55 protein-coding genes and 1 tRNA gene (1 of these 56 cut by a window edge) are annotated in these 56,827 nt (G+C 67.9%); 44 read left to right on the top strand and 12 right to left on the bottom strand.

All coding sequences use genetic code 11. The features are described 5' to 3' along the window. The 6 genes in view from LF41_RS04220 to LF41_RS04195 are tightly spaced (at most 33 nt apart) and all read right to left on the bottom strand, a layout consistent with a single transcriptional unit that may run on beyond the window. Positions 1-1,240, bottom strand: partial view of an OprD family outer membrane porin gene (locus LF41_RS04220; protein ID WP_161786913.1) — the 5' portion only. The gene continues 83 nt to the left of window position 1, outside the view; the window shows 1,240 of its 1,323 coding nt (coding positions 1-1,240); the start codon lies at positions 1,238-1,240; the stop codon falls past the left edge of the window. A 17-nt stretch (positions 1,241-1,257) separates the two neighbouring features. Next, complete coding sequence (locus tag LF41_RS04215) at positions 1,258-2,958, bottom strand: aspartate:alanine exchanger family transporter (RefSeq protein WP_036166350.1); 1,701 nt, start codon at positions 2,956-2,958, stop codon at positions 1,258-1,260. Between the two features lie 24 nt (positions 2,959-2,982). Further along, a complete protein-coding gene (locus LF41_RS04210; RefSeq protein ID WP_052116127.1) occupies positions 2,983-5,739 on the bottom strand; it encodes an Orn/Lys/Arg family decarboxylase in 2,757 nt (918 codons plus the stop codon). Then, positions 5,736-6,119, bottom strand: a complete 384-nt coding sequence (locus LF41_RS04205) for a response regulator transcription factor (protein WP_052116126.1) — start codon at positions 6,117-6,119, stop codon at positions 5,736-5,738. The genes LF41_RS04210 and LF41_RS04205 overlap by 4 nt, the downstream gene beginning before the upstream one ends. A gap of 33 nt (positions 6,120-6,152) precedes the next feature. Next, the gene (locus tag LF41_RS04200; RefSeq protein ID WP_036166347.1) at positions 6,153-6,806 is read right to left on the bottom strand and encodes a response regulator transcription factor; all 654 of its coding nucleotides are present in this window, start codon (positions 6,804-6,806) and stop codon (positions 6,153-6,155) included. Then, positions 6,803-7,981 (bottom strand): sensor histidine kinase, encoded by a 1,179-nt coding sequence (locus LF41_RS04195; RefSeq protein WP_052116125.1) that lies wholly within the window; start codon positions 7,979-7,981, stop codon positions 6,803-6,805. The genes LF41_RS04200 and LF41_RS04195 overlap by 4 nt, the downstream gene beginning before the upstream one ends. A gap of 234 nt (positions 7,982-8,215) precedes the next feature. On the opposite strand from LF41_RS04195, the gene LF41_RS04190 reads away from it, so the two are divergent. The 16 genes from LF41_RS04190 (at position 8,216) to LF41_RS04120 (ending at position 22,847) form a co-directional block, all read left to right on the top strand. Next, a complete protein-coding gene (locus tag LF41_RS04190) occupies positions 8,216-8,620 on the top strand; it encodes a DUF3302 domain-containing protein (RefSeq protein ID WP_052116124.1) in 405 nt (134 codons plus the stop codon). Beyond that, positions 8,620-9,801 carry an HlyD family secretion protein gene (locus tag LF41_RS04185; protein WP_036166344.1) on the top strand — a complete coding sequence of 394 codons (1,182 nt, stop codon included), beginning with the start codon at positions 8,620-8,622 and terminating at the stop codon, positions 9,799-9,801. The genes LF41_RS04190 and LF41_RS04185 overlap by 1 nt, the downstream gene beginning before the upstream one ends. A 7-nt stretch (positions 9,802-9,808) precedes the next feature. After that, positions 9,809-11,239: an efflux transporter outer membrane subunit gene (locus LF41_RS04180; RefSeq protein WP_036166341.1), complete on the top strand. Its 1,431-nt coding sequence runs from the start codon at positions 9,809-9,811 to the stop codon at positions 11,237-11,239. Further along, positions 11,236-12,306 (top strand): calcium/proton exchanger, encoded by a 1,071-nt coding sequence (gene cax / locus LF41_RS04175; protein WP_036166339.1) that lies wholly within the window; start codon positions 11,236-11,238, stop codon positions 12,304-12,306. Before LF41_RS04180 ends, cax begins: the two co-directional genes overlap by 4 nt. A 3-nt stretch (positions 12,307-12,309) precedes the next feature. Beyond that, the gene (locus tag LF41_RS16010) at positions 12,310-12,996 is read left to right on the top strand and encodes a potassium channel family protein (RefSeq protein WP_052116123.1); all 687 of its coding nucleotides are present in this window, start codon (positions 12,310-12,312) and stop codon (positions 12,994-12,996) included. 95 nt (positions 12,997-13,091) lie between these two features. After that, on the top strand, positions 13,092-13,919 hold the full coding sequence (locus tag LF41_RS04165) for a hypothetical protein (protein ID WP_036166337.1): 828 nt from the start codon (positions 13,092-13,094) through the stop codon (positions 13,917-13,919). Positions 13,920-14,018: 99 nt separating this feature from the next. Further along, entirely contained in the window at positions 14,019-15,500 is a 1,482-nt protein-coding gene (gene ccoN / locus LF41_RS04160; RefSeq protein WP_052116122.1) for a cytochrome-c oxidase, cbb3-type subunit I, read from the top strand. A gap of 7 nt (positions 15,501-15,507) precedes the next feature. Continuing rightward, the gene (gene ccoO / locus LF41_RS04155; protein ID WP_036166334.1) at positions 15,508-16,143 is read left to right on the top strand and encodes a cytochrome-c oxidase, cbb3-type subunit II; all 636 of its coding nucleotides are present in this window, start codon (positions 15,508-15,510) and stop codon (positions 16,141-16,143) included. A 1-nt stretch (position 16,144) separates the two neighbouring features. Further along, positions 16,145-16,291: a cbb3-type cytochrome oxidase subunit 3 gene (locus tag LF41_RS16410; protein ID WP_084073367.1), complete on the top strand. Its 147-nt coding sequence runs from the start codon at positions 16,145-16,147 to the stop codon at positions 16,289-16,291. Beyond that, entirely contained in the window at positions 16,288-17,238 is a 951-nt protein-coding gene (ccoP, locus tag LF41_RS04150) for a cytochrome-c oxidase, cbb3-type subunit III (protein WP_237577642.1), read from the top strand. Before LF41_RS16410 ends, ccoP begins: the two co-directional genes overlap by 4 nt. Beyond that, on the top strand, positions 17,235-17,519 hold the full coding sequence (locus tag LF41_RS04145) for a hypothetical protein (RefSeq protein WP_036166331.1): 285 nt from the start codon (positions 17,235-17,237) through the stop codon (positions 17,517-17,519). The genes ccoP and LF41_RS04145 overlap by 4 nt, the downstream gene beginning before the upstream one ends. Further along, positions 17,519-19,069 carry a 4Fe-4S dicluster domain-containing protein gene (locus tag LF41_RS04140; protein ID WP_338037843.1) on the top strand — a complete coding sequence of 517 codons (1,551 nt, stop codon included), beginning with the start codon at positions 17,519-17,521 and terminating at the stop codon, positions 19,067-19,069. The genes LF41_RS04145 and LF41_RS04140 overlap by 1 nt, the downstream gene beginning before the upstream one ends. After that, positions 19,066-19,563 (top strand): FixH family protein, encoded by a 498-nt coding sequence (locus tag LF41_RS04135; RefSeq protein ID WP_084073365.1) that lies wholly within the window; start codon positions 19,066-19,068, stop codon positions 19,561-19,563. Before LF41_RS04140 ends, LF41_RS04135 begins: the two co-directional genes overlap by 4 nt. Beyond that, positions 19,560-21,971 (top strand): heavy metal translocating P-type ATPase, encoded by a 2,412-nt coding sequence (locus LF41_RS04130; RefSeq protein WP_036166328.1) that lies wholly within the window; start codon positions 19,560-19,562, stop codon positions 21,969-21,971. Before LF41_RS04135 ends, LF41_RS04130 begins: the two co-directional genes overlap by 4 nt. After that, a complete protein-coding gene (gene ccoS / locus LF41_RS04125) occupies positions 21,968-22,138 on the top strand; it encodes a cbb3-type cytochrome oxidase assembly protein CcoS (protein WP_036166325.1) in 171 nt (56 codons plus the stop codon). Before LF41_RS04130 ends, ccoS begins: the two co-directional genes overlap by 4 nt. Beyond that, the gene (locus tag LF41_RS04120; RefSeq protein ID WP_036166322.1) at positions 22,128-22,847 is read left to right on the top strand and encodes a sulfite exporter TauE/SafE family protein; all 720 of its coding nucleotides are present in this window, start codon (positions 22,128-22,130) and stop codon (positions 22,845-22,847) included. Before ccoS ends, LF41_RS04120 begins: the two co-directional genes overlap by 11 nt. Here the strand turns inward: LF41_RS04120 and fnr are convergent, their stop codons facing one another. Next, complete coding sequence (gene fnr, locus LF41_RS04115) at positions 22,848-23,606, bottom strand: fumarate/nitrate reduction transcriptional regulator Fnr (RefSeq protein WP_161786912.1); 759 nt, start codon at positions 23,604-23,606, stop codon at positions 22,848-22,850. 94 nt (positions 23,607-23,700) lie between these two features. On the opposite strand from fnr, the gene LF41_RS04110 reads away from it, so the two are divergent. From LF41_RS04110 to LF41_RS04100, 3 genes are read left to right on the top strand one after another with little or no spacing between them, the layout of a single operon-like run. After that, complete coding sequence (locus LF41_RS04110; RefSeq protein ID WP_036166316.1) at positions 23,701-24,429, top strand: MBL fold metallo-hydrolase; 729 nt, start codon at positions 23,701-23,703, stop codon at positions 24,427-24,429. Between the two features lie 3 nt (positions 24,430-24,432). After that, the gene (locus LF41_RS04105) at positions 24,433-25,098 is read left to right on the top strand and encodes an SDR family oxidoreductase (RefSeq protein ID WP_036166313.1); all 666 of its coding nucleotides are present in this window, start codon (positions 24,433-24,435) and stop codon (positions 25,096-25,098) included. A gap of 8 nt (positions 25,099-25,106) precedes the next feature. Then, entirely contained in the window at positions 25,107-25,481 is a 375-nt protein-coding gene (locus LF41_RS04100; RefSeq protein WP_152599881.1) for a hypothetical protein, read from the top strand. A gap of 14 nt (positions 25,482-25,495) precedes the next feature. Here the strand turns inward: LF41_RS04100 and LF41_RS04095 are convergent, their stop codons facing one another. Then, positions 25,496-26,440, bottom strand: a complete 945-nt coding sequence (locus LF41_RS04095; protein ID WP_084073348.1) for a YihY/virulence factor BrkB family protein — start codon at positions 26,438-26,440, stop codon at positions 25,496-25,498. Between the two features lie 148 nt (positions 26,441-26,588). Here LF41_RS04095 and katG point away from each other — a divergent pair, with 148 nt between their 5' ends. From katG to LF41_RS04025, 14 genes are all read left to right on the top strand, one after another. Beyond that, positions 26,589-28,757 carry a catalase/peroxidase HPI gene (gene katG / locus LF41_RS04090; protein ID WP_036166306.1) on the top strand — a complete coding sequence of 723 codons (2,169 nt, stop codon included), beginning with the start codon at positions 26,589-26,591 and terminating at the stop codon, positions 28,755-28,757. Between the two features lie 101 nt (positions 28,758-28,858). After that, positions 28,859-29,470: a TetR/AcrR family transcriptional regulator gene (locus LF41_RS04085; protein ID WP_052116120.1), complete on the top strand. Its 612-nt coding sequence runs from the start codon at positions 28,859-28,861 to the stop codon at positions 29,468-29,470. Further along, positions 29,467-29,895: a GFA family protein gene (locus tag LF41_RS04080; RefSeq protein ID WP_036166302.1), complete on the top strand. Its 429-nt coding sequence runs from the start codon at positions 29,467-29,469 to the stop codon at positions 29,893-29,895. Before LF41_RS04085 ends, LF41_RS04080 begins: the two co-directional genes overlap by 4 nt. 124 nt (positions 29,896-30,019) lie before the next feature. Next, a complete protein-coding gene (locus LF41_RS04075; RefSeq protein WP_036166299.1) occupies positions 30,020-30,880 on the top strand; it encodes an STAS domain-containing protein in 861 nt (286 codons plus the stop codon). A 2-nt stretch (positions 30,881-30,882) separates the two neighbouring features. After that, positions 30,883-31,245, top strand: coding sequence for an STAS domain-containing protein (locus tag LF41_RS04070; RefSeq protein ID WP_036166294.1), 363 nt, complete (start codon positions 30,883-30,885; stop codon positions 31,243-31,245). Beyond that, complete coding sequence (locus tag LF41_RS04065; protein ID WP_036166291.1) at positions 31,242-31,661, top strand: anti-sigma regulatory factor; 420 nt, start codon at positions 31,242-31,244, stop codon at positions 31,659-31,661. The genes LF41_RS04070 and LF41_RS04065 overlap by 4 nt, the downstream gene beginning before the upstream one ends. Continuing rightward, positions 31,661-32,674 (top strand): ATP-binding protein, encoded by a 1,014-nt coding sequence (locus LF41_RS04060; protein ID WP_052116136.1) that lies wholly within the window; start codon positions 31,661-31,663, stop codon positions 32,672-32,674. Before LF41_RS04065 ends, LF41_RS04060 begins: the two co-directional genes overlap by 1 nt. Beyond that, complete coding sequence (locus tag LF41_RS04055; protein WP_152599880.1) at positions 32,671-33,549, top strand: sensor histidine kinase; 879 nt, start codon at positions 32,671-32,673, stop codon at positions 33,547-33,549. Before LF41_RS04060 ends, LF41_RS04055 begins: the two co-directional genes overlap by 4 nt. Continuing rightward, entirely contained in the window at positions 33,542-35,488 is a 1,947-nt protein-coding gene (locus LF41_RS04050) for a response regulator (RefSeq protein ID WP_237577633.1), read from the top strand. The genes LF41_RS04055 and LF41_RS04050 overlap by 8 nt, the downstream gene beginning before the upstream one ends. A 146-nt stretch (positions 35,489-35,634) precedes the next feature. Beyond that, a complete protein-coding gene (locus LF41_RS04045; RefSeq protein WP_036166287.1) occupies positions 35,635-36,213 on the top strand; it encodes an anthranilate synthase component II in 579 nt (192 codons plus the stop codon). A 2-nt stretch (positions 36,214-36,215) separates the two neighbouring features. Beyond that, positions 36,216-37,256 carry an anthranilate phosphoribosyltransferase gene (trpD, locus tag LF41_RS04040; protein ID WP_036166282.1) on the top strand — a complete coding sequence of 347 codons (1,041 nt, stop codon included), beginning with the start codon at positions 36,216-36,218 and terminating at the stop codon, positions 37,254-37,256. Next, a complete protein-coding gene (locus tag LF41_RS04035) occupies positions 37,256-37,597 on the top strand; it encodes an antibiotic biosynthesis monooxygenase family protein (RefSeq protein ID WP_036166279.1) in 342 nt (113 codons plus the stop codon). Before trpD ends, LF41_RS04035 begins: the two co-directional genes overlap by 1 nt. A gap of 1 nt (position 37,598) precedes the next feature. Continuing rightward, entirely contained in the window at positions 37,599-38,387 is a 789-nt protein-coding gene (gene trpC, locus LF41_RS04030) for an indole-3-glycerol phosphate synthase TrpC (protein WP_036166277.1), read from the top strand. Then, positions 38,384-39,076 (top strand): haloacid dehalogenase-like hydrolase, encoded by a 693-nt coding sequence (locus tag LF41_RS04025; RefSeq protein WP_036166274.1) that lies wholly within the window; start codon positions 38,384-38,386, stop codon positions 39,074-39,076. Before trpC ends, LF41_RS04025 begins: the two co-directional genes overlap by 4 nt. On the opposite strand, the gene LF41_RS16005 is transcribed toward LF41_RS04025, so the two are convergent. Further along, positions 39,073-39,528, bottom strand: coding sequence for a GNAT family N-acetyltransferase (locus tag LF41_RS16005; protein WP_052116119.1), 456 nt, complete (start codon positions 39,526-39,528; stop codon positions 39,073-39,075). The two genes, LF41_RS04025 and LF41_RS16005, sit on opposite strands and share 4 nt — an antisense overlap. A gap of 2 nt (positions 39,529-39,530) precedes the next feature. Then, the gene (crp, locus tag LF41_RS04015) at positions 39,531-40,220 is read right to left on the bottom strand and encodes a cAMP-activated global transcriptional regulator CRP (protein ID WP_036166271.1); all 690 of its coding nucleotides are present in this window, start codon (positions 40,218-40,220) and stop codon (positions 39,531-39,533) included. 187 nt (positions 40,221-40,407) lie between these two features. Here crp and speD point away from each other — a divergent pair, with 187 nt between their 5' ends. Next, complete coding sequence (speD, locus tag LF41_RS04010; protein WP_036166268.1) at positions 40,408-41,199, top strand: adenosylmethionine decarboxylase; 792 nt, start codon at positions 40,408-40,410, stop codon at positions 41,197-41,199. Between the two features lie 32 nt (positions 41,200-41,231). Here the strand turns inward: speD and coq7 are convergent, their stop codons facing one another. Next, entirely contained in the window at positions 41,232-41,870 is a 639-nt protein-coding gene (gene coq7, locus LF41_RS04005; protein WP_425599467.1) for a 2-polyprenyl-3-methyl-6-methoxy-1,4-benzoquinone monooxygenase, read from the bottom strand. Between the two features lie 240 nt (positions 41,871-42,110). Here coq7 and LF41_RS04000 point away from each other — a divergent pair, with 240 nt between their 5' ends. From LF41_RS04000 to maiA, 9 genes are all read left to right on the top strand, one after another. Beyond that, positions 42,111-49,778 carry a hypothetical protein gene (locus LF41_RS04000; RefSeq protein WP_036166262.1) on the top strand — a complete coding sequence of 2,556 codons (7,668 nt, stop codon included), beginning with the start codon at positions 42,111-42,113 and terminating at the stop codon, positions 49,776-49,778. A gap of 140 nt (positions 49,779-49,918) precedes the next feature. Continuing rightward, positions 49,919-51,103, top strand: a complete 1,185-nt coding sequence (locus LF41_RS03995) for a TIGR03032 family protein (protein ID WP_237577625.1) — start codon at positions 49,919-49,921, stop codon at positions 51,101-51,103. Next, positions 51,100-51,531 (top strand): EF-hand domain-containing protein, encoded by a 432-nt coding sequence (locus tag LF41_RS03990; RefSeq protein WP_036166260.1) that lies wholly within the window; start codon positions 51,100-51,102, stop codon positions 51,529-51,531. The genes LF41_RS03995 and LF41_RS03990 overlap by 4 nt, the downstream gene beginning before the upstream one ends. Before the next feature lie 13 nt (positions 51,532-51,544). Further along, positions 51,545-52,096: a hypothetical protein gene (locus LF41_RS03985; RefSeq protein ID WP_036166258.1), complete on the top strand. Its 552-nt coding sequence runs from the start codon at positions 51,545-51,547 to the stop codon at positions 52,094-52,096. A gap of 133 nt (positions 52,097-52,229) precedes the next feature. Next, a complete protein-coding gene (rplM, locus tag LF41_RS03980; RefSeq protein ID WP_036166255.1) occupies positions 52,230-52,658 on the top strand; it encodes a 50S ribosomal protein L13 in 429 nt (142 codons plus the stop codon). Positions 52,659-52,667: 9 nt separating this feature from the next. Beyond that, a complete protein-coding gene (rpsI, locus tag LF41_RS03975) occupies positions 52,668-53,060 on the top strand; it encodes a 30S ribosomal protein S9 (protein WP_036166252.1) in 393 nt (130 codons plus the stop codon). A gap of 53 nt (positions 53,061-53,113) precedes the next feature. Beyond that, positions 53,114-53,188: transfer RNA gene (locus LF41_RS03970), tRNA-Gln, on the top strand. Positions 53,189-53,270: 82 nt separating this feature from the next. Beyond that, the gene (locus LF41_RS03965; protein ID WP_036166249.1) at positions 53,271-54,263 is read left to right on the top strand and encodes a fumarylacetoacetate hydrolase family protein; all 993 of its coding nucleotides are present in this window, start codon (positions 53,271-53,273) and stop codon (positions 54,261-54,263) included. 86 nt (positions 54,264-54,349) lie between these two features. Beyond that, positions 54,350-55,021 (top strand): maleylacetoacetate isomerase, encoded by a 672-nt coding sequence (gene maiA, locus LF41_RS03960; RefSeq protein WP_036166246.1) that lies wholly within the window; start codon positions 54,350-54,352, stop codon positions 55,019-55,021. A gap of 55 nt (positions 55,022-55,076) precedes the next feature. Here the strand turns inward: maiA and LF41_RS03955 are convergent, their stop codons facing one another. Continuing rightward, entirely contained in the window at positions 55,077-56,183 is a 1,107-nt protein-coding gene (locus LF41_RS03955) for a PilT/PilU family type 4a pilus ATPase (RefSeq protein WP_036166243.1), read from the bottom strand. Between the two features lie 158 nt (positions 56,184-56,341). On the opposite strand from LF41_RS03955, the gene LF41_RS16405 reads away from it, so the two are divergent. Next, a partial coding sequence (locus LF41_RS16405) for a DUF4398 domain-containing protein (RefSeq protein WP_052116118.1) occupies positions 56,342-56,827 on the top strand: 486 nt, incomplete at its 3' end.

Raw genomic sequence — 56,827 nt, 5'->3', positions numbered from 1 at the left:
AGCGCAGGCGGACCATCAAACCCTTGAGGTTTCCTTCCGGCGGCGACCATTGCAGGTTGAAGTCGGTCTCGCCGCGGCCGAACGCGCTCGCCGAATCGGGATCGGAGCCGGCGACGTACAACACGTACGCGCTCATGCCTGTGTCCTTCGGCCAGGTGTATTGCGCGCGCAACAACCAGGCGTCTTCGCCCGCGCGGTTGAAATCCTCGACCTGCACGCTCGTGTAGCCGGGATAGCCGCTCCACGGCGCGGTCATGTCGCGGTCGCCGCTGGCCTTGGTGTAGGCGCCGGTCAACAACGCGCCGCCCGCGGCGAGCTCGGCCTTCAGGCCGAATTGCTTGGCGTGGAAGTCGCTGCCCGTCAGCCTGTCGTCGCCCACGCTCTGCTGGTCGGAGTACTGGCCCGCGAAGCGCAGTTTGGCGTTCGCACCGATCGGCACCGCGTACCTGGCCTCGGTATAGAAGATGTTGATGACGTTGCTGCTCCAGTAGTTCACCGCGCCCACCGAGAGCTCGCCGCGCGTGTAGTTGGCGCCGGCCGCGTACACGCCGCGCTTGATCGATGCGCCGGCGTCGTCGGACATCGAGACGAATTCGTCGGCGTTGCGCTCCTTGATCTTGTCGAGATACCCAGCGCCCCAGCGCCACTGGCCGCGGCTGGTCTTCGGGTCGCCGTGCAACCCCTGCACGACCGCGCCGAGGAAGGTGTTGGGCGACATGCGGCTGTCGTTCTTGTTGATGTACGGCGTGTCGAACGCGCGCGCGCCGATGGTCATGTGCACGTCGGGCGTGAACAGCACTTCGCCGTACGCCTCGCCGAGCACCGCGTAGCCTTCCTGCCCCGGCTTGAGCAACAAGGTGCCGTCCTTCTCATCCGGTGCGTACAACGGCGCCGAGCCGTAGAGCGTGGCGCCGAAGGAGAAGCGCTCGCGGAAGTAGCCGGTCTTGAAACCGGCCGAACCACCGAGCGCCCAGGCTTCGCTCTCGCTGTCGTCGTATTTCTCGCGCCCGAGATAGTACGAGCGGATCTGCACGTTCCAGTCGGTGTCGGCCCACGCCTGGCGCCGCGTTTCGCGCACCCACTCGTCGTAGGTCTGCGGGCCGAAGCTCTCGTCCAGGTGCGTGGCGGTGTCTTCGTTGGAATCGCCGGGATGTTCCTCGTCGACCTCCGTCGCCGGCACCGTGGCCTGCTGTGCGGCGACGGGACCGGCGATCAGTGCGCCGAGAACGCCGGCGATCATCGATGTGCGTGCGGCCCTCATTGCGACAGGACCATCGCGAAGTAGCCGAACACGGTGTAGAGCACGCCCGACACCGCGTAACCGACCGGGAATCCGACCCACGGCACGCTGCTGTCGATCTCCTTGGCGGCTTCGCGCGCGGGACCCGAGTGCGACCGCGAACCCGCCACGCCGCCCATCAGCACCGCCGGGTTGATCTTGAAGACGTGGTAACCGATCGCCCAGGTGATGAACGGCGGAATCGTGCTCGCGATGAAACCGGCGATGAAGATCTTGACCGCGATCGCGCCGGTCAGCTGTTCGAGCAGCGTCGCGCCGGCGTTGATGCCGACGATGGCGATGAATGTGACCAGGCCTAGGTCCTCCAGGATGTTGCGCGCGGCATTCGGCGTACTGCCGAAATAGCGCAGGCGCGAGACGATCGAGGAGACGAAGATTCCCGACAAGAGTAAGCCGCCGGCGTTGCCCAGGCCCACCGAGAAATCCCCAACGGGCACGTTGATCTTGCCGATCAGCAGTCCGAGCACCATGCCGCCCGACAGCGTGAGCAGATCGGTCGACGTACTGGGGCGCGCGACCTTTCCGAACATGCCCGCGACCTTGTCCACCGCGCTCTTCAGCCCGGTGAGATAGAGCACGTCGAAGCGCTTGAGCGTGGTGTCGGTGCCCAGCGGAACCGGTTCGCCGCTGCGCTCCAGGCGGCTCACGCCGATCTGGCCGGCAAAGGCTTCCTGCGCGAAGGACACCAGCGGCTTGCCTTCCAGCGCCTTGTTGGTCACGAGTACTTCGGCCTGGTCGAGCGGGATGTTCAGCGCGCCGGCGTCGGCGACTTCAGGACCCAGCAGGCCGAGGTTGGCGGTGAGCTCTTCGAGGCGACCACCGAGCGCGACCACGTCGCCCCGCTGCAGCACGATCTCCGGATCGGCGCCGAGCGATTCGCCGTTGCGCACGACGTTGGCCACGCGGTATTGCGGATAGGTCTTGCGGAGCGAGGCGATGCTCTGGCCCGCGGTGGACGCATTCTCGACGCGATAGGCACGGATGCCGCCCGCGCGATAGCCGGTCAGGCCGATGTCGTCGACGTTCTGCACGCCGTGCGCCTTTTCGTATTCCTTGGCGGCCTTGCGCGCATCGACGCCCCACCAGCGCGGCAGGTACTTGCACACCAGGATGATGCCGACCGTACCCCAGATGTAGGTCACGCCGTAACCGAGCGCGATCATGCCGGAGACCGATTCGGCGGTGGAGCCTGCGGGCAGTTTGTACGCGCCCTGTTCCACGGCCATTTCCGCGGTGCCGATCGCGGCGGACATCGTCTGCGAACCGGCGAGGATGCCGCCCGCCGCGCCCGGCGGCAGCGAGAGCATCTTCGCGGTGATCACCACCAGCGCCAGGCCCAGGCACGCGCACACCACGGCGAGGATGGTGAAGGTGATGCCGTCCTTCTTCAGGCTGTTGAAGAACGCAGGACCGACGCGCAAGCCGACGCCGTACATGAACAGGTAATAGAAGAGCGACTTGGCGAAGTTGTCGAGTTGCAGCTTGACGCCGTAGGTCGACGCCCACGTCGCGAGCGCCGCACCGACGACCACTGCCGCGGCGACCATGCCCAGGCCGTAGCCCTTCACCGAGAACTTGCCGACCCACACGGCCATGCCCACGGTGAAGAACAACAGGATGTACGGGTTTTCTGAGAGGAACTGGAAGAAACCTTGCATGGCGGTTCTCCTCGAATCGCGCTCTTAGTGCATGGAGGACGCGCGGCCCGAGAGGACCGACGGCTTGATCAACTTGATGCCGACGGCCGCGTGGTAGCCGTGGATTTCCTTGACGTCGAGCTTGCGCATGAACGCGATCGTGTCGGCCGTGATCACCTGGCCCGGCACCATGATCGGGAAGCCGGGCGGATACGGGATCACGAAGTTGGCCGACACCATTTCCGGGCCGTCCTTGAGGCGGCGCTCCACGTCCTCGCTGTTCAATCGCACGAACTCGCAGTTGTCCTCGTCGTAGGCCATGAAGAACGCCGGCCGCATGTGGCCTTCGTTGCTCGCGGCCTTCGGGTTCTCGCGGAAGCCATCATGGAAGCGGCTGAAGTTCGGCAAATCCGGCACGTCGGTCATCAGCGACTTGACGCGCGCGTCGAAGACCTCGCGCCCGGTCTTGCCTTCATGCGCCAGGCGCTTCTCGATGTCGCGCGCCATGTCGGCCAGCGCCTTGATCAGCAGCGCCGCATCGGAGTGCGTGTTGTTGATGTTGGTCTGGACGAGGATGGAATTGCGCGAGGTCTTGTTGATCTGGATGTCGAACTTCTCGGCCAGCAAGCCCTTGAACTGCGTGCCGTCGAAGCCCGCGCTGCCGCAGATCAGCGTGATGCGCGTGGGGTCGAGCGCGAATTCGTCGTTGTGCCACGCATCCACCATGTCCGCCCACGTGCCGTGCGGCGGGCCGTAGTCGGTGATGCCCGACTCGCGGAATTCCGCCGGGATCATGTCGGCGGGCGTGGCGACGTGGAAATACTTCGAGATCAGCGGGTGGGCGTTGATCGTCTGGCGCAGGCGCAGCGCGAGCTCGGTCATGCGCATCGTGAGCGCGTAGCCTTCGAGTTCCATCTGGCGGCGCGCAAGGTCGAGCGAGGCGATCAGCTGCAGGTTCGGCGAGGTGGAGGTGTGCGCGAAGAACGCCTCCTCGAACGGGCCTTCCACCTGGTGGAAGTCCTCGTCCCACACCAGCATCATCGACCCCTGGCGGAACGCCGACATCGATTTGTGCGTCGAGTTGGTCTGGTACGCACGGATTCGCACGCGCTCGGGATCGGGCAGAGCGCCGCTGTCGAGCAACGTGGCATCGTCGGGGTTGGGGTTCTTTTCCTTCCACGCCTTGTATTCGTCGCGATAGGCCTCGCTGCGATAGCGACGCGTCAGCGCCGCCGCCGCGCCCATCGCGGTGCGCGCCCGGTGCAGCGGATTGAAGCGCGCGAAACCGAACCACGCCTCATCCCACAGGAACACCAGGTCCGGCTTGATCGCCAGGCACTCTTCCATCACCCGCCGCGGGTTGTACATGTGCCCGTCGAACGTGCAGTTGGTGAGGTCGATCACCTTCACGCGGTCGAGCTTGCCTTCGGCCTTGCAGTCCAGCAACGCCTGCTTGATCGTGCGCAGCGGAACCGCGCCGTACATCGAGTACTGCGTCAGCGGGAAGGCTTCCACGTAGTAGGGCTGTGCGCCGGTCAGCACGAAGCCGTAGTGGTGCGACTTGTGGCAATTGCGGTCCACGATGACGATGTCGCCGGGCTTGCAGATCGCCTGCACGACGATCTTGTTGGACGTCGAGGTGCCGTTCGTGCCGAGGTAGGCCTTCTTTGCGCCGAACGCGCGCGCGGTGGCCTCCTGCATCTTCTTGATGTTGCCCGTCGGTTCGAGCAGTGAGTCCAGCCCGCCGGTCGTCGCGGAGGACTCGGCGAACAGGATGTTGGTGCCGTAGAACACGCCCATGTCGCGGATCCAGTTCGATCCGAACACCGACTTGCCGCGCGCGACGGGCAGCGCATGGAACGTGCCGATCGGGCGCATCGCGTACTTCTTGAGGTTGTCGAAGTACGGCGTTTCGTAGCGGTCCTTGATGCCGTCCAGGATGGCCAGGTGCAGTTCCATCGGCTCTTCGATGCCGTGGAAGATGCGGCGGATCGGCGCGGCTTCCTCGCTGGCGGCCAGCAGTTCGGGCGAGCGGTCGGAGAGCAGGTAGAGGTCGATCTCCGGACGGTAGCCGTCGATGGCGCGCGCAAGGCGCGTGGAAATCGCGCCGGGTTCGATGCTCTTCGCGTCGATGTCCATGTTGCGCGCGAGGAACTGCTTGAGGTCGGGCAGGTCGTGCTTCGATGTGTACTGGAACCCGTCGACGAGCACGACGGACTGGATGTTCGGGTTCACCATCACCGCGAGCGCGCCATCCTCGAAGCTGCCGACGTGCAGCACCGCGTACTCGAACGGATCCTCGCCACGCCGCATGTGGCGCACTTCGTCGGCCGAGCGCAGCCATTGCGCCGGATCCGAGGGCGTCACGACGAGTACTTCGAAATAGGGCTTGCCCTGCGCGCCGGAATCCAGGTCCGGCGGCAGTGTGTCGAGCAGGCGCGCATCGCTGGCTTCGGCGGCGTCCCACGCGCTTTCGTCGCGGCGGTAGTCGCCGGACATCAGCGCGGCCGACAGCTTTCGCGCCAGGCGCGCGACGCTCGATGCGTCGCCGGCCTCCAGCAGATCGCGCAAGGTGTCGAGCAAGCGTGTGCCCGGATAGGCCCAGCAATGCTCCAGGCGCGAGATCTGCGCCAATTGCGTGCGGCAGTTCGTGCGCAGGTCTTCCGTCGCCCCGCCATTCGCGCTGGCCTCGGCCCACGCGCGTGCGTATGCCGACAATTGGCGCCATTGATCCTCGCGCGAGACGGCCGCGGCGAAGACGGTGCCCAGTTGGGCGGAGCCGGGTTGGACGATGTCGTTCATGAGAGCCTCGGGTGCGTTGGAGACGTCAGCGGGCGCAATGCATCCAGCAACACCTTGTCGTCCACGGGTTTGGCGAGGAATGCGCGCGCGCCATGTGCGAGGCTGCGCGTGCGGTTGGCGGGCGTGTCGTTGCCGGTGAGCACGACCACGGGGATCTGCGACTGCCTGTCGGTCAACGCGTCCTGTACGTCGAAGCCCGACATCCCCGGCAGGTGCAGATCGAGGATCACGCAATCGATGCCGTCCAGGTGTGCCATGAAGTCGGCTCCGGTCGCGAACAGGCGCACGTCGAACCCCGCGGCGCGCAGCAGGCGCTGCAACGCGCGCCGGACCGGAGCTTCGTCGTCGAGCACTGCGACTGTTGGCGTGCGCCCGGTCATTGGGGCGACGCTATCCCCCGCAGGAAGGGGGCTTCAATTGGCCGTTGGACCAATGGGGCGCGGCGCGTCCGACGGTTCGATCGACGCGCGCGAGGCCAGGCGCACGAGATCGGCGAGACGGCGCACGCCCAGCTTCTGCATCACGTGCGCGCGGTGCACCTTGACGGTCTTTTCGACCACGCCCAGGTCGGCGGCGATCTGCTTGTTGAGCTTGCCGGAGATCAGGTGCGGCAGCAGTTCGTGCTCGCGCGGCGTGAGCGTCGACAGGCGTTCGTGCAATGCGCGGTCGGCGTCGATGCGCTCGCGCTGGCGGCGATCGACGGCGATGCCGTCGCGCACGGCGGCGATCAGCGCATCGCCGTCCACGGGCTTGACGAGGAAATCGAGCGCGCCGGCCTTCATCGCGCGTACCGAGGTGGGCACGTCCGCGCAACCGGTCAGGAAGACGATGGGCACGTCGACGTGGCGGTCTTGCAGGGAGCGTTGCAGATCCAGGCCCGTGCGGCCCGGCATCGCCAGATCGAGCACCACGCAACCGGGGACATCGGCATCGTAGTGCGCGAGGAATTCGTCGGTGGACGTGCTGGCGCGGGTTTCGATGCCCACGCTCGCGAGCAGCCGTGCGACGGACTTGAGCACGCGCGGATCGTTGTCGACGAGGTGAACGACGGCGGCGGTGTCGTTCATGGCGGCAGTCCCGGCAGTTCGAAGGCGACGCGCGCGCCGCCGTAGTCGAGCGTCCGCGCCCACACGCGCCCGCCGTGCGATTCCACGATGGTCCGGCAGATCGCCAGCCCCATCCCCATGCCGTCGGCCTTGGTGGTCTCGAACGGCTCGAACATCGTCATCGCGATCGCCGGCTCGATGCCGCGCCCGTTGTCGATCACTTCCAGGCGCACGTTGGCACCCACCTGCTGCGTGAGGATCCGCAGCATCCGCGGCTTCTGCAGCTGCTCCATGGCATCGCAACCATTCATCACGAGGTTGAGCACGACCTGCTGCAGCTGGATGCGATCCCCCGCGACGTGCGGCAGGTCGCCGGCCAGTTCCAGCTGCACGTCGACGCCGCGATGCAGCAGATCGCCGCGCACCAGGTGCAACGCGTCGAGCACCACGCCGTTGATCCCGAGCGGCACGTGTTCGACGTGCTCCTTGCGCAGCCACTTGCGCAGCCGATGGATGACTTCGCCGGCATGGCGGTCGTCGACCACGATGTCGTCGATGATGTCCTTGATTTCCGTCAGGTCCGGCGGTTCGGAGCGCAACAGCCGCTGCGCGGCCTGCGCGTTGCTCAGGATCGCCGACAACGGCTGGTTGATCTCGTGCGCCAGCGCGCCCGACAACTCGCCGAGCATCGCCACGCGGGACAGATGCGCCAGCTCATCGCGCTGGAGGACGGCCTCGCGCTCCATCCGGCGGCGCTGCGTCGCATCGGCGACGGTCAGCAACAACGCGATGGACTCACCGAGGCGGACCTGGCGACATTCCACGTCGACCGGCAGTTCCGAGCCGTCCGCACGCGTCGCGAACAACTCGCGTGCGCCTTCGTCGAACGACGGCACGAGCGTGTCCGCGAAGACATGCGGCATCGCATCGCGCGGGTAGCCGAACAACTTTTCCGCCGCGTCGTTGGCGAGCAATACGCGTCCATCATCGCCTGCCAGCAGCAGCGCGGTGGGGACCGCATCGAGCAGTGCGCGCATGTCGGCGAGCGGAAGCTCGCGCGGATGGGGACTGAGCAGCCCGCGCGCGGCCTCGCGCACGTGATCGAAGAACGCACCGCGCTGGCGCCCGTGCCCGAACGCAACGCCGTGGATCACGACGTTGTCGACGCCTTCGCCTGGTTGGTTCGCGTGGCCCATTGCATTGTCCGACTTCGGGGGAGAGGGGGCACTTCATGCGCACTGCACATTTCCCAACGGGGACATCGAAGCTCAGCGGACAGGGCCACCTGTCCGGGGGAGTGCGGTGCGCATGAGGAGAATCCGCCGAGTTGCCCCAAGGGACAATATCCGCCCATCGGACGCGTCCCTAGGATCGAACCGTTCGTCGGCCATCAGCCGATGCCCTTGGGAGTAGCCGTGCTACCAAGACGCATGCGTGCGCTCTGCGCCTTCCTGGCGGTCGCGTGGGCCGCGCCCGCGCACGCCTCGCTGCTGGAGGGCGACGCCCTCGACACCATGGCCAACGTCATCGCGTGGATCGCGATCATCATCGTGCCGGTGGTGCTGGTCGCTGCGTTCTGGTGGGTCCACATCATGCCGGAGAAGATCGCGGAGAAGCGCCACCATCCGCAGCTCCAGGCCATCAAGATCGTGTGCCTGCTCTCGCTGGTCTTCGGCGGGATGCTCTGGCCGATCGCATGGGTGTGGGCGTACTCGAAGCCCGTGCTCTACAAACTCGCCTACGGCCGCGACACCGAAGACCCGCACGGCCACGGCGGCGACGCGGTATCCCTGAAGGCGCCGGACCTCGAGCCGGCGGGCGAGCGGGGCGCCTGATGGAAATCATCCTCCTCCTGATCTACGCGGGCATCTGCTGGCTGATCTTCTTCAAGTTCAAGCTGCTGCCATGGAATTTCGTCAGCCAGATCATCGTGTTCACGCTGCCGATCTTCGGCCTGACCGCGTTGATCCTGTACCTCAATGTCGTCGCGCCGTCGTCCTCCGACGTGCGCGTGATCAACTACGTCGTGCAGGTCACGCCGCGCGTCACCGGGCGCGTGATCGAAGTGCCGATCGAGCCCAATCGCCCGATCAAGAAGGGGCAGGTGCTGTTCCGCATCGACCCGCTGCCCTTCCAGCAGAAGCTCGGCGAACTGCAGGCCAAGCTGCCCGAGTTCTCGGCCAAGCTGGATAGTGCGAGCGCCTACCAGCGCGAACTCGACGAGCAACTGCGCGCTGCGCGCTCCACGCGCGAAGCGTTGAACGCCAAACTCGCACTCGCGCTGCGCCGCGAAGGCCAGACGCGCGATCTGTCGACGACAGGCGCGGGCACCAAGTTCGATTACGAACAGGCGCAGACCGACGTGCGCAGCCTGCGCGCGGACCTGGCGCAGACCACGGCCAACGTCGCGCAGGTACAGCAGAAGCTGTCGGCGCGCAACAAGCAGGGCGAGTTGTCGGAAGTGGCGCAGGCGCGCGCCGCGGTCGAGCAATTGAAAGCGCAGATCGCCTACGCCAAGTGGGAGCTCGATCAAACGGTGTTCTATGCGCCGGCCGATGGCACGGTGGTGAACCTGCAGTTGCGGGAAGGGTCCTTCGCCGCGCAGCTGCCGCTGGTGCCGGTGATGTCGTTCGTCGAGAACGAGCAGATGGTGCTGGCGATGTTCTCGCAGAACGAACTGCGCAACATCCGTCCCGGGGACGAGGCGGAGATCGCGCTGAAGGCCTTCCCCAACCGCATCATCAAGACGACGGTCGATTCCATCGTGTGGTCGTCGGGCACGGGGCAGCTGCCGTTGTCCGGCACCGTTCCGCAGACCGGCACCAATCCGATTCCGCCGGGCCGCTTCGCGGTGCGCCTGCGGCCGTCCGGACGCGACGAGAAGGCCTTCCTGCCGATGGGCGCGCAGGGCGTCGGTGCGGTCTATACGCAGCACGGCGCGATCGTGCACATCATCCGCAAGGTGATCCTGCGTGTCGGCACCAAGATCGACATGCTCGTGCTGAAGTTGCACTGAGGCCGCCATGCGCAGCCGCCTGACGTTCGCATCGGCATTCGCGGCGGCGCTGCTCGCCGGGTGCGCAACCGCGCCCGAGCCGACCAGCGACGAGGTGCAAGCGCAAGCACTCGGCCACGTCGAAGTGCCCCAGGGCTGGCGCACCGGCGCCAACGCCGCGCCCGTGGAAGCGGGGTGGCTCGCGACGTTCGGTGATCCGCAGCTCGAAGCGCTCGTGGCCGAAGCGCTCGAACACAATCCCGACCTCGCCATCGCCGCCGCGCGCATGGAGCAGGCGGAGGCGCAGGTGGATCTCGCCACGGCGCAACTCAAACCCGCGATCGGCATCCTCGGGCGCGCAGGATCCAAGCCCGTCTCCGATCTCGTAGCGATGCTCAGCGGCGTGATGTTGCGGGTCGCATGGGAAATCGATCTGTGGGGGCGCATGCGGTATGCGCGCAACGCGGCGATGGCCTCGCGCGATGCGAGCAGCGCCGATTGGCGCTTCGCACGGCAGTCGCTCGCAGCGTCGGTCGCGCGCACCTGGTTCCTTGCGACGGAAACCGCGCAACAGGCGAAGCTCGCCAATCGCATGGCCGAGGATGCCGAACGCCTCACCGGGTTGGCCGACGACCGCCTGCGCATCGGCGCGGGCAACGAAACCGACGTGCTCGCCGCGCGTGCGAGCGCGGCGAACTACCGCGACGCCGCACGCCAGGTGGAACTCGCGCACCGGCAGGCGTTGCGCGCGCTGGAAACCCTCGTCGGGCGTTATCCGGCGGCGGCCATCGCCGCGCGCGAGGATCTCGTTCCCTTCCCCGGCCCGGTGCCCGCGGGCATGCCGGCCGATGCGCTGGATCGCAGGCCCGACCTCCTCGCGGCGGAACGGCGCGTGGCCGCGGCGTTCGACCTCGTCGGCGAAGCGAAAGCCTCGTTCTGGCCGACGCTCACCTTGTCGGGCGGCTACGGGCGCGTCTCGCGCGATGCCATCAACGTGCAGCGCAACATCACGCAGAACACCGCCAGCGCCAGCGCGACCACCGTGATCCCGCTGTACACCGGCGGGATGCTGACGGGGCAGGTGCGCTTGCGCACGGCCGAACAACGCGAGGCCGTCGCGAATTACGCGCGCCTGGCGTTGCAGGCGCTGGACGAAGTCGAGAGCGCGCTCGACGCCGAAGCCACGCTCGCCACGCGCGAGGAATTGCTGCGCGTGTCGGCGGAAGACAGCCGCCGCGCCGCCGGCCTCACCGAAACGTCGTACCGCATCGGCAAGAGCGATTTGCGCGACGTCATGGGCCGCCAGTTGTCGGCGAATGCATCGGAAGTGGCGTTGCTCGCCGTGCGGCGCGAACGCCTCGTGCGGCGCGTCGATCTCCACCTCGCGCTCGGCGGCGATTTTGTCGCGGCCGCGCCGCCCACGACCGGCGAAACGCCCGGTCCGGGAGAAGCCAGATGAAATGGCTGCTGGTCTTCGCGCCGATCGCGCTCCTCCTGGAGCAATTCGCGCCGGACCGCACGCTGCTCATCTTCGGCACCGCGGCGGTCGCGATCGTGCCGCTGGCGGGAATCATGGCGCAGGCCACCGGCGTGCTCGCCGAGCGCGTGGGTCCGTCGATCGGCGGATTGCTCAACGCGACCTTCGGCAACGCCGCCGAATTCATCATCTGCCTCGCGGCGCTGCGCGAAGGCCTGCATGCAATGGTGATGGCTTCGCTCGCCGGCGCGATCATCGGCAACATCCTGCTGGTGATGGGCATCGCGATGGTGGTCGGTGGCCGTCGCTGGGGCACGCAGCGTTACGACACGACGATGTCGCGCTCGCTGGCGGCGATGCTCACGCTCGCGGTGATCTCGATGATCATGCCGGCGGCCTATCGCGCGGTGGTCCCGACCGAATCGGCGGCCATCGATTCGATCAGCGTGTGGATCGCCGTCGTGCTGCTGGCCATCTACGCGTGCAGCGTGATCCAGACGTTGCGGGCCGCGAAGTCGCCCGCATCGGGCGACGGCGACGCGCACGACGCGCACGGCGGCCACGACGTCCCCGCATGGAGCCCGAAGCGCGCCGCGCTGATCCTCGGCACCGCGACGTTCGGCGTCGTGGTCATGAGCGAGATCCTCGTCGCGGTGATCGAGCCGGCGACCGAATCGCTCGGCCTGTCGCCGGCGTTCTCCGGTGTGTTCGTGCTCGCGGTGCTCGGGGGCGCAGCCGAAGCGGTGAGCGCCATCATGGCCGCGCGCGGGAACCGCATGGACCTGGCGATGTCGATCGCGCAGGGCGCCAGCGTGCAACTGGCCTTGCTGATCGCGCCGCTGCTGGTGTTGCTCAGTTATTTCGTCGGCCCGCATCCCATGCCGCTGGTATTCGCACCGAGCCTGGTGGTGAGCGTCCTCCTGGCGACGATGATCAGCGCGCAAGTCTCCACCGACGGTCGCACCGACTGGTTCCGCGGCGCGCAACTGCTGGCGGTGTACCTGATCCTCGCGGCGGTGTTCTTCTACGCGCCCGGCGCGTCGGAATGAGCGATGCGCCGCGCGCTCGCCGACACGGTGCAATGGTGGGGCCGCAACCGCCACGCGATCTTGTTCGCGTTGCTGATCGCGACGATCGCGATGGGGCCGCTGCTCTCGGTGACCGGGTCGGGCGGCTGGCTGTTGAATGCCTCGCTGGGGCTCACGCTGCTCGCGGCGGCCGTGGCGCCCACGCGGGATCGGGTGCGCCGGCGCGGCCTGCTCGTCCTCGCCGTCGCGGCCATCGTGCTCGGGCTGGCGCCGATCCGCACGGGGTTCGGCGAAACCGGGCCGCTCACGCTGGCGCTGTGGTCGGCCATCGCGTTCGTCGCCGCCACGCGCTCGTTCCGCTACGCGATGTCGAGTGCGCGCGTCGACAGGGAACACCTGCTCGCGGGCTTGAACACGTACCTGCTGGTCGGCGTGTTCTTCGGCGCGATCTGGGTCGCGATGGAAAAGGCGATGCCGCGGTCCCTGTTGCTGGGCGGTGCGCCCATCGACGCGATGGTGCTGCCCGACGGGATCTATTTCAGCTTCGTCACGCTGGCCTCGCTGGGATACGGCGACTTCACGCCGGCCACGCCCATCGCGCGCGGCCTGGCGGTGTTCGAGGTGGTGTTCGGGCAGTTGTACCTGGCGATCATGGTGGCGCGGCTGGTCAGCCTGCGCATCGCCGTGCTGGCCCGCGACGATCCCCCATAGGTCATGTGCCCGGCCTGTCCGGGTGACGGCGGCGCGACCGTTGTCAACGGAGGAAGGGCAGGCAGGCGTCCAACCACGGTGTACGAGGAGAGGTCATGAAGATCGCCACGTTGTCGTTGCTGTCGCTCGCGTCCCTGGGCCTGTTCGCACCGACGCAGGCGCACGCCGTCGAACCCCTCGACACTTTCAGTTTCCGCATCGGCGGTTACGTCACCTCGTGGGACACCGAGGTGCGTGCCGACGGCACCACGCGCCGCGGCACCGATATCGACTTCAAGCGCGACTTCGGTCTCGACGACAGCGCCACCATCGGCTACGTCGGCCTGACCTGGCGCCCGTGGGAGCACCACGAATTCGGCCTGACCTACTACCAGGACGATGCCGACAGCACGCGCACGATCTCGCGCGACATCACCTTCCAGGACACGACCTACACGGCGAACAGCACCGTCAGCGTCGATGTCGGCATCGACGCCTACGAGGGCTATTACGTCTGGTGGGCGGCGAACAAGGAAAACTGGTCGCTCGGCCCGCGCGTGGGCCTGATCTGGTATCGCCTCGACATGGCGATGGCGCTGCAGGCCGACGTCAACGGCAATCCGGTCGGCGGCGCGTTCCGCGAAGAGGCCTCGGCCGACCTGCCGACGCTGACCATCGGCGGCGCATGGCGCTGGACACCGGGCGGGCACGGCAAGTGGCGCATCGGCGCGGACGTCGGCTACTTCAAGGCGAACGTCAACGACATCGACGGCGACGTGGTCTTCGGCCGCATCGGCGCCGAGTTCTTCCCGTGGGAACGCTCGGGATTCACGCTCGACTACACCGTGAGCAAGATCGGCGTGGACGCCGATACGTCGGACTTCATCGGCAACCTGGACTTCGTCGATAGCGGCCTGAAGGTGGGTTACATCTACCGCTGGTGACCGCACGGAACGCGCCACGGACGGCGCGGATTTGATCCGGATCAAATCGGCCCGTGGCCGAGTCCGGGAGACTGCTCGCATCCACAGCGGGGTCGCCCCATGAACGAAGTGCTGCAACGTCCCGCATCCGCGCCGCCCAGGGCGGCGCAGGTCGTGCGCCCGGCGGTGGCCTACAACGACCGCGTCGTCCTGCAATTCTCGATCGCGACGATCCTCTGGGGCATCGTCGGCATGGCGGTGGGGTTGTTCATCGCCGCGCAGTTGTACTGGCCAACGCTCGGTGAAGGCATCCCGTGGTTGTCGTACGGGCGCCTGCGTCCGTTGCATACGAACGCCGTGATCTTCGCCTTCGGCGGCTGCGCGTTGATGGCGACTTCGCTGCATGTCGTGCAACGCACCTGCGGCGCGCGGCTGATTTCCGACAAGTTGTCCAGCTTCGTGTTCTGGGGCTGGCAGGCGATCATCGTGGCGGCGGCGGTGACGCTGCCGCTCGGCATCACGCAGAGCAAGGAGTACGCCGAGCTCGAATGGCCCATCGACATCGCGATCGCGGTGGTGTGGGTGGCCTACGGCGTGTTGTTCTTCGGCACGATCACCAAGCGCCAGGAACGCCACATCTACGTGGCGAACTGGTTCTACGGCAGCATGATCATCGCGATCGCCCTGCTGCACATCGTCAACAACATCGCGCTACCGGTGAGCCTGACCAAGTCGTACATCGTCTACACCGGCGCGGTGGATGCGATGGTGCAGTGGTGGTACGGGCACAACGCGGTCGGGTTTTTCCTGACCGCCGGGTTCCTGGGGATGATGTACTACTACGTGCCCAAGCAGGCCGGGCGCCCGGTGTATTCCTACCGGTTGTCGATCGTGCACTTCTGGGCGCTGATCGCCGTGTACATGTGGGCCGGCCCGCACCATCTGCAATACACGGCGCTGCCGGACTGGGCGCAGTCGCTGGGCATGGTGTTCTCGCTGATCCTGCTCGCGCCCTCGTGGGGCGGCGCGCTCAACGGCATCCTGACACTCTCGGGCGTTTGGCACAAACTGCGCACCGACCCGATCCTGAAGTTCCTCATCGTCGCGATCAGCTTCTACATGATCGCCACCTTCGAGGGGCCGATGATGTCGATCAAGACGGTCAACTCGCTGTCGCACTACACCGACTGGACCGTCGGCCACGTGCACGCCGGCGCGCTCGGCTGGGTGGCGATGATTTCGGTCGGCGCGATCTACGCGATGTTGCCGCGCCTGATGGGCGCGCCGCGGATGTACTCGGTGAAGTGGATCGACACGCACTTCTGGCTGCACACGCTCGGCGTGGTGTTCTACATCGCCTCGATGTGGATCGCCGGCGTGATGCAGGGCCTGATGTGGCGCGCGACCAATCCCGACGGGACGCTGACCTACAGCTTCGTCGAAGCGCTCAACGCGACGTATCCCTATTACCTGGTGCGTTTCACCGGCGGCGCGCTCGTGCTCTCGGGCATGTTCCTGATGGCGTTGAACGCCTGGAAGACCTGGGCCCTCGCGAAGTCGCCCGCCGGCGGCAACGCATTGACCGTCAACGCACCCGCCTGAGGCCGACATGGCAACGCACGTTCCCAAGCCGAACAACCCGCACGAGAAGATCGAGAAGAACATCGGCCTGATGGCGGTGCTGGTGGCCGTCGTCGTGTCCTTCGGCGGCCTGGCCGAGATCGTGCCGCTGATGTACCAGGCCGACGCGATCAAGCCGCTGCCCGGCGTCGTGCCGTATCCGGCGCTGCAACTGGCCGGCCGCGACGTCTACGTGCGCGAAGGTTGCTACAACTGCCATTCGCAGATGGTGCGCACCCTGCGTTTCGAAACCGAACGCTACGGCCACTATTCGCTCGCCGGCGAATCGGTCTACGACCACCCCTTCCAGTGGGGCAGCAAGCGCACGGGTCCGGACCTGGCGCGCGTCGGCGGCCGCTATTCGGACGATTGGCACCGCGTGCACTTGATCGACCCGCGCGCGGTCGTACCCGAGTCGAACATGCCCTCCTTCCCCTGGCTCGAGCACACGCCGGTAAACGGGAAGGACATCGCCGCGCACATGCGCACGCTCAAGGCGATCGGCGATCCGTACACCGACGCGCAGATCGCGCGCGCGCAAAGCGATGTCGCCGACAAGACCGAACTGGATGCCGTCGTCGCCTACCTGCAGGCGCTCGGCAAGCACGCGCCGAGGGGGAACTGAGATGGTCGCCGGCATCGTGACCGGGTTGTTGCTGGCCGTGTTCATCGGCGGATGGGCGTGGGCGTGGAGCCCGCGCCGGCGCGATGCGTTCGACGCCGCCGCACGATTGCCGCTGAAAGACGACGGCGGCGAAGGAGACGCGCCATGATGACCTCGGGCTGGTCGTGGTTCGTGATCGCGCTGGTCGCGCTCAACATCGTCGGCTGCGGCTGGCTGCTGTGGTGGACGGCCAAGCGCCGCCCGGGCGACCCGAAGCCGGAAGACACCAGTCACTACTGGGACGACGGCGACATCACCGAATACAACAAGCCGCTGCCGAAGTGGTGGATCAACCTGTTCTGGATCACGATCGCCTTCAGCGTCGGTTATCTGTTGTGGTTCCCGGGGCTCGGGTCGTTCGCCGGTTACGGCAAGTGGACGTCGTCGGAGGAACACGCGTTCCAGCAGTCGGCGGACAACGCGCGCCTGGAGGAAACCTTCGCGCCGTATCGCGGCAAGCCGATCGACGTCATCGCGCGCGATCCCGCCGCGCGCCAGTTGGGCCGCGCGATCTTCAACAACACCTGCGCGACGTGCCACGGCTCGTCGGCGCAGGGCGCGATCGGCTATCCCAACCTCACCGACGACATCTGGCATTGGGGCGGTACGCCCGACCGCGTGCTGCAGACGGTGCTCGACGGCCGCGAAGGCGTGATGCCCGAATGGGGCAAGGTGCTCACGGGCATGGGCGGCCCGCACGCAGTGAGCGACGTGGCGGCCTATGTGCGCGCGTTGCCGGATCCGGCCAATCGCATGCAGAACAACTACGGCGCCACGCGCGGCAAGGAATTGTTCGAGAACGTCTGCGCCGGTTGCCACGGCAAGGACGGCAAGGGCAAGACCGACATCGGCGCGCCCGATCTCACCGACGATTACTGGTTGTACGGCGACGACAGCGCGACGCTGCAGGCGACGATCGCGAACGGCCGCAAGGGCAGCATGCCGCCGCACCGCGCGTTGCTCGGCGAAACGCGCGCACGGCTGGTGGCCGCATACGTGTGGTCGCTGTCGCACCAGGAACCGGCGCGCACCGCCGCCGCGGGAGCGCAACGATGAGCGCCACCTTCGATCATCCGCCGCGCCCCGTGGCGCAACGCATCGGCGCCATCGCGTGGCCGAGTTTCTTCGCCGCGTGCATCGCGACGATGGTGTTCTTCGCCTTCGTCGACCCGATGGCGCTGCGCGACATCACCTTCCCGCACGTCGCGGTCGGCCGCGAGCTGGGGTACACGATCGGCTTCTTCCTGTTCTGGGCGGCCACCGCGTCGTCGAGCCTGTTCACCTGGTGGTTGCTGCGGCCGGGCAGCCGGTTCAATCGCCCCCTGCCGGACGCCTGATGATGTCGAAGGCCATCGACGCGGCGCTCGTCGAAGAGGCGGGGACGTTCTACGTCAGCGAGCGCAAGGTGTATCCGCGCGATGCGCCGGGACGCTTCGGGCGCCTGCGCGTCCTCGCGGTGGTGTGGTTGCTCGGCATGTTCTACGTCTTCCCGTGGCTGCGCTGGGGCGGGCGCCAGGCGGTGTTGTTCGACCTGCCGGCGCGCAAGTTCCATGTGTTCGGGCTGTCGTTCTGGCCGCAGGATTTCTTTTTCCTCGCGTTGCTGTTGATCGTCGCGGGCGTCGGGCTGTTCTTCTTCACCGCGATCGCCGGGCGCCTGTGGTGCGGGTACGCGTGCCCGCAGACGGTATGGACCGAAGCGTTCCTGTGGATCGAGCGTCGCTTCGAAGGCGATCGCGGCGCGCGCATGAAACTCGACGCGGCGCCGTGGTCGTTCGACAAGCTGTGGCGCAAGGGCGGCAAGCACGTCGCGTGGGCCGTGTTCGCACTGTGGACGGGGTTCACCTTCGTCGGCTTCTTCACCCCCATCCGCGACCTCGCCGCGCGTGCGGTGCCCTTCGCGTGGGGCGGATGGGAAACCTTCTGGGTGTTGTTCTACGCGTTGGCGACCTGGGGAAACGCCGGCTTCCTGCGCGAACAGGTGTGCAAGTACATGTGTCCGTACGCGCGCTTCCAGAGCGCGATGTTCGACCGCGACACGCTGCTCATCGCCTACGACCCGATGCGCGGCGAACCGCGCGGCCCGCGTCGCCGTGGGTTGGCGAGCGTGCTCGAACGCGCGCGCGGCCTGCTGTCGTTGCCCGACGCGACGGAGTACGTGCGCCGTGCCGCGTTGTTCCCGTCGGCGGCCACCGCGAGCCTGCATGCGCGCGGCACGATCACCTTCGATGCGGGCCCGGCCGAACCGCTGCCGAAATTCGAACCCGTGGAGCTGGGCGATTGCATCGACTGCACGATGTGCGTGCAGGTGTGCCCGACCGGCATCGACATCCGCAACGGCCTGCAATACGAGTGCATCGCGTGTGGTGCATGCGTGGATGCGTGCGACCAGGTGATGGGCAAGCTCGGGTATCCGCGCGGGCTCATCCGCTACACGACGCAACATGCGGTGGACGGCAAGCGCACGCGCCTGTTGCGGCCGCGGGTGTTCCTCTACGGCGGGATCCTCGCGGCGATGTGCATCGCGTTCGTGGCGGGCATCGCGATGCGCGCACCGTTCACGGTCGAAGCGCTGCGCGATCGCAACGCGCTGTATCGCACGACGGACGCCGGCATCGAGAACGGATACACGCTGAAGATCGCCAACAAGCGCGATGAAGCGCACCGGTTCGCGATCACGTTGTCCTCCGGCACGCCGGGCCTGGCCCTGCGCCGCGCGCCCGTCCTCACGATTCCCGCCGGCGAGGTGGCCACGGTGCCGGTCACCGTGGCCGGCCCCTCGACGCTCTCGGGCCGGCGCGACGTGCGCTTCGAGGTGTCCGCGCTCGACGGCGATCCGCGTACCACCCAAATAGTAGACAGCACGTTTTTCGGGCCCGTGTCGCGATGAATCGTCGTCCGCCTTCGGCTTGGCGCCAGCCCCTGGTCTGGCTGGTCTTTTCGCTTCCGGCGATGTCGATCGTGGCCGGCTTCGCACTGCTGGCGCTGGCGCAAGGGCCTGTCGACTCCGTCGCCGACCCCGTGCAGCGCACGGCACAGGTGCAGGACGCCGATCTCTCCCCGGACCTCGAAGCGCGACGGATGGGGTTGTCGGCGCGCATCCACCGCGTCGGGTTCGTGCTCGATGTCATTCCGATGGGTGCCGGCTTCGACCGCGCGGCTCGGCTCGATCTGGTGTTGCGCCATCCGGTGGCCGCCGCGCAGGACCGGCGCGTCGCGCTGTCGCCATCGGTGGCGGGGTGGAGCGGGCGCATCGACGGATTCGACGACGAACACGATTGGGTGCTCGAACTGGCGCCGCCGGATCGCCGCTGGCGATTGCGCGGACGCTGGCAGGCGCACGCGGCGCAAGCGGAGGTCGGGCCCGCGTTGGGTGGACGATGAACGCGATCGCCGCCACGGCGCAGGCCGGCGCCGACGCCGACGCCGCATGCTTCCATTGCAACGAACCGACGTCCGCCCTGTCGCCCCGAGTCGCGATCGACGGTGTCGAGCGTGCCTTCTGTTGCGAAGGGTGCGCCGCCGCCGCGCAATGGATTCGCGACGCGCGTCTGGGCGATTACTACCGCTTGCGCAGTGAAGCCGCGGGCCGCGTCGATGCGGACGCCGGGGACCTGACGTGCTGGGATCGCGAAGACATCCTCGCCGGCCACGCGCGCGCGGTGCCGGGCGGCCGCGAACTGATCCTGCTCACCGACGGCATGCGCTGCGCGGCGTGCGCATGGTTGATCGACCGCGCGCTGCGCCGCGAACCCGGCGTGCTCGACGTGTCCGCCAACGCCGTCACCGGACGCATCCGCATCGCCTGGGATCCGGCGCGCACCGCCTTGTCGGCGCCGCTGCGTCGACTGGCGTCGCTCGGCTATCGGCCGTGGCTCGCGACGGGCACGGAACGCGAACGCGCGCGCATCGCCGAACGCAATCGCGCGCTGCTGCGCCTGGGCGTCGCCGGCCTCGGCGCCGTGCAGGCAATGATGTTCACCGAAGCCTTGTACCTCGATACCACCGGCGCGATGTCGCACCCGATGCGCGATTTCCTGCGCTGGATCGCGTTCCTCGTCGCCACGCCCGTCGTGTTCTGGTCCGGCTGGACGTTCCTTTCCGGATGCCTGCGCGAGTTGCGCGAACGACGGCTCGGTGCGGACACGCTGGTCGCCACCTCGGTGCTGCTTGCGTACTTCGCGAGTCTGTACGCGACGCTGACCGGCGCGCCGCACGTCTGGTACGACGCGGCGGTGATGTTCGTCTTCCTGTTGCTGGCCGCGCGCATGCTGGAACAACGCGCGCGTGCGGCCGCGACGGCGCGCGTCGATGCGCTGGCGCGCGCGCGTCCCGCATTCGCCGTGCGCGAACGCGACGGACACCGCGAGACGATTCCGCTCGATGCGTTGCAGCCGGGCGACATCGCCTGCGTTGCCGCGGGCGCGGGCGTTCCCGCGGATGGCGACCTGCTCGACGCGCAGGCGTGGTTCGAGGAATCGCTGCTGACCGGCGAATCGACGCCCGTGCACAAACGGGCCGGCGATCCGGTGTTCGCGGGCACCGCGTGCCGCGACGTGCCGGCGCGCGTGCGCGTCGCGTCCGTCGGCACGGCGACGCGCTTGTCGCAACTTGCGGCCCTCGTCGAACGCGCGCAGGCCCATCGGCCCGCGATCGCGCGGATGGCCGATCGCGTCGCGATGGGATTCGTCGCGGTGCTGCTTGTCGTCGCGACGCTCGTCTACTTCGCATGGCGTGCGCACGCGCCGGATCGCGCGCTGGATGTCGTGCTCGCGCTGCTCGTCGTCAGTTGCCCTTGCGCGTTGTCGCTCGCGATCCCGACGGCGCTCGCGGCGGCCAACGGGGCGTTGGCGCGCATGGGCGTGTTGCCTGCGGGCGCCGATGCGCTGGATCGACTCGCCCGCGCGACGGACGTGGTGTTCGACAAGACCGGCACGCTGGGCGATGCGGTGCCGACGCTCGCGCAAGCCGCGGTGTTCGGCGACATGACGCGCGACCGCGCACTGCAGATCGCGGCGGCGCTCGAACGCGACAGTCATCATCCGCTGGCGTCGACCTTCGCACCGTATCGCGACGTGGCGTGCCGGATCGAAACCACGCGCACGCTGCCGGGGCAGGGCGTGCAGGGCATCGTCGATGGCATCGGCTGGCGCCTGGGCCATGCACCGTTCGCGACGGGCGGCATCGACGACGGCGCGTTGTGGCTAGGCGATGGCGCGAAGGCGTCCGCACGGTTCGACGTGCGCGAGCGTCCGCGGGCGGATGCCGCGTCGACGCTCGACGCATTGCGCGCGCAGGGCCTTGCGCTGCACCTGTGCAGCGGCGATGGCCACGCGGCGGTCGCGCGTTTCGCGGAGACGTTGCGCTTCGACGACACGCGCGCGCGCCAGGCGCCGGAAGACAAGCTCGCATTCGTACGCGCGCTGCAGTCGCAAGGACGCCGCGTGGCGATGGTCGGCGACGGATTGAACGATGCGCCGGTGCTCGCCGGCGCCGACGTCTCCATCGCCGTGGCCGATGGCGCGGCGCTCGCGCAACGCGCGGCGGATCTCGTGCTCGCGACGCGATCGCTGCAGCGCATTCCCGAGGCGTTCGCGCTCGCACGCGATACGCGTCGCATCATTCGGCAGAATCTCGCCTGGGCGGTCGGCTGGAACCTCGTCGCGTTGCCGGTCGCGGCGTTCGGCCTGGTCACGCCGTGGATCGCGGCGCTCGGCATGGCGCTGTCGTCGCTGACGGTGACGCTCAACGCGCTGCGCCTGGGCCGCGACCGAAAGGCGCTCCGCGCATGAACATCCTGTTGCTGCTCGTGCCGTTGGCGTTGATGTTGCTGATCGTGGCGATCGTCGCGTTCGCGTGGGCGGTGCGCGGCGGGCAGTTCGAGGATCTCGACACGCCCGCGCTGTCGATCCTCGCGGACGAAGACGCGCCGCCGCAGGAGCCGCGCGATGACGCTTGACTGGCTCGTGCTCGGCGGTGCGCTGCTTACCGGCCTGCTCGGCGGCGCGCATTGCGCCGCGATGTGCGGCGGCATCGCGACCGGGCTGTCGATCGGACAACGCGGTGGATGGTGGATCGCGGCGCAACCGAACCTCGGGCGCATCGCGGGCTACGTCATCGCCGGCGCGCTGGCCGGCGGCGTCGGCCAGGCCGTGCTCGATGTCGCGCGCGTGCCGGGACTGGTGGTCGCCTCGCGCGCGGCCGTGGGCATCGTGCTGGTACTTGCGGCGTTGCGGTTGCTCGATCGCAGCGGGCGCTTGTCGTTCCTCGCGCTGCCGGGCGCGGGCCTGTGGCAACGCCTGCGTCCGTTGCAACGCCGGTTGTTGCCAGCGGACACCGCGGGCAAGCGCATCGGGCTCGGCGTGCTGTGGGGCTGGATGCCGTGCGGGCTGAGCACGCAATTGCTCGTCGCCGCGTGGCTGCAGGCGAGTGCCTGGCACGGCGCGCTGACGATGCTCGCTTTCGGCCTGGCGACCTTGCCGGTGATGCTGCCCCTCACGTGGGCTGGCGCGCGGTTCGGGCAACGATTGCAACGCGGCGCGTGGCGCACCGGATCGGCGATGGTCGTGTTGTTCGCGGGACTGGCGACGCTCGCCGGACCGTGGCTCGTGCAAGTGCCCGCGTTGCACGGGGCATTGCAAGCCCTGGGATGCCGCAGCCTGGCGTGATCAGCCGTGGAGGCGGTTGCGCGGCTCGATCGGTTCGGGGTGATGGGCGAGGCGTTCCAGCGCCGCACGGTCGCGGATCTCCACGCGCCGCCCTTCCACCGCAATGACGCCGTCGTCCTGCAAACGCGTGAAGCCGCGGCTCACCGTTTCCAGCGCGAGCCCGAGGAAGCGCGCGATGTCCTCGCGGCTCATCGGCAGGCGGAACTCCAGCGCGGATTGGCCGATGTGGCGGAAGCGCTCCGACAGCCCATGCAGGAACAAGGCGATGCGCTCGGACGCCTGCCGGCGCGCGAGCATGTCGAGGTGATCCTGGTCGCGTCCCACGCTGCGACCGATGACGCGCAGCAACTGATGCTGCAGGCCGGGCACCTGCGAAGCGATGTCGGCCAGCTGGTCGAACGGCACCTCGCACACGTTCGCCGTCGTCAGCGCGACCGCATCGCATCGATGCAGGTCCGCCCCGAGCGCATCCAGGCCGATCAATTCGCCCGGCAAATGAAAGCCGACGACGCGCTCCTCGCCGTCTTCGCTGATCGACACGGTCTTGAACGCGCCATCGCGCGCCACGTACACCGCCTCGAGCGGATCGCCCATGCGGAACAACGACTCTCCGCGCGCGATGGGCCGCCTGCGCCGCACGATCGAGTCCAGCTGCTTCAACCCCTCCACGCCGATGCCCGCGGGCAGGCACAACTGCTGCAGGGAGCAGTGCGCGCATCCCTTGCGGAGCATCTGGAGGTCGAGGACGGGGGCGGCCACGGATGAGATTGTAGCCCCCCGCGCCAGGGCGGGCCGGAAGATCGCGCAAGGGACGTTTGCAACAGCTGTCCGACCCCACCAGCGAGGCCGCGCGATGTCCGTCATCAACCCCGAGACCGGGACCAACGTCCACGAGATCGCCGAGCGCATCTATCGCATCAGCACGCCCATCGACCTGCCGGACGGGACCGCGTTTTCGTTCAACCAGTACCTCATCGACGACGACGAACCCTTGCTCTTCCATACGGGCCTGCGGCAGCTGTTTCCGTTCGTGCTCGAAGGCGTCGAGAGCATCCTGCCCGTGACGCGGTTGCGGCACGTCGCCTTCTCGCACGTCGAGGCCGACGAGTGCGGCGCGCTCAACGATTGGCTGGCGGTCGCGCCGCAGGCCGCGCCGTTGTGCGGGACGATCGCGGCCATCGTGTCCGTCAACGACCTCGCCGACCGGGCACCGCGCGCGCTCGCCGACGGCGAAGCGTTGTCGCTCGGCCAGCACACCGTGCGCTGGATCGACGCGCCGCACCTGCCGCACGGATGGGAATGCGGATTCCTGATGGAGGAACGCACGGGCACGATGTTGTCCGGCGACCTGTTCACGCAACCCGGCCGCGGCCTGCCCGCGCTCACGGACACCGACATCCTCGGGCCGAGCGAAGCCTTCCGCGGCGCGATGGATTATTTCTCGCACAGCAAGAACGCGGGCGAATTGCTGGAAAAGCTCGCGCGCCACAACCCGACGACGCTCGCGTGCATGCACGGTAGTGCGTGGCGCGGCGATGGGGCATCCTTGCTGCGGGCCCTCGCGGGCGAACTGGCGCGGTGAACGATGGGCAAGACAATCCTGGTCACGGGCGCGAATCGCGGTATCGGATTGGCGCTGGCTCGGCAGTTCGCATCGCGCGGCGACCGCGTGATCGGCGTCTGCCGAAACGCGAGCGATGCGCTGGCGTCGACCGGCGCGCGCGTCGAGGCGGGCGTCGACGTCACCGACCAGGCGGCCGTGCAACAGCTCGCGCAACGCCTGCGCGATGAACGCATCGACGTGCTCGTCGCCAACGCCGGCATCCTCGAACGCGATGGGCTCGATCCGCTGGACATCGACGCGATCCGCCGCCAGTTCGAAGTCAACGCGCTCGGCCCGCTGATCGTGGTGCGCGCGTTGCGCGATTCCCTCGCCACCGGCGCGAAGGTCGCGCTGATGACCAGCCGCATGGGCTCGATGGAAGACAACACGTCGGGCGGCTACTACGGCTATCGCGCGTCGAAGGCGGCGCTCAACGCGATCGGCAAGTCGCTGTCGCTCGACCTCGCGCCGCGCGGCGTGTCGGTCGTGCTGCTGCATCCGGGATACGTGGCCACCGACATGGTCGGCGGCGCAGGCGATGTCACGCCCGACCAGGCGGCTTCGCAACTGATCGCGCGCATCGACGCGCTGACGCCCGAGCGTTCCGGCACGTTCCAGCATGCGAACGGGTCGAGCCTGCCGTGGTGAGCCCGTCGATGCGCCTCGCCGTCGCCGCGCTGCTGGCGGCTGCCGCTGCCTGTTGCAGCGCCGGCGAAGCGAAGACCGCCGACTATCGTTCGCCGGACGGGAAGATCGCGCTGCGCCTGGATCTGCGCGATGCGCGCCGCGTCGCTTACGCGCTCACCGTCGAAGGCGCCAACCACGCAGGCACCGCGGACCTGGTCGCAGGCGACCCGGAAATCATCGAGGACGGTGAGTTGAACTACGTGCCGGCGCGCCAGTTCATCGACGCGCGCGATTGCTGGGTGAACATCAAGGTCGCGGAAGGCGACAAGTGGGTCGTGCTCGCCGAACATGCGTGTCCTTTCGCGCTGCCGGACGACGGGCTCCTGCTACGCCGTTCCGACTGATCGGCCGTCGACCGTCACGCGCCGGTTTTCATCTTCGCCTTCGCACCCGCTTTCGCCCCACCGTGTTCGTCGAGCACCGCGGTGACCAGCGCGCCGAGGAACACGATCACCGCCGCGTAATAGATCCACACCAGCGCGAGCACGAGCGTGCCCATCGAGCCGTATGCCACGCCCGGCGAGGATCGCGCGAGGTACCACGCGATCGCCGCGCGGCCGAGCACGAACAACAACGCCGTGATCGCGCCGCCCTGCAACGAACGCCGCCATCCGACGTTGCGGTCGGGCAGGTACTGGTACATCAATGCGAAGCCGATGGCGTACACCAGGCCCGCCGCAATGCTCGCCACCACCGGCAGCATCCATTCGAACCGCCCGAACGCGACCTGCAGCACCGTGGTGATCGTCATCGAGATCAACAACAGGAAGCCCAGCGCGAACACCAGCCCCAGCGAGAACACGCGCTTGCGCAGCCACGCCTTGATGCCTTCCAGGTGCGCGGCCTCCGTGCGGAAGATCTTGTTGAGCGCGTCCTGCAACTGCGCGAACACCGCCGTGGCGCCGACGAACAACAACGCCAGGCTCCACCATCCCGCGATCGAACCGGTATCAGGCCGCGCTTCCGCGTTCGCGATGATGGTGCGCGCGACGCCTTCGGCCTCCGCGCCCACCAGCAATGCGATCTGCCCCATCACCGCGTCCTGCGCGCCGGGCAACAACGCCGACACCAACCACACCAGCAACAGCAGCAACGGCGCGAGCGAGAGCAACGCATACAGGGCCAGCGCCGCCGATTGGGTCATCACATCGGCGTCGAGGAAGCGGCGCAACATGGCGCCCGCGACGCTCCCCTGCGCGCGGCGGACGATGGCCGCGACGGAGGGTTTGCGTTTCGAACGGCCGCTGCGCTCGCGCGGCGCCGTGGCTTTGGTCGGATCGAGGGCTTTCGCGAGTTTTGCCATGGCCCCAGCAAGCCAGTGCGCGCGTGAAGGCACGATGGCGATTCAGCGCGGCTATCGGCTCGATTCGAACATTCGATTTTCCCGATGGGAAGCACAGGCATAACGTCCCAGTGATCCCCCGCCACCGGCCATGACAAGGAGCCGCCCCATGAACGAGATGTCGAAGTGCCCCGTGATGGCCCACCGCAAGACGCGGAACAACTCGCATTGGTGGCCGGACCAGCTCAACCTCGATGTGCTGCACCAGGCCAAGTTGTCCGACCCGAACCTCGAGGACTTCGACTACAAAGCCGAGTTCAAGACGCTCGACCTCGATGCGGTCGTGAAGGACCTCAACGACCTGATGACCGATTCGCAGGACTGGTGGCCCGCCGACTACGGCCACTACGGTCCGTTCTTCATCCGCATGGCGTGGCACGCCGCGGGCACGTACCGCATCTTCGACGGGCGCGGCGGTGCGCGCTCGGGCGAACAACGCTTCGCGCCGCTCAACAGCTGGCCGGACAACGGCAACCTCGACAAGGCGCGTCGCCTGCTGTGGCCGATCAAGCAGAAGTACGGCCGCAAGTTGTCGTGGGCCGACCTGATGATCCTCGCGGGCAACGTCGCGATCCAATCCATGGGCGGCCCGATCTTCGGATTCGGCGGCGGCCGCGAGGACGTGTGGGAACCGCAGCCCATCGACTGGGGCCCGGAGTCCACCTGGCTCGGCGACGAGCGTTACAGCGGCGACCGTGAGCTCGCCAATCCCTTCGGCGCGGTGCAGATGGGCCTGATCTACGTCAATCCGCAGGGGCCGAACGGCAATCCCGATCCGGTGGCGTCGGGCCGCGACATCCGCGAAACCTTCGCGCGCATGGCGATGAACGATTACGAGACCGTCGCGCTCGTCGCCGGCGGCCACACCTTCGGCAAGTGCCACGGCGCGGGCCCCGATTCGCACGTGGGCAATGACCCCGAAGGCGCGAACATCGAGGAACTCGGCTTCGGCTGGAAGAGCACGTTCGAAAGCGGCATCGCCGAACACGCGATCACCAGCGGCCTGGAAGGCGCGTGGACCGCAACCCCGACCAAGTGGGACATGAGCTACTTCGAAACCCTGTTCGGCAACGAATGGGAACTGACGAAGAGCCCGGCGGGCGCGCACCAATGGAAGCCGAAGGGCGATGCGAACCGCAACGTCCCCGACGCGCACGTCAAGGGCAAGGTGCACCAGCCGATGATGACGACCGCGGACCTCGCGATGCGTTTCGACCCGGCGTACGAAAAGATTTCGCGTCACTTCCTGGCCAACCCGGCGGAGTTCGCCGATGCGTTCGCGCGCGCGTGGTTCAAGCTCACGCATCGCGACATGGGGCCGAAGATCCGCTACCTCGGCAAGCTCGTGCCGAAGGAAGACCTGATCTGGCAGGATCCGCTGCCCAAGGCCGAGTCTTCGTCGATCGGCGAGGCGGACATCGCCTCGCTCAAGAAGCAGATCCTCGATTCCGGCCTGACGATCCCGCAATTGGTGAAGGCTGCCTGGGCGTCGGCGTCGACGTTCCGCGGCACGGACCTGCGCGGCGGCGCGAATGGCGCGCGCGTGCGCCTGGAACCGCAGAAGAACTTCGAAGCCAACGAACCGGCCGAACTCGACAAGGTGCTGTCGAAGCTCGACTCGATCCGCAGTGCGTCGGGGAAGAAGATTTCACTCGCCGACCTGATCGTGCTCGGCGGGAGCGCCGCGGTGGAAGCCGCCGCGCAAAAGGCGGGGCATGCGGTCACCGTGCCGTTCACGCCGGGCCGGAGCGATGCGACGGCCGAGCAGACCGACGCCGATTCGTTCCTCGTGCTGGAACCTGCACTCGACGGCTTCCGCAACTACGTGCGCAAGGGCGCGGAGAAACTCGCGGCGATCGCGTTGATCGACCGCGCGGCCTTGCTGACGTTGACCGCGCCGGAGATGACCGCGCTCGTCGGCGGCATGCGCGCACTCGGCGCCAACACCGGCAACACGAAACACGGCCAGTTCACCGATCGCGTCGGCACGCTGACGACCGACTTCTTCCACAACCTGCTCGACATGCGCACCGCGTGGAAACCGTCGGACAAGGAGCCCGGCGTGTTCGAAGGGACCGACCGCAGGAGCGGCGCGCTGAAGTGGACCGCCACGATGTCCGATTTGATCTTCGGTTCGAACTCGCAGTTGCGCGCGCTGGCCGAGGTGTACGCCGCCAGCGACGGCGAGAAGCACTTCGTGCAGGACTTCATCGCCGCGTGGACGAAGGTGATGGAGCTGGATCGGTTCGACCTGAAGTACCGGCAGGAAGCGCTGTAACGAAGTTCTCCCTCCCCTGCGAAAGCAGGGGAGGGATGCAAGACCCATACCCACACACGCCCTCGCTTGCCCTCCCTACCAATTGGTAGGCAAATGGGCGCATGCCCGAAACGCGCGCCAGGTTGCTCGCGGAAGCCGAGGTCCTCCTGCGGACCCGCGGCTACGCGGCCTTCAGTTACGCCGACCTCGCCGATCGCATCGCGATCCGCAAGGCCAGCATCCACCACCACTTCCCGACGAAGGAAGCGCTGCTCGCCGCGCTGGTGGATGAGTACCTCGCGCGCTTCGTCGCGAAGCTCGCGGAAATCGCGCATGCGCACGACGACGTGCGCGATCGCCTCCGCGCGTACGCGCACCTGTTCCTCGACGGCATCGAACACGGCCTGCTGCCGTTGTGCGGTGCATTGGCCGCCGAACGCGCCGCGCTGCCCGATTCGATGCGCCCGGTCGTCGCGCGCTTCTTCCGGTTGCACCTGGACTGGCTGATCGAACAACTCGATGCCGGCATCGCCGCCGGCACGATCGACGCGCGCGTCGATGCGAACGACACCGCGCACCTGCTGCTCGGCGCGCTCGAAGGCGGCAGCTTCGTCGCCTGGGCGCTCGATGAACCGGCGACGATGCTGCGCGCGTTCGATGCCGCGATGCAGTCGCTCACCCCGCAACGCACGGCGCCGGCGTCACGGCGCCCTTCCCCCAGGAGATCGTCATGACCACCACGTACCGCGGCACCTGCTTCTGCGGCGCCGTCGAAGTCGAAGCGACCGGCGCGCCGGTCGGCATGGGCTATTGCCATTGCAGCTCGTGCCGCAGTTGGGCCGCCGCGCCGGTGAACGCGTTCACGCTGTGGCAGCCCGACGCCGTGCGCGTGACGCGCGGCGCGGAATCGGTCGGCGAATACAGCAAGAATCCGACGAGCGAACGCCGCTACTGCACGCAATGCGGCGGACACTTGATGACCAACCATCCGCCGTTCGGGCTGATCGATGTCTATGCAGCCACGTTGCCGACGTTGAAGTTCGAACCCGGCGTGCACGTCAACTACGCGGAGACCGTGCTGCCGATGAAGGACGGCCTGCCGAAGATGCGGGATTTCCCGAAGGAGTTGGGCGGCAGCGGGGAAACGATTCCGGAGTGAACCGGCAACGCGCGCGCGATACAGCCGAGCGCGTGACGGAAGCGTCAAATTCCTTGTAAATCAAGGGCTTCCAATGCGAAAGCGCGGGCCGCATGATGCCCGCCTTTCACAGGGGAAACCAAGCATGGCCGTCCTGCACGCGCGTACCGTGGATGCGGTGCGCAAGAACGAATCGTCTCTGCTCACCCGTTGGACCCGCAATCTCGAAGACATCGGCGCGATGCGCGACGCGCGCATCTCGCCCGAAGAGATCAACAACCAGTCGCGCGATTTCCTGCGCCTGCTGGTCGCCGCTTCGTCGACCGCCGATTCGGCGAACCTCGAAGAGCGCGAGTGGGCCGACACGCGCGGCTTCCTCGAGAACCTCTCGCGCACTCGCGCACTGCAGGGCTTCGATTCGCAGAGCACCGCCGGCTTCATCTTCTCGCTCAAGCGCGCGCTGTTCGAGGAACTGCAGCGCGAGTACGCCGACGACCCGAAGGAACTCGCGAACCAGCTGTGGCTCGTGTCGGAGATGCTCGACGCGCTTGGCATGCACACCATCCGCACGTTCCAGAAGTCGCGCGAGGAAGTCATCGTGCGCCAGCAGGAAGACCTGCTCGAACTCTCCACGCCGGTGGTGAAGCTGTGGGAAGGCGTGCTGGCGCTGCCGATGATCGGCACGCTGGATTCGGCGCGTACGCAAGTCGTGATGGAATCGTTGCTGGAGCGCATCGTCGAAACGGGCGCGGAGATCGCCATCATCGACATCACCGGCGTGCCGACCGTCGACACGCTGGTCGCGCAGCACCTGCTCAAGACCGTCACCGCGATCCGCCTGATGGGCGCCGACGCGATCATCAGCGGCGTGCGTCCGCAGATCGCGCAGACCATCGTCCACCTGGGCCTGGATCTGCAGGGCATCGTCACCAAGGCCAACCTCGCCGATGCGCTCGCGCTGGCGATGCGCCGCCTGGACTTCCGCGTGTCGAAGGCCGAGGCCTGAGCATGGAACGCATCCCCATCCTGCGCATGGGCGAGTTCCTGCTCGTCACCATCCAGGTCGACATGCACGACCAGCTCGCGCTGACGCTGCAGGACGACCTGGCCGAGCGGATCCGCAAGACCAGCGCCAAGGGCGTGATGATCGACATCTCCGCACTGGAGATCGTCGACTCGTTCATCGGCCGCATGATCAGCACCATCGCCGGCGTGGCGCGCATCATGGATGCCGAGACGGTGCTCGTCGGCATGCAGCCGGCGGTGGCGATCACGTTGGTGGAACTCGGGCTCTCGCTGCCCGGCGTGACCACCGCGCTCGACGCCGAGCGCGGCATGGCGCGGCTGCGCAAGAAAATGAGCGCCGCATGACCTCCTTCGCAGGCGGCACCCTCGACAGCGGTACCCAGGCGGTGCAGGTCGAACAGGACGTCGTCGTCGCGCGCCAGACCGTGCGCAAGCTCGCCACGCAATGCGGCATGCGCCTGGTCGACCAGACCAAGTTGATCACCGCGGCCAGCGAACTGGCGCGCAACACCGTGATCTACGGCGGCGGCGGGCACATGGATTGGTCGGTGGTCGAGAAGGGCGTGCGCAAGGGACTGCGCCTGCTGTTCCGCGACGAGGGCCCGGGCATCCCCGACCTGAAGCTGGCGATGTCGGATGGCTGGACCTCGGGCAACGGGCTCGGCCTCGGGCTGTCCGGCGCGAAGCGCCTGGTCGACGAATTCGACATCGACACGGCGGCGGGCCGCGGCACGCGCATCACGTTGGTGAAGTGGGCCTGATGCAGGCCCTGCACGCCGGCGGCATGGTGCACGCCGTGCCCATCGACGATGCCTCGCGCGTCGGGCAGGCGCGCCGGCTCGCGACGCAGATCGCGCACGACATCGGCTTCGACCATGACGACACCGGCCGTGTCGCACTGGTCGCCACCGAGTTGTCGACGAACATCCTCAAGCATGCGCAACGCGGCGAGTTGCAGATCCAGGCGATCACGAACGACGGCGGCCGCGGCATCGAGCTGATCGCGGTCGACCAGGGGCCCGGCTTCGATTTCACCGCGTGCCTGCACGACGGCATGTCCACGACGGGCACGCAGGGCATCGGCCTGGGCGCGGTGACGCGGCAGGCCCAGGTGGTCGACATGTTCGCCGACGCTCGCGGCGCCGTGGTGATGGCGCGCCTGCATCCGCGCCAGCGTGCGCAACGCGACCTGCGTTATGGCGCGAGCCAGCGCGCCTACGGCGGCGAGCCGGTGTGCGGCGATGGATGGGCCGTGTCGTACAACGGCGCGTCCCGCATCGCGATGGTCGTCGATGGCCTCGGCCATGGCATCGCCGCGCATGACGCTGCCGTGGCGGCGATCCGCGGGTTCGTCGAAGACCATGCGGGAGATCCGGTGTCTTCGATGGATCAACTGCATTCGGCGATGTCGGGCACGCGCGGCGGCGCGGTGGCGGTCGCGAAGTTCGACGATGGCCCGCGCAACCTGCGCTTCGCCGGCATCGGCAACATTTCCGCCGCGCTGCATTCGCTGGAAGGCTCGCGCGGGCTCGCCTCCCACCCGGGCATCGTCGGCGCGCAGTATCGCGGTGCACGCGCGTTCGACTTCCCCGACGCGGGCGGCAAGCTGCTCATCCTCCACAGCGATGGGTTGCAGACGCGCTGGAGCCTGTCCGATTACCCGGGCCTGGCCCTGCGGCATCCGGCGGTGGTCGCCGCCGTGCTGCTGCGCGATTTCGACCGCGGCCGCGACGACGCCACCGTCCTCGCGCTGGCCCTCGGAGACCGCCGATGACGCACGTGGAAACGCCGATGGACGACAGGATCGAAACCGAGCGCCTGCGCGTGGAGAACGCGAGCCTGCGCGCGGAACTCGACGAGACCAACCAGGGCGTGCTCGCGCTCTACGCCGAACTCGACACGCAGGCCGAACAACTGCGCGAAGCCTCCGAGCTCAAGAGCCGTTTCCTGTCGTACATGAGCCACGAGTTCCGCACGCCGCTGGGGTCCATCCTCAGCATGACGCGCCTGCTCCACGACGAGCTCGATGGCCCGCTCAGTGGTGAGCAACACCAGCAGGTGCAGTTCATCAGCACGGCTGCGCGCGAGCTCGCCGACATGGTCGACGATCTACTCGATCTGGCGAAGATCGAGGCCGGGCGCGTGACGATTTCGCCCGGCTGGTTCGAGATGGTCGACCTGTTCTCCGCGTTGCGCGGCATGTTCCGGCCGATCGTCGAAGAAGCGGGCGTGGATCTCGTATTCGAGGAACCCGTCGGCATGCCCGCGATGTACACCGACGACAAGAAGGTCGCGCAGATCCTGCGCAACTACATTTCCAACGCGCTGAAATTCACCCCGAAGGGCCACGTGCGCGTTGGCGCGGTATGCGTCGACGACAAATGGGCGCGCTTCAGCGTCACCGATACCGGCATCGGCATCCCGCAGGACATGCAGGCGCAGTTGTTCCAGGACTTCGCGCAGGTCGACGGGCCGCAGCAGCGCCGCGTGCGCGGCACCGGCTTGGGGCTGTCCTTGTGCAAGCGCTTCGCCGAGTTGCTTGGCGGTACGGTGGGCATGCGCAGCGAAGTCGGCGCCGGTTCGGAATTCTGGGTGTGCTTGCCGCTGCGGCTCGAAGCCGATGCGCCGACGGAGAACGCCGATGGTTGAGGCCCCGATGCCGACGATCCTCATCGTCGACGACAACGCCGCGACGCGCTACGCGATGCGCCGCGTGGTGGAGCGCCAGCAATGGCGCGTGCTGGAAGCGGCGACGGGCGAGGACGGCCTGGCCGCGCTTCGCACCGCGCGCGTCGACGTACTCGTGCTCGACGTCAACCTGCCCGACATGACCGGCTTCGATCTCGCCCGCCGCCTGCGCGAAGAAGACAGCCATCGGCTGCTACCGATCGTGCACGTCACCGCCGCGTCCATCCACACGAAGGACATGATCGCGGGCCTGGAGAGCGGCGCGGACTCGTACCTGATCCATCCCGTCGACCCGGGCGTGCTGGTCGCGACCTTGCGCGCGCTGCTGCGCGTACGCAACGCCGAAGACGCCCTGCGCACGAGCGAGCAGCGGCAGCGGGACATCCTGCAGAACGTCGCAGCACCCATCGCCGTGGTGGACGCCGCCCTGCGCGTGCACGAGCGCAACGCCGCCTTCGATGCCCTGCATGGGGGCGACGAACATCTTGCGTCGCGCCTGGCGCCCGGGCAGGACGTGGCGCTCGCGCAATTGCGCGAACACGTGCAGCGCGGCGAACGCTGGCACGGCGCACTCGCGACGGTGGCGGGCGATTCGGTGCGCGAACTGGAATGGCGCGTCGTCCCTTACGGCAACGGCCAGGGCCTCGTGTTCGTCGAGGACGTCACCCGGCACCGCGTGCGCGAGCGGCAGCAGAACGAACGCCTGCAATCGGCGCGTTCGCAGCTGGCCGAAGCGATCTCGGCGCGCGCGGCCACCGAGGAAGCGCTGGTGCAATCGCAGAAGATGGATGCGCTCGGCCAGCTCACCGGCGGCATCGCGCACGACTTCAACAACCTGTTGACCAGCATCATCACCTCGCTCGGGCTGCTCACGGATGAAGCGGCGGAAGGCCGCACGCAAGCCGTGCGCCAATACGCCGACACTGCGCTGGACGCTGCGCGCCGCGCCGCCTCGCTCACGCACCGGCTGCTCGCGTTCGCGCGCCGGCAACCGCTGGATGCGCGCACGGTGGACATCAATGCGCGCATCACGTCGCTGGAAGAACTGCTGCGGCGGACCATCGGCGAGCGCATCGCGCTGGACATCACGCTCGATGCCGATGCGGCGATCGCCCGCGTCGACGCGGGACAACTCGAGAACACGATCCTCAACCTCGTCGTGAACGCACGCGATGCGCTGCCCGGCGGCGGCACCATCCGCATCGGCACGCGCGTGCCCGACGACGCGCCGGAGTTCGTCGAAGTCTTCGTGCAGGATGACGGCACCGGCATTCCAGAAGACGTGTTGCAGAAAGTCTTCGAGCCGTTCTTCACCACCAAGCCGCTGGGGCAGGGCACGGGCCTGGGCCTGTCGATGACCTACGGGTTCGCGCGCCAGAGCGGCGGGGATGTGCGCATCGCGAGCACGCCGGGCGTGGGCACGACGATTTCGTTGCTGCTGCCCGTCGGCGATGCGGCGCACGTCGAGCATGCGAGCGGCACGGCATCGGCGAGCGCGCCCGTCTCCGGCGACGGTCAACGCATCCTCATCGTCGAGGATGCCGACTCGGTGCGCGAGCTCACCGCGACCTTGCTGTCGCTGTCCGGTTATCGCTGCCTGCAGGCGCCGGATGTCGAACGCGCGCTCACCTTGTTGCGCTCGGACGAGCGCATCGACCTGCTGCTCACCGACGTCGGCCTCCCCGGCATGGACGGCCGCGAACTCGCGCGCGCCGCCCGCATCGCCCGCCCCGCGCTGCCGGTGTTGTTCATCACCGGCTACACGCCGCATTCGCTCGAGCTGCGCCAATTCCTCAGCCAGGGCATGGACATGATGACCAAGCCGTACGATGCACAGGCGCTGCTCGCCCGCATCGCCGGCATGCTGGCGGCCATGGAGGCGCCTGCCGGGGTGGCGTGAGAACGCGCGCGTCGGTGTACGGGGCGTTGCCGAGGGCGCCTGCGTGACGCCCCGATCGGCGACAGGGCATCATGGGCGTCCACCGCGGCCCCCACGCGCCCGGCTTTTCACGGAAAAGCCTTTGGCCACAGGAAGTTAGCCCTGTCATGCTGTTGATGATCGACAACTACGACAGCTTCACCTTCAACCTCGTGCAGTACCTGCAGACGTTGGGGGCGGAAGTCCAGGTCGTACGCAACGATGCGATGTCCGTCGAGCAGATCGAGAAACTCGCGCCGGAACGCATCATGATTTCGCCGGGGCCGGGGACGCCGCACGATGCGGGCGTATCGCTCGACGTGATCCGCGAGCTCGGCCCGCGCATCCCGGTATTCGGCGTGTGCCTCGGGCACCAGACGCTCGGGCAGGTGTACGGCGGCGACGTCGTGCGCGCCAAGACGATCATGCACGGCAAGACCTCGCGGATCCGGCATGAAGGCCAGGGCGTGTTCGCCGGGTTGCCCGACGGGTACGAAGCCACGCGCTATCACTCGCTGGTCGTCGCGAAGGACACGTTGCCCGAGTGCCTGGAAATCACGGCGTGGACCGAAGACGCCGACGGTGGCTTCGACGAGATCATGGGCCTGCGCCATCGCGCGCATCCGGTGGAAGGCGTGCAGTTCCACCCCGAGTCCATCCTCACCGAGCACGGCCACGCGCTGCTGCGCAATTTCCTGGAGCGTTGACGATGGCCATCACGCCGCAGGAAGCATTGCAGCGGACGATCGAGCATCGCGAGATCTTCCACGACGAAATGGTGGACCTGATGCGCGCGATCATGCGCGGCGAGGTGTCGCCGACGATGACGGCGGCCATCCTCACCGGCCTGCGCGTCAAGAAGGAAACCGTCGGCGAGATCGCCGGCGCGGCGAGCGTGCTGCGCGAGTTCGCGCGCCCGGTGCCGGTGCGCGATCGCACGCACATGGTCGACATCGTCGGCACGGGCGGCGACGGCGCGCACACGTTCAACATTTCCACCGCGTCGATGTTCGTCGTCGCCGCGGCCGGCGCGCGCGTGGCCAAGCACGGCAACCGGAGCGTGTCGTCGAAGTCGGGCAGCGCCGACGTGCTCGAGGCGCTCGGCGTGCAGATCGAACTGGCGCCCGACGCGGTCGCCGAGTGCATCGAACGCACCGGCATCGGTTTCATGTTCGCGCCCGTGCACCATCCGGCGATGAAGGTCGTCGCGCCGGTGCGCAAGGAAATGGGCGTGCGCACGATGTTCAACATCCTCGGCCCGCTCACCAATCCGGCCGATGCGCCGAACATCCTGATGGGCGTGTTCCATCCCGACCTCGTCGGCATCCAGGTGCGCGTGCTGCAGGAGCTCGGTGCGCAGCGCGCGCTGGTGGTGTGGGGCCGCGACGGCATGGACGAGCTCTCGCTCGGCGCGGGCACGCTGGTCGGCGAATTGCGCGACGGCGTCGTGCGCGAGTACGACGTGCATCCGGAGGATTTCGGCATCGCGATGGCGGCCTCGCGCAACCTGCGCGTCAACGACGCGGCCGAATCGAAGGTGATGCTGCTCGCCGCGCTGGAGGACATGCCGGGATTGCCGCGCGAGATCGTCGCGCTCAACGCGGGCGCGGCGTTGTATGTCGCCGGCAAGGCCGAATCGCTGGAAGCGGGCATCGCGCTCGCGCGGCGCACCATCGCTTCGGGCGCGGCGCGCGCGAAGCTCGACGAATTCATTTCGGCCACGCGGACGCTGGCCGGCGTGGCTGCCTGATGCACGCCGGATTCGCCAGGCTCCCCGAACCGCCGTATTACGCGGTGATCTTCTCGTCGCTGCGCAACGGCGACGATGAAGCGGGCTACGCGGCGGCCGCCGATCGCATGCTGGAACTCGCCGCCACGCAACCGGGCTACCTCGGTGCGGAAAGCACGCGCGGCAGCGACGGGTTCGGAATCACGGTCTCGTACTGGGCCAGCGAGGCGGCGATCGCCGCGTGGAAGCACCATGCCGAACACGCCGCCACCCGCAATCATGGCCGCAAGTTCTGGTACGAGCATTTCGAACTGCGCGTGGCGAAGGTCGAGCGCGCGTACGGCAAGCCGACGAAGGGATGAGATGAAGGACGTGTTGCACACAATCCTCGCGCGCAAGGCCGAGGAAGTCGCCGAACGCAAACTGGCGCGGCCACTCGAAGCGGTGCGTCAGGCCGCGCTCGCGATGCCCGAACCGCGCGGCTTCGCGCAGGCGTTGCGGGCCAAGCGCATGCAGGACTTGCCGGCCGTGATCGCCGAAGTGAAGAAGGCCAGCCCGTCGAAAGGCCTGATCCGCGCGGACTTCGACCCGGCGGCCATCGCGCGCAGCTACGAAGCTGGCGGCGCCGCCTGCCTGTCCGTGCTGACCGACGTCGATTATTTCCAGGGCAGCGATGCGTTCCTGCAGCAGGCGCGCGAGGCGTGTTCGCTCCCGGTGTTGCGCAAGGACTTCACGATCGACGAATACCAGGTCTACGAGTCGCGTGCGCTCGGCGCGGACTGCATCCTGCTGATCGTCGCCGCGCTGGACGACCTGCGCCTGGCCGATCTCACGGTGCGCGCAATGGAGCTGGGCATGGACGTGCTCGTCGAAGTGCACGACCTCGACGAACTCGAACGCGCGTTGCAGGTGCCCGCGCCCTTGCTGGGCGTGAACAATCGCAACCTGCGCACGTTCGACGTTTCGCTCGACACCACGCTGGCGCTGCGCGACGCCGTGCCGGCCGATCGCATCCTCGTCACCGAAAGCGGCATCGCCACGCGCGCCGACGTGCAGCGCATGCGCGAGGCGTCGGTGAATGCCTTCCTCGTCGGCGAAACCTTCATGCGCGCGGCCGATCCAGGCGCCGCCTTGCGCGAGTTGTTCGCATGACCGACGCCCCCCTGGTCGTCTTCGATTTCGACCACACGCTGTACGACGGCGATTCCGGCGGCCATCTCGTGCTGTGGCTGCTCAAGCGCAGTTGGCCGCGGCGCATCGCCGCGCTGCTGGCCACCCCTTTGTTGTTGCCGTTGGTGGCGTTCCTGCCGACGCGGCGGTTCGGGATTTCCGGCTACTTGTGGATCGGCACGTTGGGTCTGCACGAGCGCCGCGCGCTCGACGCGCTGATCGATCAGTACGTCGCGCACGATGCGGAGCGCATCCGCTCGCGCCTGTTGCCGAAGGCGCTGGCGGTGCTGCAGCGGCACCGGGACGCGGGCGATCGCGTGCTCGTCGCCACCGGCGCGCCGCCGGAGCTGGCGCGCGCGATCCTCGACTTCGTGGCGCACAAGGATCTGCCGGTGATCGGCAGCGTGTCGCGTCCGTTCCTCGGCGGGCTCGTGACACGCGACCACTGCCACCACGAGAACAAGATGCGCATGGTGCGCGCGGCGGGTTACGGACCGATCGAAGTCGCGTATTCCGACAGCGCGGCGGACTTGCCGTTGTTGCTGGCGGCGCGCGCGCCGGTCGTGGTGAACCCGAAGGCGGGGCGCGTGGAGATGTTCCGCAAGGTGTTGCCGCCGGGGACGCCGATCCTCAACTGGGGATGCGTCGAGCGTGCCGGCGACCCGGTCTAATCGCCGAGCAGCTTGACGAAGTGGCGCGAGCCGTCGGTGTAGCCGCATGCGTGGTAGAAGGCATGCGCGCCGGTGCGCGTGGGATTGCTGGTGACTTCCAGGCGCACCGCGCCGTTGCGGCGGGCGAGCGTTTCCATTTCGCGCAGCAACCGGCGGCCGATGCCGTGGCCGTGGCAATCCTGCGCGACGACCAGCGCGGTGAGGCGCGCGACGTCCGCGCCCCGCGTGAGCGAGTAATTCAGTTGCATCGCGGCCAGGCCCGCCGGTTCGCCATCGCGTTCGGCGAGCACCAGGAATTGCCGGGCTTCTTCACGGAAGTGCGCGACCCGCGCCTTCGCCTCGGCCTTCGTGCACGGATACCCGAGGGCTTCGAGCAGGTCGGCCACCGCGTCGGCGTCGCCCGGCTCGACGCCGCGCACCCGCAAGGTCATGGCGGATGCGTCGGCGGTCATGCTCAGCGCGTTCCGTAGAGCACGACGGTCTTGCCGCGGGCGTGCAGCTTGCCCTCGGTTTCCAGCTTCTTCAGCACGCGGCCGGCCATTTCGCGCGAGCAGCCGACCAGGCGGGCGAGCTCCTGGCGCGAGACGCGCAACTGCGTGCCTTGCGGATGGCTCATCGATTCGGGCTCGCGGGCCAGGTCGTGGAGCGTGCGCACGATGCGGTCGGTGACGTCGAGGAAGGCCAGGCGGCCGGCCTTGCGGCTGGTGTCGAGCAGGCGGCGGGAGAGCTGCGCGCCGATCATGTAGAGGATCTTGGGCGCATCGTTGACCAGCGGGCCGAGCAGCAGCTGGTACAGGCGCTCGTAACTGATTTCCGCCAGCTCGCACGGGGTGCGCGTGCGCAGGGCGACTTCGCGCTTCTCGGTTTCGATGAACAGGCCCATCTCGCCGACGAACTCGCCGGTGCCGAGGTAACCGAGGACCAGCTCACGGCCGTCGTCTTCCTCGGTGATGATGCTCACCGAGCCGTTGACCACGTAATAGAGCGTGCCGGCCGGATCGCCCGGGCGGAACACGTCGGTGCGCGTGGGATAGCGGCGGCGGTGGCATTGCGCGAGGAAGCGCTCGAGCGTCTGGGCGTCGGGCGCGAGGGGGCTGGTGGCGCGTCGGAGCGGGGTGGAGTGCAACGGGTAGGTTGGGCTCATGGGCGCGGTCAGGGGATCCGGGTGGTTGGAGCTTGGTGTGGAACAGGGGGATCGCCGCAGCTTAGGCCCAATTCCGGAGCAGCGGTAGATACGTGCACGCCACGCGATGCCGCTTCCGGGCCGCATGCCGCATAATCGCGCCCCTCGACGGCACCCCCTCGCCGTGCACCACCCAAGGACTCGACCGATGGTCAAGCCGCTGCCGCGCCTCAAGCTCCAGGGCTTCAACAACCTCACCAAGGCGCTGTCGTTCAACATCTACGACGTCTGCTACGCGGTGTCGGAAGAGCAGCGCCAGCGCTACATCGAATACATCGACGAGGAATACAACGCCGACCGCCTCACGCAGATCCTCACGGACGTGGCGGAGATCATCGGCGCCAACATCCTCAACGTGGCCCGCCAGGACTACGACCCGCAGGGCGCGTCGGTCACCATCCTGATCAGCGAACAGCCGGTCGTGGAGAAGTCGCTCGCCAAGGGCGTGATCTCCGAGGCGGTGGTCGCGCACATGGACAAGTCGCACATCACGGTGCACACGTATCCGGAAACCCATCCGGACAACGGCATCGCGACCTTCCGCGCCGACATCGACGTGGCCACCTGCGGCGTGATTTCCCCGCTGAAGGCCCTGAACTACCTCATCGAGAGCCTGGAGTCGGACATCGTGGTAATGGACTACCGCGTGCGCGGCTTCACCCGCGACATCAAGGGCCGCAAGCATTACATCGACCACAAGATCAACTCGATCCAGGACTACCTGGCCAAGAACGTGAAGTCGCGCTACGAGATGCTCGACGTCAACGTCTACCAGGAAAACATCTTCCACACGAAGATGCACCTGAAGGAGTTCGACCTCGACAACTACCTGTTCGAGGAAAAGGCCAAGAACCTCTCGTTCAAGGAGCGCATGAAGATCGAAGCGCGCCTCAAGCGCGAGATCGAAGAGCTCTACCACGGTCGCAACCTGACCGAGTGAGCGACGAAGGCCGGCGAAAGCCGGCCTTCTGCCTAGATGCGGTAGGCGATCGCCTTCATCAGGTTCGACGCCGCCGCCATCATCGTCGGCACCGGCTGCGGCAACACGCGCGCGCCTTGCGCCTGCGCATGGTCCGCGTGCCGCGCTTCGTCGGCCTTCATCGTTTCCAGGATCGCGCGGCTGCGCAGGTCGGCGGCGGGCAGCCGCTCGAGGTGTTCGTGCAGGTGGGCTTCCACCTGGCGCTCGGTTTCGACCACGAAGCCCAGGTTCCAGCCGTCGCCGCGCAGCCCGGCGAGCACGCCGATGGCATAGCTGCCGGCGTACCACACCGGGTTGAGCAGGCTGGGGCGTGCGTCGAGTTCGGAAAGGCGGTCGGCGCACCAGGCCAGGTGGTCGGTTTCCTCCGCGGCGGCCGCCAGCAGCGCCTGGCGCGTGACCGGATCGCGGGCCACGGCGGCCTGGCCGACGTAGAGCGCCTGCGCGCAGACCTCGCCGACATGGTTGATCCGCATCAGCCCGGCGGCGTGCCGGCGCTCCTCGTCTTCGAGGACCACTTCGGCCGTGTCGCCGGCCGGGTTGCCGCGCGCGGCGTCGGGCCGGCCGAACACGGTGGACAGCGCGTTCTGGGCGTCGATGAGGAAGCGGTCGAGCGGGCTGATTTCACGCGGCATGGCCGGAAGTCTACGCATCCTTCGTAAGCAAGATCGGGGCGATCTCGTTTCCCGGGGGTCTTCAGGTCACTGAATGTCCACTCCCGGTAACGTGATCGGCGTCCTATTCCAATCGTGAGGGTATTCACTTTAGACTCGGCTGAACTGAGTCCGAACCGAGACTCAGGTCACAGGGGTTGGAGCCGGGGGGCACCGCAGGACGCGGTTCCAGGGCTTCCGTAAAACAATCAGGGGAACATCTTGAAGAACGATCGCACCCGTGCGAGCCGCAAGGCCGCCCGTCGCTACAACGTTTCGCCCGTTGCGCGCGCCGTCCGCTCCGTCCTCACCCTCTCGACCGCCGCCCTGCTGTTCTCGGGCACCGGCGCGGTCCTCGCGAAATCGCCGGTCCTCGCGCCGCTCCCCGTCGAGCGCGTCGGTCTGTCGCATGAATTCGCGAAGGTCGTCGACCTGACCCGCGTCGCGGACGAATGGACGCCCAAGAGCGTCGTCGATGAAGAATTCCAGTCCCTCGCCGCGCCCATCGGCGCGAGCGAAGCGACGATGTTCGCTGCCGGCGCGCAGCCGGAAAGCCTGGGCGTGGTGGACGATCCGACGATCCTGCCGGGCTCCTTCCATCCGGGCCCGGGTGGCGTGAGCGGCGGCGACGACGCGGTGCTCGTCAACATCGGCACCGGTGGCAACTGGACGATGGTCGACGGCTACGCGCCGGCGCCGGTGGTGTCCAACACGGGGTTTGCCGATGGCGCGTTCTTCGGCACGGCCGATTCGGTTACGGTGCGCAACTACTGGGATGGCCTGAGCGTCACCGGTTACACCTGGGCCGCCGGCATCGAAGTGGAATCCGGCGACGAAGGCCTGATCGGCAGCTACGACGCGATCACCGCGACGGCGACCGGTGTCGACGGTGTCGCCTTCGGCCTGTATGTCTACGGCGCCAACAAGGCCGGCGCGGCGAACTCCTCCGCGATCAACGCCTACGGCGACGGTGCGCTCGCCGATGCCTTCGGCATGTACGCCTTCTCGCCGTACGGCGATGCCTACACGATCAACGTCGGTTCGATCCACGTCGCCGCCGACGACACCGCCGTGGGCGGTTCCTCGGTCGCGCTGGCCGGCTACGCCGCCAACGAAAATCGCGCCGGCGCCACCATCGACGTGACGGGCTTCGACGCCACGGGCCTGTACGCCGCGTCGCTGTACGGCACTGCCGTCAACCTCAACGCAGGAACGATCACCGTCGCCGGCGTCGACGCCACGGGCCTGGAGTCGTATTCGGTCTACGGCAACGCGTTCGCCCAGAACGACGGCACGCTGAAGGTCGACGGCGACTTCGCGCAGGGCGCGTGGGCCCACTCGGCCTATGGCAGCGCCACGACCACCAACGGCGCGACCGGCTCGGTCAACGCCAACGGCTATTACGGCGCAGCCGGCCTGATCGCGGGCGCGTACAACGGCACGGCCACGATCACCAACGCAGGCAACGCCAGCGCCAGCTCGGCGGCGGGCATCGCGCGCGGCGCGTTCGCCTACGGCGACGTCGCCATCGTGGACAACAGCGGCGCGCTCAGCGCCGACGGCTTCACGCAGGCCATCGGCATCGACGCCGAAGGCAATCGCAGCGTCGATGTCGTCAACAGCGGTTCGGTCGTCGCCACGTCCAACGGCGACGCGTTCGGCGTGTGGGCGACGAGCTACGGCGACACCACCGTCGTCAACACGGCGTCGGGCAGCATCGACGTCGACGCCATCAACGGCATCGCCTACGGCATCTACGCCGGCGGCTACGACGCGTACGTCCGCAACTGGGCGACGGTCGACGTCTCCTCGACCTACGGCGATGCCATCGGCATCGGCGTGGCCGGCGTGTACGCCTTCGCCGAGAACGACAGCCTGGTCAATGCCACCGGCGGCACCGCCGGCGTCGGCATGCTCGGCTACGGCGTCGTGACCTCCGACCTGGTCAACGGCGGCACGATCAACGCCACCGCGACGGGCACCGGCGCATTTGCCGCGGGCGTCCTGTCGATCGGCGACGGCGCGAGCGCGCTGAACACCGGCACGATCACCGCCACCGGCGCGTTCGCCACGGGCATCGACGTGCGCGGTACGACCTCGGGCGAAGCGATCAACGACAACACCGTGCATGCCTACGGCGGCGACGTCACCGGCATCAGCGTCTCGGCGATGGGTCAGGGCGGCAACGCCAATGTCGTGAACTACGGCAACGTCACGGCCGAGGGCGACCTGTTCGCCGTCGGCGCGGCGGCCATCGCGCGCGGCTACCTCGGCAACGCGAGCATCTACAACGGCGGCAACGTCTACGCCGGCGCGAAGTACGGCGCCGCGCAGGGCCTCGTGGCCTCGGCGGACATCGCCGCGTCCATCGACAACCAGGGCCAGCTCATCACCGTCGGCGGAGACTCGGCCTACGGCATGCTCGCGCTCACGGCCGATGGCGACATCAACGTCACCAATGGCGGCCAGATGGCCACCGTCGCGATGAACCGCGGTTACGGCATCGCCTACGGCATCGCCACCCAGTCGAACAACGGCCTGATCTCGATCACCAACGACGGCCTGATGGTCACCGTCGGCGAAGGCACGGCGATGGGTGTCTACGCCGCGACGAAGTGGAACGACGTCGAGATCGAGAACAACGGCCAGATGCAGGCCGTCGCCAAGTACGGCGCGGCGACGGGCGCGATCGCGATCACCTACACGGGCGACGCGAACGTCTCCAACTCCGAGTACGGGCAGGTGCTCGTCCAGGGCGCGTACGCGGCCTCGGGCCTGCGCGCGATCTCGCTGTACGGCGATGCGAACGTCACCAACGACGGCGACATCGAAACGATGGGCGGCGTGCTCGACCGCGGCATCACCTCGCGCGCCTTCTACGGCGGTACCGCGACCATCACCAACAACGGCACCATCACCACCGACGGCGGCTACAGCTCGTACGGCGTGTGGGCGCGTTCGGGCGCCGGCGATGCGGTCGTGCACAACAACGGCGCGATCGTCTCGACCTCCGACTACGGCGTCGCCTACGGCGCGCTGGCCGGTGGCGCGTACGCGATCAGCATCGAGAACACCGGCGACATCCGCGCCTACGCGGGCGACACCGCCGCCGGCGTGCTCGCCTATTCGCTGGGCGGCGATGCCACCGTCACCAACACCGACACCGGCTACCTGCTCGGCGTGTCCAACAACGCCGCGTACGGCGCGCAGGTCATCGGCGCGGTCTCGGCGACGCTGACCAACGACGGCACGATCGTCGCCAGCGGTTACAACCTCGCCGACGCGGTCTTCGCCTCGGGCGCCACGGTATACGTGAGCAACACCGGTTCGCTGTCGGCCGATGCCGACGGCTGGGCGGCGGGCGTCGAAGCGACCGGCGGCGACATCGAGCTGGTGTCGCACACCGGCGCCGACATCACCGCGTACGCCTACTCCGGCCGCGCGACCGGCATGTTCGCCAGCGCCGACAACGACGCCACCGTGCGCAACGGCGGCGACCTCGACGCTTCGTCGTACTCCGGCGATGCGTATGGTCTGTTCGCGCAGGCCGACGGCAATGCGATCCTCACCAACGGTGGCGCGCTCACCGCGACCTCCGTCCAGGGCAATGCCTTCGGCATGGCCGGCGTGGGTTACAACGCCGACCTCAGCCAGAGCGCGACGATCACCGTCAGTGGCAACGGAACGGCCGTCGGCATCGAAGGCGTCGGCTACGCGCACGCCAACATCGTCAACAACGGCGACGTGGACGTGACGGCCGCCTCCGGCATCGCCGCGGGCCTGTACACCTACTCGGTGCACGACACGCGCCAGGTCAACAACGGCACGATCGACGTGCACGCCACCAGCGGCCGCGCGTTCGGCATGTACGCCTACGGCTTCGACGACGTCGAAGTGCTCAACTTCGCCGGCCGCTCGATCGATTCGTCGGTCGACAACGGCACGGCGTACGGCATGTTCGGCTACGGCGCGCGCACGATCCTGACCAACGACGGCTCGGTCACCGCCACCGCCAACAGCGGCCAGGCGATCGGCCTGCTCGGCATCGGTTACGAAACCAGCAACGTCACCAACACCGCCACCGGCTCGATCGTCGCCAGCGGCACCAGCGCGTTCGGCCTGATCGCCTCGGGCGACGTGACCACGGCGACCAACGCCGGCGCCATCACGGTGCACGGCGGCGACGTCGGCGTCGCGCTGCAGGGCGTCGGGATGTACGACGGCAGCACGGTGTCGATCGACAACACCGGCACGCTGTACGCGAACGTCAACAACAAGTACGGCACCTCCGCGGGCATCGTCGGCAGCGCCGGCGGCGACGTGGACATCACCAACGGCGGCTCGGTCGAAGCGCACAACGGGCGCGTCGCCACCGGCGTCGTGGGCTACTCGGAATACGGCAACGTCACCATCGGCAACACCGGCGACATCGCCGCGTACGGCGGCTTCTTCAACGGCCGCGGCGTCGGTATCGACGCGACGACCTACGACGGCGACATCGCGATCGACAGCGATGGTTCGATCCTCGCCACCGGCAAGTACGCGTCGGGCATCAACGCCATCGCCGATGGCGGCGACGTCACGGTCGTCAACGGCGGCGCAATCACGGCCGCCACGCTCGGCCGCCAGGGCCTGGGCATCCTCGCCACGTCGTACGACGGCGCGGTGTCGGTCACCAACAGCGGCACGATCGATGTCGGCGTCGGTTCCCCGGTCACCGGCGCGATGGTGATGGGCGTGGTCGCCGGTTCCGAATACGGCGATGCGTCGATCCACAATCTCGCGGGCGCGACGGTCACGGCGAACAACGAATACGGCATGGCCGGTGGCCTGTACGGCTACGGTGCGCACCTCACGATCGACAACGGCGGCGACGTCCTCGTCACCGGCGGCCCGGCCGCGGTGGGCGTGGCGTTCGACGCGCTCGATGCCACGATCGTCAACACCGGTTCGATCACCGTCTCGCAGCTCGGCGGCAGCAACACGCCCCCGCCGCTCGCCGTCGAGGAAGGCAACGGCATCGGCATCGCCGGGTTCGTCGCCGAAGGCGGCCTGGCGCACGTCACCAACGACGGTGCGATCAGCGTCACCGCGCACGACGTGGCCCTGGGCATCCAGGTCATGGGCGACGGCGACATCCTCATCGACGGCACCGGCACGATCTCCGTGGTCTCTTCGTACGCCGAAGCCATCGGCATCGAGGCGCGCGGCCCCAACGTCGACGTCACCAACGGCGGTACGACGCAGGTCACGGGCTACGCCTTCGCAGCGGGCATCGAAGGCAGCGGCGATGTCGTGAACGCCGGCAACACCGGCCACATGATGGTCAACGTGACCGGCATGGAGCAGGACGCGGTCGGCATCGCGGTCCTCGCCTCGACCACCGCCGACATCGACAACCAGGGCGACCTCACGGTCACCGCGGCCAGTGGCGATGCGTACGGCGCGTCGGCGTACAGCGACACGGGCGTGGCGAGCATCGGCAACGGCGGTTCGATTGCCGTGACCGCCAACTACGATGCGGTTGCGATCTTCGCGCTCGGCGCCACCGCCAACGTCGACAACACCGGCGACATCACGGCCACCGCGGGTTCGCATGCGATCGGCCTGTTCGCCAACGGCGACACGGTCGACGCGTTCAATGGTGGCCACGCCACGGCGACGGCCACGGGCGCGGACGGCATGGCCTACGGCGCGCGCGTCTCCGGCGAAGACGTGACCTTCGGCAACGACGGCACGCTGTCCGCCTTCGCGGAAGGCGACGGCGGCATCGCCATCGGCGCCCTGGCGGCCGGCGGCACGCTGCACGCCGACAACGGCGGCCACATCACCGCCACGTCGGAAGGCGCGGGCGGCCTGGCCATCGGCTTCGGTGCGTACGCGGGCGGCGACCTGTTCGCTTCCAACGGCGGCGAGATCTATGCGATCGCCTACAACGGCGCCGCGATCGGTGCGATCGCCGGTTCCTACGACGGCGGCAACGTCACCTTCGGCAACAGCGGCACCATCGCCGCGCACGCCGCGGGCGAAACCATCGGCCTGCGCGTCGGCGGCGATGCCGATGCGACGGTGACCAACAGCGGCACGATCGGCGCGATCCACGCCGACTACGCCGTCGCGCTGAGCCTGGATGTCTTCGGCAACGCCACGGTCAACAACACCGGCGACATCGTCGCGCAGGCGTCGGAAGAGGGCAGCATCGCGATCCACGGCGGCGACGGCTTCGACCTGGTCACCAACAGCGGCGACATCGTCGGCGCGCTGGTGACGGGCGCGGGCAACGACCGCCTGACGAATGCGGCCGGCGGCACGTGGACCGTGCGCGGCCACGCGACCGACTTCGGCGACGGCGACGATGCCATCGTCAATGCCGGCACGATCGTCCTGCACGACGCGGGCATCGGCCTGGGCGGCAACAGCGCGACGGGCAACAGCTTCGCCAACACCGGCACCCTCTCGATCCTCGGCGACAGCACGATCGACATGGGTACGGGCAGCAGCGTGGTCACGCTGACGGCCAATCCGGCCGCGGCGCCGATCGCGGTACTCAACCCGGTCGCCTTCACCAACAACGGCACGATCAGCTTCCTCGACGGCGCGCCGGACGACACGCTCACCATCCACGGCGATTTCGCCGGCCAGGGTGCGCTGAACGTCGACGTCTCGCTGCTCAACGGGGCGAGCGACATGCTCTACGTCGACGGCAACTTCGCCAACAACGCGGTGCAGTCGCTCAACATCAACGTGCTCGACATGCTGACCGGCGCGACGGAGATCGACATCCCGGTCGTCGTGGTCACGGGCGAATCGCAGGCGAACAACGTGCGCGCGGGCAGCATCATCGCCGGCAACGTGAACTTCAACGCGAACAACTTCCTCGACCTGAAGGTCGCCGTGAACCCGCACATCACCGCGGCCAACGGTGCGGTCGACATGTTCTCGCTGACGCTCGGCTTCGGCGGCCTGAACGACACCGGTGCGCTCGCCACGGCGATCGTCCCCGGCGCGCACAGCCTGATGGCGGCGCAGGTCGGCACGTTCCGCCAGCGCATGGGCGTGTTCTCGCAGCTGGGCGACAGCGACAAGGGCGCGTGGGTGCGCGTGTTCGGCGACAAGGGCACGATCAACCCCGAAGCGCAGCTGGACAACCTGCCGGCCTCGAGCAACTTCGCCTTCGACCAGACCAACCAGGGTGTCGAAGCGGGTTACAACGCGCTGATCACCGACGGCTTCTACATCGGCGCCAGCCTGTCGAAGTCGCGCGGCAAACAGGATCTGGCGAACGGCTTCGGCGACGACGACATCGACGGCACGACGCTCGGCGGCTACCTCACCTGGCTCGGCCAGAACGGCATGTACGCCGACGTGTCGTACCGCTGGATGCATTTCGACGCCGACATGACCTCGCTGGGCGGCGTGCGTGAAGTCGGCGGCGATGCCGGCGCCTTCAACGCCGAGCTGGGCTGGAATATCTGGACCTCGGCCGGCGGCCTGAAGCTGGTGCCGCAGGTGCAGTACACGCGCACCACCGTCGAGAACGTGGACCGCATCGAGGGCGACCTGGCGGACTTCGTGTCCGACGGCGGCACCTCCTCGCGCGCCCGCCTCGGCCTGGAAATGGAGCAGACCTTCGACTCGGCCTCGGGCACGAAGTGGACGCCGTACGGCGTGCTGAGCATCGTGCGCGAATTCGACGGCGAGACCAGCTTCACCGTCGCCGATACGTTCACCGGCCGCACCACCACGGAAGGCACGAGCGGCCAGGTGGAGTTCGGCGTGAACGCGAAGATCGGCCAGCGCGTCGACGTGTGGGGCGGCCTGAACTACATGGACGGCGGCGCCATCGACGGCGTGTGGGGCGGCCAGGTCGGCATCCGCTACACCTGGTAATCGGATCGGTGTCCCGGCGGCGAGCGCCGCCGGGACCCATTCAGCGATCCACGCGGCAAACCTGAAGCACGAAGCGCTGGCTCCCGGCGCGGAAATCCGTTCAACTGTCCCGCTGGGGCAGGGGACATCTGGAGAAGTTCGTGGCAAGCAGCAAGAAGACGCCCGGCGGGCAGGTACCCGTCGAGCAGAGCGCCGAAGTCGCGCAAGCGCAGGCGCCCGCCGCCGAAGCGGCCGGGAAGGCGGACAAGGCACCGCTGGACCTCACCAAACTCAAGGTCGAGAAGAGCTGCTCGCGCGGCCTGGCCACATGGCTGGCCAGCAATCGCGTGTCGCTGGCGATCTCCTCCTACCAGACAGGCCGCGTGTACCTGGTGGGCAGCGACCCGCAGGGCCGCGTGTCGTTCTTCGAGCGCATCTTCGAACGCGCGATGGGCATCGTCGGGAACGCGCAGCGCATCTACCTCGGCGGCCTGTACCAGTTGTGGCGCTTCGAGAACGTGCTGCGCCAGAACGAAACCATCCACGGCAAGTTCGACAAGTGCTACGTGCCGCGCAACGCGCAGACGATCGGCGACCTCGACATCCACGAGCTCGGCATCCGCAGCGACGGCCGCGTGGTATTCGTCAACACGAAGTACTCGTGCCTGGCCGAATTGAGCACGACGCACAGCTTCAAGCCGATCTGGAAGCCGGCCTTCATCAGCAAGCTCGCACCGGAAGACCGTTGCCACCTCAACGGCCTGGCGATGGTGGACGGCAAGCCGAAGTACGTCACCGCGGTGTGCAAGTCCGACGCCGTCGACGGTTGGCGCGACCGCCGCATGAACGGCGGCGTGGTGATCGATGTCGAGACCGACGAGATCGTCTGCGAAGGCCTGTCGATGCCGCACAGCCCGCGTTGGGCGAACGGCAAGTTGTGGGTGCTCAACGCCGGCACCGGTCACCTGGGTTACGTCGATTTCGCGACGAAGTCCTTCGTGCCGACGGCGTGGTTCCCGGGCTTCCTGCGCGGCTTGTCGATCGTCGGCAACGTCGCGGCCGTGGGTCTGTCGAAGCCGCGCAACCAGCGCTTCGAAGGCCTGCAGCTGGATGAAGAACTGAAGAAGCGCGATGCCGAACCGTGGTGCGGCGTGCAGATCGTGAACCTGTCCAACGGCGACGTGGTCAACTGGATCCGCTTCGAAGGCGACATCAGCGAGATCTTCGACATCAGCTTCCTGCCGAATGTCGTCAACCCGATGATGATCGGCCTGCGCACCGCGGAGATCCGCGAGCTGATCACCTTCGAACCCGAAGCGCAGGCGCAGCCGGAGGCGATGGCATGAACCGCACGATGCTCCTCGCGCTCGCACTGATCGCCACCGCGCCCGCGTTCGCGCAGCAGCAGGCCGCCAGGCCCGCCGGCGCGCAGGGCGGCCCCGACGCGACGTTCGCCGCATGGGACAAGGACGGCAACGGCACGTTGTCGAAGGACGAATTCCGCGCCGGCTGGATGGCCACGCGCGACGACCTCGCGCTGCGCCGCCTGCACACCGAGTTCGCGCGTCATGACGCGGACAAGAGCGGCAAGCTCGAAGCCGCCGAATACGCCAACCTCGCGCTCGTGCAGCGCGCCGGCAAGTCGGCGCCGATGATGACGGCCTTCGACAAGAACAAGGACGGCGGGCTGCAGTTCGCCGAGTACATCGATTTCATCAAGGTCGCCGGCGCGCAGCAGCAACCGCCGCGCGCGGCCGCGCCGAAAGCGAAGTAAGGGGAACACCGAGATGTCGTATTCGATCGTTCCCACCTGGCGCGCCATCACGCCGGAGCTGCAAGCCGAACTCGCGGAGTTCTGGATTTCCAACAAGGCGATCCTCGATCCCGAACGCGCGAAGCTCCGCGCGCAGCAGGCCGTGTGCGTGTTGCGCGACGCCGACGGCGTGCTGTGCGGCGTGGCCACCGCGTTCCTGCAGATCCGCCCGCGCCTGCGCCAGCCGATGTACTACTTCCGCCAGTTCATCGCGCCGGCCCATCGCGGCCAGCAGCAGGCGCTGCCGATGTTCAAGGCCGCGTGCGAGATCCTGGAAGCGGCCGATCGCGAGCAGCCGCGGGCCCTGGGCGTGCTGATGGAAGTCGAGAATCCGGGCCTGGCCCGCGTGTTCTCCGGCGTCGTCGGCGCGCGCACGGGCGCGGTGTTCCTCGGCTATTCGCCCCGCGGCCACCAGCTGCGCGCGGTGTATTTCAAGGGCGCCAAGCTGTTCCAGCCCGCCCCGTTGCGCCGTCGCCAGCCGGCGCCGGGCATCGTGAAGGCGCCCGAAAAGGCCCCCGCGGCCTGATTTCCCCGGGGTGAGGGTTGCGGCGCCCGCGGGGCGCCGCTATCATTCCGCCTCTTTTGTTCCGCCCTACATCGCGCGGCAAACTTCCGGCCACCCCGGAACAAGCCCGACCATGTACCCAAACGAGTCACGCATGAAGACCTTTACCGCCAAGAACGAGACCGTCCAGCGCGACTGGTACATCGTCGACGCCGAGGGCAAGACCCTGGGCCGCCTCGCCTCCGAGCTCGCCCGCCGCCTCCGCGGCAAGCACAAGCCCGTCTACACCCCGCACGTCGATACCGGCGATTACCTCGTGGTGATCAACGCCGAGAAGATCCACGTGACCGGCACCAAGCTGCAGGACAAGATGTACTACCGGTTCACCGGCTACATCGGCAACCTCAAGTCCGAGACCCTCGCGCAGGCGCTTGAGCGCCACCCCGAGCGCGTCATCGAGACCGCCGTCAAGGGCATGCTTCCGAAGAACCCGCTGGGCCGTGCGATGTATCGCAAGCTCAAGGTCTACGCTGGCCCGAACCACCCGCATACGGCCCAGCAGCCGCAACCGCTGGACATCTAAGGTAACGACATGGCTATCCAGCAGAATTACGGCACCGGCCGCCGCAAGTCCTCGACCGCCCGCGTGTTCCTGCGCAAGGGCACCGGCAACATCACCATCAACGAGCGCACGATCGAAGACTTCTTCGGCCGCGAAACCGCCCGCATGATCGTGCGCCAGCCGCTCGAGCTCACGCAGTCCACCGACAAGTTCGACGTCGTCGTGACGGTCGAAGGCGGCGGCATCACCGGCCAGGCCGGCGCGATCCGCCTGGGCCTGTCCCGCGCGCTCGTGGAGTACGACGAATCGCTCAAGACCGAGCTGCGCAAGGCGGGCTTCATGACCCGCGACGCGCGCGAAGTCGAGCGCAAGAAGGTCGGCCTCCACAAGGCTCGCCGCGCGACGCAGTTCTCCAAGCGTTGATCCGGCACCGAGCGGATCGCGGTACAATCGCGGTCCGCTCAAGCAGCAGCTACAGCCCCGTCGCCAAGCGGTAAGGCACCTGACTCTGACTCAGGCATTCGGTGGTTCGAATCCATCCGGGGCTGCCATCTTCGAAGAAACCCGCCGCAAGGCGGGTTTTCTTTTTTCCGTACAATGCGCGGCCCACACGTTGTCGGAAGAGCCCCTGCGATGAAGCTCGGTTCCCTCAAGGAAGGCGGCCGCGACGGCACGCTGATCGTCGTCTCGCGCGACCTCACGCGCGGCGTGCGCGCCACCACCGTGGCCCCGACGCTGCAGCGCGCGCTGGAAGACTGGTCCAACGCCGCGCCGCGCCTGAACGCGCTGTACGACGCACTCAACGCCGGCGACGCGCCCGATGCCTTCGACATCGACATGGCCGCGCTCGCCGCGCCCTTGCCCCGCGCCTATGAATTCGTCGACGGCAGCGCGTACCTGCCTCACGTCGAGCGCGTGCGCCGCGCGCGCGGCGCGGAAGTCCCGGAAAGCTTCTACGTCGACCCGCTGATGTACCAGGCGACCAGCGCCGGTTTCCTCGGACCGCGCGATGCGGTGAAGGTCGTCGACGAAGGCTACGGCATCGACCTGGAAGCGGAGATCGTCGTGATCACCGACGACGTGCCGATGGCCGTCTCGCCCGAGCGCGCGGCCACGCACATCCAGTTGATCGGCCTGGTCAACGACGTCTCGCTGCGCAACCTGATTCCCGGCGAGCTCGCCAAGGGCTTCGGCTTCCTGCAGTCCAAGCCGCGCTCGGCGTTGTCGCCGGTGTTCGTGACGCCGGACGAACTGTCCGATGCCTGGCAGTCCAGCAAGGTCCACCTGCCGCTGGTGACGCACGTCAACGGGCAGTGGTTCGGTGCGCCGGAGGCGGGCGTGGACATGCAGTTCGACTTCGCGCAGCTCGTCGCCCACGCGGCGAAGACGCGGCCGCTGTCGGCGGGCACCATCGTGGGTTCGGGCACGATCGCCAACGAGGACACCTCCAAGGGCGCCTCGTGCTTCGCCGAGAAGCGCACCGTGGAAACCCTGGCCAACGGCAAGCCGTCGACGCCTTTCATGTCCTTCGGGGACAACGTGCGCATCGAGATGTTCGACGCGCGGGGCGACTCGATCTTCGGCGCCATCGACCAGCGCATCGAACGTCAGGTGCCGGCCGTCTGAGGCCGCACGCGGGCGGGCTTCCGCGACCGCCCGTGCCAAGCTAATGTGAACGTGCCGCCAGCCGCGGCACGGGGGGAAGGGCGGCAGTGAACGACCGGCTTCGTCTGTATTCGTACTGGCGCTCCAGCGCCGCGTATCGCGTGCGCATCGGCCTGAACCTCAAGGGCCTGCCGTACGAACTGTTCCCCGTGCACCTGCTGCGCGATGGCGGCGACCAGCACAAGCCCGCGTTCCGCACGGCCAATCCCCAGGGGCTGGTGCCCGTGCTGGAGCATGGCCAGCGGATGTTGCGCCAGTCGATGGCGATCCTCGAATACCTCGACGAAGTCTGGCCCGATCCGCCGCTGCTGCCCGCCACCGCGCGCGACCGCCAGCGCGTGCGCGCGCTCGCGCAACTCGTCGCGTGCGACATCCATCCGCTCAACAACCTGCGCGTGCTGCAGTACTTCGAACGCGAATGGCACGTCCCGCAACCCGAGCGCGACGAATGGGTGCGGCACTGGATCTGCGATGGGCTGGATGCCTTCGAGGCGATGCTGCACGACCATCCCTCGACGGGCAGCTTCTGCGACGGCCACGCGCCGACGCTCGCCGACGCGTGCCTGATTCCGCAGCTCTACAACGCCCGCCGCTTCGGCGTGGACATCGCCCGCTTCCCGACGATCGCCCGCATCGAACAAGCGTGCCTCGCGCACCCGGCGTTCGACGAAGCGCGACCCGAGAAGCAACCCGACGCGCCCGAGAAAACCGCGGGTTGAGGAATGAAAAAAGCCCCGCGATGCGGGGCTTTTTGTTGCGCGGATTGCGTCGGACTCAGTGCGTCTCGAACACGTCCGCATACGGGTCGTGCTCGCCGGTGGCGCCTTCGGACAGGCGGAACTTCAGCGCCAGGCCGTCGCGCGAATCCGCGGCGTTGAGTGCGGATTCCTTTTCGATCTTGCCTTCCTTGTAGAGGCGGAACAGGCACTGGTCGAACGATTCCATGCCCGCTTCCAGCGACTCTTCCATCGCCTGCTTCAGCTCGTGCACCTGACCGCGGCGCAGCAGGTCGCGGATCATCGGCGTGTTGATCAGCACTTCGCATGCGGGCATGCGCCGGCCGTCGACGCCGATGACCAGGCGCTGCGAGACCACCGCCTTGAGGTTCAGCGCGAGGTTCATCAGCACGTTCTTGTGCGCGGCCTCGGGGAAGAAGTTGAGGATGCGCTCGATGGTCTGGTCGGCGTTGTTGGAGTGCAGCGTCGCCAGGCAGATGTGGCCGGTTTCGGCGAAGGCGATCGCCGCTTCCATGGTGGTCGCGTCGAGGATTTCGCCGATGAGGATGACGTCGGGCGCCTCGCGCATCGCGTTCTTCAGCGCGTTGTGGAAGGCGTGCGTGTCCAGGCCGACTTCGCGCTGGTTGACGATCGACTTCTTGTGCTTGTGCAGGTATTCGATCGGATCCTCGATGGTGAGGATGTGGCCCGACGAGGTGTTGTTGCGGTGGTCGATCATCGAGGCCAGCGTGGTCGACTTGCCCGAACCGGTGGAGCCCACGATCAGCACCAGGCCGCGCGGGGCCATGATGATTTCCTTGAGCACCTGCGGCAGCTGCAGCTCCTCGATGGACGGGATCACGCTGCGGATCGCGCGGATGACCATGCCCACTTCGCCGCGCTGCTTGAACACGTTCACGCGGAAGCGGCCCGAGTCGGCCAGGGCGATGGCCATGTTGAGCTCGAGGTCGCGCTCGAACTGCGGGACCTGGCCTTCGTCCATCAGCGAATAGGCGATCTTCTTCACCATGCCGGCAGGCAGGCCCGTGTTACCGAGCGGGTACAGCTTGCCTTCGACCTTGATGTACACCGGCGCGCCGGTGGTGAGGAACATGTCGGAGGCGTTCTTCTCCGTCATCAGCTTCAGGAAATAGCCGATGTCCATAGTGCGTACTCTCTCCCTGGGGCGACCGTTTGCGTGCGCGGCGCCGGCTTGACACGATGACGCGCGCTTTATCCCCTAAAGACTCGCACGGCACCCCTCTTATGCGCCCAAGCTTCGCACACTTCACCAGAACGCAACACGTAAGGCTCTGCGGCCTTGTGATCGCAATCGCGTTGTCCGGCTGCGCCAGCGTGCCGCCGCCCACGGGCGAGCTGTCGGGTGCGCAACAGTCGGTGGCGCGCGCGGAGAGCGCCGATGCGGACCAGTACGCAGCGGCTGAACTGGCCTCGGCGCGCAGCGCGCTGGGCGCCGCGCAATCGGCGATGTCGGCCCGCGACGACGACGATGCACGCCGCTTCGCGGTCTCGGCGTCGGCCTGGGGCGACCTCGCATTGGCCCGCAGCCGCGCGGCCACCACGCAGGCGGACTACGACCAGCGCCGCAACGAGATCGCCGGCCTGCGCCAGCGCCTGCAACTCGGCGCGAACGATGAGAGCCCGGCCCTCGCATGGCCCGAGGCTGCGCCGGCGCAGGGGCCCGACATGGCCGCCGCCCTGTCTCAGCGCCTGGTGGCCCTCGATGCCGATGCCCGCCTTCAGGGCATGGCCTCCTACGAGCGGCTGCGCGCGCGCCAGGCTGTCGAC

It is taken from the genome of Lysobacter dokdonensis DS-58 (assembly GCF_000770795.1).
GTDB classification, from domain to species: Bacteria; Pseudomonadota; Gammaproteobacteria; order Xanthomonadales; family Xanthomonadaceae; genus Noviluteimonas; species Noviluteimonas dokdonensis.
The sequence above is the reverse complement of the archived record's forward strand: the minus strand, read 5'-3'. Positions and strand labels throughout refer to the sequence as shown.

Bases quoted from the DNA above. Each gene is read 5' to 3' on its own strand.
- LF41_RS04075 (WP_036166299.1), top strand. From the start codon at position 30,020: ATGGCCGTCCTGCACGCGCGTACCGTGGATGCGGTGCGCAAGAACGAA.
- LF41_RS04215 (WP_036166350.1), bottom strand. From the start codon at position 2,958: ATGCAAGGTTTCTTCCAGTTCCTCTCAGAAAACCCGTACATCCTGTTG.
- coq7 (WP_425599467.1), bottom strand. From the start codon at position 41,870: ATGCCGCGTGAAATCAGCCCGCTCGACCGCTTCCTCATCGACGCCCAG.
- LF41_RS03985 (WP_036166258.1), top strand. From the start codon at position 51,545: ATGTCGTATTCGATCGTTCCCACCTGGCGCGCCATCACGCCGGAGCTG.
- LF41_RS04120 (WP_036166322.1), top strand. From the start codon at position 22,128: ATGACGCTTGACTGGCTCGTGCTCGGCGGTGCGCTGCTTACCGGCCTG.
- LF41_RS04110 (WP_036166316.1), top strand. From the start codon at position 23,701: ATGTCCGTCATCAACCCCGAGACCGGGACCAACGTCCACGAGATCGCC.
- LF41_RS04135 (WP_084073365.1), top strand. From the start codon at position 19,066: ATGAATCGTCGTCCGCCTTCGGCTTGGCGCCAGCCCCTGGTCTGGCTG.
- LF41_RS04130 (WP_036166328.1), top strand. From the start codon at position 19,560: ATGAACGCGATCGCCGCCACGGCGCAGGCCGGCGCCGACGCCGACGCC.
- ccoO (WP_036166334.1), top strand. From the start codon at position 15,508: ATGGCAACGCACGTTCCCAAGCCGAACAACCCGCACGAGAAGATCGAG.
- ccoP (WP_237577642.1), top strand. From the start codon at position 16,288: ATGATGACCTCGGGCTGGTCGTGGTTCGTGATCGCGCTGGTCGCGCTC.
- LF41_RS04085 (WP_052116120.1), top strand. From the start codon at position 28,859: ATGCCCGAAACGCGCGCCAGGTTGCTCGCGGAAGCCGAGGTCCTCCTG.
- speD (WP_036166268.1), top strand. From the start codon at position 40,408: ATGGTCAAGCCGCTGCCGCGCCTCAAGCTCCAGGGCTTCAACAACCTC.
- LF41_RS04080 (WP_036166302.1), top strand. From the start codon at position 29,467: ATGACCACCACGTACCGCGGCACCTGCTTCTGCGGCGCCGTCGAAGTC.
- LF41_RS03955 (WP_036166243.1), bottom strand. From the start codon at position 56,183: ATGGACATCGGCTATTTCCTGAAGCTGATGACGGAGAAGAACGCCTCC.
- LF41_RS03990 (WP_036166260.1), top strand. From the start codon at position 51,100: ATGAACCGCACGATGCTCCTCGCGCTCGCACTGATCGCCACCGCGCCC.
- LF41_RS16005 (WP_052116119.1), bottom strand. From the start codon at position 39,528: ATGACCGCCGACGCATCCGCCATGACCTTGCGGGTGCGCGGCGTCGAG.
- katG (WP_036166306.1), top strand. From the start codon at position 26,589: ATGAACGAGATGTCGAAGTGCCCCGTGATGGCCCACCGCAAGACGCGG.
- LF41_RS04185 (WP_036166344.1), top strand. From the start codon at position 8,620: ATGGAAATCATCCTCCTCCTGATCTACGCGGGCATCTGCTGGCTGATC.
- LF41_RS04025 (WP_036166274.1), top strand. From the start codon at position 38,384: ATGACCGACGCCCCCCTGGTCGTCTTCGATTTCGACCACACGCTGTAC.
- ccoS (WP_036166325.1), top strand. From the start codon at position 21,968: ATGAACATCCTGTTGCTGCTCGTGCCGTTGGCGTTGATGTTGCTGATC.
- trpC (WP_036166277.1), top strand. From the start codon at position 37,599: ATGAAGGACGTGTTGCACACAATCCTCGCGCGCAAGGCCGAGGAAGTC.
- LF41_RS04045 (WP_036166287.1), top strand. From the start codon at position 35,635: ATGCTGTTGATGATCGACAACTACGACAGCTTCACCTTCAACCTCGTG.
- LF41_RS04145 (WP_036166331.1), top strand. From the start codon at position 17,235: ATGAGCGCCACCTTCGATCATCCGCCGCGCCCCGTGGCGCAACGCATC.
- LF41_RS04140 (WP_338037843.1), top strand. From the start codon at position 17,519: ATGATGTCGAAGGCCATCGACGCGGCGCTCGTCGAAGAGGCGGGGACG.
- LF41_RS04035 (WP_036166279.1), top strand. From the start codon at position 37,256: ATGCACGCCGGATTCGCCAGGCTCCCCGAACCGCCGTATTACGCGGTG.
- ccoN (WP_052116122.1), top strand. From the start codon at position 14,019: ATGAACGAAGTGCTGCAACGTCCCGCATCCGCGCCGCCCAGGGCGGCG.
- LF41_RS04205 (WP_052116126.1), bottom strand. From the start codon at position 6,119: ATGACCGGGCGCACGCCAACAGTCGCAGTGCTCGACGACGAAGCTCCG.
- crp (WP_036166271.1), bottom strand. From the start codon at position 40,220: ATGAGCCCAACCTACCCGTTGCACTCCACCCCGCTCCGACGCGCCACC.
- LF41_RS04180 (WP_036166341.1), top strand. From the start codon at position 9,809: ATGCGCAGCCGCCTGACGTTCGCATCGGCATTCGCGGCGGCGCTGCTC.
- LF41_RS04070 (WP_036166294.1), top strand. From the start codon at position 30,883: ATGGAACGCATCCCCATCCTGCGCATGGGCGAGTTCCTGCTCGTCACC.
- LF41_RS04210 (WP_052116127.1), bottom strand. From the start codon at position 5,739: ATGAACGACATCGTCCAACCCGGCTCCGCCCAACTGGGCACCGTCTTC.
- LF41_RS04100 (WP_152599881.1), top strand. From the start codon at position 25,107: ATGCGCCTCGCCGTCGCCGCGCTGCTGGCGGCTGCCGCTGCCTGTTGC.
- LF41_RS04165 (WP_036166337.1), top strand. From the start codon at position 13,092: ATGAAGATCGCCACGTTGTCGTTGCTGTCGCTCGCGTCCCTGGGCCTG.
- cax (WP_036166339.1), top strand. From the start codon at position 11,236: ATGAAATGGCTGCTGGTCTTCGCGCCGATCGCGCTCCTCCTGGAGCAA.
- LF41_RS04105 (WP_036166313.1), top strand. From the start codon at position 24,433: ATGGGCAAGACAATCCTGGTCACGGGCGCGAATCGCGGTATCGGATTG.
- LF41_RS16410 (WP_084073367.1), top strand. From the start codon at position 16,145: ATGGTCGCCGGCATCGTGACCGGGTTGTTGCTGGCCGTGTTCATCGGC.
- LF41_RS04190 (WP_052116124.1), top strand. From the start codon at position 8,216: ATGCGTGCGCTCTGCGCCTTCCTGGCGGTCGCGTGGGCCGCGCCCGCG.
- LF41_RS16010 (WP_052116123.1), top strand. From the start codon at position 12,310: ATGCGCCGCGCGCTCGCCGACACGGTGCAATGGTGGGGCCGCAACCGC.
- LF41_RS04065 (WP_036166291.1), top strand. From the start codon at position 31,242: ATGACCTCCTTCGCAGGCGGCACCCTCGACAGCGGTACCCAGGCGGTG.
- LF41_RS04055 (WP_152599880.1), top strand. From the start codon at position 32,671: ATGACGCACGTGGAAACGCCGATGGACGACAGGATCGAAACCGAGCGC.
- rpsI (WP_036166252.1), top strand. From the start codon at position 52,668: ATGGCTATCCAGCAGAATTACGGCACCGGCCGCCGCAAGTCCTCGACC.
- LF41_RS04095 (WP_084073348.1), bottom strand. From the start codon at position 26,440: ATGGCAAAACTCGCGAAAGCCCTCGATCCGACCAAAGCCACGGCGCCG.
- LF41_RS03965 (WP_036166249.1), top strand. From the start codon at position 53,271: ATGAAGCTCGGTTCCCTCAAGGAAGGCGGCCGCGACGGCACGCTGATC.
- LF41_RS04200 (WP_036166347.1), bottom strand. From the start codon at position 6,806: ATGAACGACACCGCCGCCGTCGTTCACCTCGTCGACAACGATCCGCGC.
- LF41_RS04060 (WP_052116136.1), top strand. From the start codon at position 31,661: ATGCAGGCCCTGCACGCCGGCGGCATGGTGCACGCCGTGCCCATCGAC.
- LF41_RS04050 (WP_237577633.1), top strand. From the start codon at position 33,542: ATGGTTGAGGCCCCGATGCCGACGATCCTCATCGTCGACGACAACGCC.
- trpD (WP_036166282.1), top strand. From the start codon at position 36,216: ATGGCCATCACGCCGCAGGAAGCATTGCAGCGGACGATCGAGCATCGC.
- LF41_RS04195 (WP_052116125.1), bottom strand. From the start codon at position 7,981: ATGGGCCACGCGAACCAACCAGGCGAAGGCGTCGACAACGTCGTGATC.
- rplM (WP_036166255.1), top strand. From the start codon at position 52,230: ATGAAGACCTTTACCGCCAAGAACGAGACCGTCCAGCGCGACTGGTAC.